The 57671-nt window shown below is 36.0% G+C and carries 55 protein-coding genes, 2 tRNA genes and 3 pseudogenes (1 of these 60 running past the window's edge); 32 read left to right on the top strand and 28 right to left on the bottom strand.

Annotated features, from left to right (window positions below; all coding sequences use genetic code 11):
* On the top strand, window positions 1-651 hold the 3' portion of the coding sequence (locus ACFIJ7_RS06160; RefSeq protein WP_375644826.1) for an enoyl-CoA hydratase/isomerase family protein. It extends 396 nt beyond the left edge of the window; the window shows 651 of its 1047 coding nt (coding positions 397-1047); its start codon lies off the left edge, out of view; the stop codon is at window positions 649-651.
* Window positions 648-1061 (top strand): DUF6163 family protein, encoded by a 414-nt coding sequence (locus tag ACFIJ7_RS06155; RefSeq protein WP_375644825.1) that lies wholly within the window; start codon window positions 648-650, stop codon window positions 1059-1061. The genes ACFIJ7_RS06160 and ACFIJ7_RS06155 overlap by 4 nt, the downstream gene beginning before the upstream one ends.
* A gap of 366 nt (window positions 1062-1427) precedes the next feature.
* On the opposite strand, the gene ACFIJ7_RS06150 is transcribed toward ACFIJ7_RS06155, so the two are convergent.
* From ACFIJ7_RS06150 to ACFIJ7_RS06115, 8 genes are all read right to left on the bottom strand, one after another.
* Entirely contained in the window at window positions 1428-1787 is a 360-nt protein-coding gene (locus tag ACFIJ7_RS06150; protein WP_375644824.1) for a hypothetical protein, read from the bottom strand.
* A 110-nt stretch (window positions 1788-1897) separates the two neighbouring features.
* The gene (locus tag ACFIJ7_RS06145) at window positions 1898-2707 is read right to left on the bottom strand and encodes an MBL fold metallo-hydrolase (RefSeq protein ID WP_375644823.1); all 810 of its coding nucleotides are present in this window, start codon (window positions 2705-2707) and stop codon (window positions 1898-1900) included.
* Between the two features lie 10 nt (window positions 2708-2717).
* Window positions 2718-3491 (bottom strand): TatD family hydrolase, encoded by a 774-nt coding sequence (locus tag ACFIJ7_RS06140; RefSeq protein WP_375644822.1) that lies wholly within the window; start codon window positions 3489-3491, stop codon window positions 2718-2720.
* Complete coding sequence (gene metG / locus ACFIJ7_RS06135) at window positions 3481-5040, bottom strand: methionine--tRNA ligase (protein WP_015856397.1); 1560 nt, start codon at window positions 5038-5040, stop codon at window positions 3481-3483. Before metG ends, ACFIJ7_RS06140 begins: the two co-directional genes overlap by 11 nt.
* Window positions 5041-5124: 84 nt before the next feature.
* On the bottom strand, window positions 5125-6168 hold the full coding sequence (locus tag ACFIJ7_RS06130; RefSeq protein WP_375644821.1) for a DNA polymerase III subunit delta': 1044 nt from the start codon (window positions 6166-6168) through the stop codon (window positions 5125-5127).
* Entirely contained in the window at window positions 6165-6809 is a 645-nt protein-coding gene (tmk, locus tag ACFIJ7_RS06125) for a dTMP kinase (RefSeq protein ID WP_375644820.1), read from the bottom strand. Before tmk ends, ACFIJ7_RS06130 begins: the two co-directional genes overlap by 4 nt.
* 28 nt (window positions 6810-6837) lie before the next feature.
* Window positions 6838-8001, bottom strand: coding sequence for a D-alanyl-D-alanine carboxypeptidase family protein (locus ACFIJ7_RS06120; RefSeq protein ID WP_375636091.1), 1164 nt, complete (start codon window positions 7999-8001; stop codon window positions 6838-6840).
* Between the two features lie 1088 nt (window positions 8002-9089).
* The gene (locus ACFIJ7_RS06115) at window positions 9090-9989 is read right to left on the bottom strand and encodes a septal ring lytic transglycosylase RlpA family protein (RefSeq protein WP_375644819.1); all 900 of its coding nucleotides are present in this window, start codon (window positions 9987-9989) and stop codon (window positions 9090-9092) included.
* 277 nt (window positions 9990-10266) lie between these two features.
* Between ACFIJ7_RS06115 and ACFIJ7_RS06110 the strand changes: the two are divergent.
* Window positions 10267-10452: pseudogene (locus tag ACFIJ7_RS06110) on the top strand (integrase); the annotation flags it as partial.
* Window positions 10453-10542: 90 nt separating this feature from the next.
* Here the strand turns inward: ACFIJ7_RS06110 and ACFIJ7_RS06105 are convergent.
* Window positions 10543-10618, bottom strand: a tRNA-Lys gene (locus ACFIJ7_RS06105).
* Window positions 10619-11791: 1173 nt separating this feature from the next.
* Here ACFIJ7_RS06105 and lexA point away from each other — a divergent pair.
* Window positions 11792-12505, top strand: coding sequence for a transcriptional repressor LexA (lexA, locus tag ACFIJ7_RS06100; RefSeq protein WP_375636089.1), 714 nt, complete (start codon window positions 11792-11794; stop codon window positions 12503-12505).
* 448 nt (window positions 12506-12953) lie between these two features.
* On the top strand, window positions 12954-14267 hold the full coding sequence (gene rimO, locus ACFIJ7_RS06095) for a 30S ribosomal protein S12 methylthiotransferase RimO (protein ID WP_375644818.1): 1314 nt from the start codon (window positions 12954-12956) through the stop codon (window positions 14265-14267).
* 409 nt (window positions 14268-14676) lie between these two features.
* Here the strand turns inward: rimO and ttcA are convergent, their stop codons facing one another.
* The 4 genes and pseudogenes from ttcA to ACFIJ7_RS06075 all read right to left on the bottom strand — a co-directional run bounded on the left by ttcA (window position 14677) and on the right by ACFIJ7_RS06075 (window position 18265).
* Entirely contained in the window at window positions 14677-15552 is an 876-nt protein-coding gene (ttcA, locus tag ACFIJ7_RS06090; RefSeq protein ID WP_015856404.1) for a tRNA 2-thiocytidine(32) synthetase TtcA, read from the bottom strand.
* 267 nt (window positions 15553-15819) lie between these two features.
* On the bottom strand, window positions 15820-16437 hold the full coding sequence (rpsD, locus tag ACFIJ7_RS06085) for a 30S ribosomal protein S4 (RefSeq protein ID WP_375644817.1): 618 nt from the start codon (window positions 16435-16437) through the stop codon (window positions 15820-15822).
* Between the two features lie 179 nt (window positions 16438-16616).
* The gene (gene murI, locus ACFIJ7_RS06080) at window positions 16617-17435 is read right to left on the bottom strand and encodes a glutamate racemase (RefSeq protein ID WP_273787953.1); all 819 of its coding nucleotides are present in this window, start codon (window positions 17433-17435) and stop codon (window positions 16617-16619) included.
* Window positions 17428-18265, bottom strand: a pseudogene (locus ACFIJ7_RS06075) (RNA methyltransferase). Before ACFIJ7_RS06075 ends, murI begins: the two are co-directional and overlap by 8 nt.
* Before the next feature lie 284 nt (window positions 18266-18549).
* On the opposite strand from ACFIJ7_RS06075, the gene sfsA reads away from it, so the two are divergent.
* The 3 genes from sfsA to radC are packed head-to-tail and all read left to right on the top strand — an operon-like array spanning window position 18550 to window position 20901.
* On the top strand, window positions 18550-19266 hold the full coding sequence (sfsA, locus tag ACFIJ7_RS06070; RefSeq protein ID WP_375644816.1) for a DNA/RNA nuclease SfsA: 717 nt from the start codon (window positions 18550-18552) through the stop codon (window positions 19264-19266).
* Window positions 19259-20089 carry a type I methionyl aminopeptidase gene (map, locus tag ACFIJ7_RS06065; protein ID WP_015856409.1) on the top strand — a complete coding sequence of 277 codons (831 nt, stop codon included), beginning with the start codon at window positions 19259-19261 and terminating at the stop codon, window positions 20087-20089. Before sfsA ends, map begins: the two co-directional genes overlap by 8 nt.
* A gap of 17 nt (window positions 20090-20106) precedes the next feature.
* Complete coding sequence (gene radC / locus ACFIJ7_RS06060) at window positions 20107-20901, top strand: DNA repair protein RadC (protein WP_375644815.1); 795 nt, start codon at window positions 20107-20109, stop codon at window positions 20899-20901.
* 44 nt (window positions 20902-20945) lie between these two features.
* Here radC and ACFIJ7_RS06055 read toward each other — a convergent pair whose 3' ends face one another.
* The 4 genes from ACFIJ7_RS06055 to ACFIJ7_RS06040 all read right to left on the bottom strand — a co-directional run bounded on the left by ACFIJ7_RS06055 (window position 20946) and on the right by ACFIJ7_RS06040 (window position 23874).
* Window positions 20946-21158: a DUF3126 family protein gene (locus tag ACFIJ7_RS06055; RefSeq protein ID WP_015856411.1), complete on the bottom strand. Its 213-nt coding sequence runs from the start codon at window positions 21156-21158 to the stop codon at window positions 20946-20948.
* A 614-nt stretch (window positions 21159-21772) separates the two neighbouring features.
* Window positions 21773-22546, bottom strand: coding sequence for an alpha/beta fold hydrolase (locus ACFIJ7_RS06050; protein WP_375644814.1), 774 nt, complete (start codon window positions 22544-22546; stop codon window positions 21773-21775).
* Window positions 22543-23055 (bottom strand): DUF192 domain-containing protein, encoded by a 513-nt coding sequence (locus tag ACFIJ7_RS06045; protein ID WP_375636084.1) that lies wholly within the window; start codon window positions 23053-23055, stop codon window positions 22543-22545. The genes ACFIJ7_RS06050 and ACFIJ7_RS06045 overlap by 4 nt, the downstream gene beginning before the upstream one ends.
* 243 nt (window positions 23056-23298) lie before the next feature.
* Entirely contained in the window at window positions 23299-23874 is a 576-nt protein-coding gene (locus tag ACFIJ7_RS06040) for a cold-shock protein (RefSeq protein ID WP_375644813.1), read from the bottom strand.
* 324 nt (window positions 23875-24198) lie between these two features.
* Here ACFIJ7_RS06040 and ACFIJ7_RS06035 point away from each other — a divergent pair, with 324 nt between their 5' ends.
* The 5 genes from ACFIJ7_RS06035 (at window position 24199) to ACFIJ7_RS06015 (ending at window position 29057) form a co-directional block, all read left to right on the top strand.
* Complete coding sequence (locus ACFIJ7_RS06035) at window positions 24199-25332, top strand: ABC transporter substrate-binding protein (RefSeq protein ID WP_015856415.1); 1134 nt, start codon at window positions 24199-24201, stop codon at window positions 25330-25332.
* Window positions 25333-25446: 114 nt separating this feature from the next.
* The gene (locus tag ACFIJ7_RS06030) at window positions 25447-26523 is read left to right on the top strand and encodes a branched-chain amino acid ABC transporter permease (RefSeq protein ID WP_273787948.1); all 1077 of its coding nucleotides are present in this window, start codon (window positions 25447-25449) and stop codon (window positions 26521-26523) included.
* Window positions 26523-27581, top strand: a complete 1059-nt coding sequence (locus ACFIJ7_RS06025) for a branched-chain amino acid ABC transporter permease (protein WP_273787947.1) — start codon at window positions 26523-26525, stop codon at window positions 27579-27581. Before ACFIJ7_RS06030 ends, ACFIJ7_RS06025 begins: the two co-directional genes overlap by 1 nt.
* Window positions 27578-28360, top strand: coding sequence for an ABC transporter ATP-binding protein (locus tag ACFIJ7_RS06020; protein ID WP_015856418.1), 783 nt, complete (start codon window positions 27578-27580; stop codon window positions 28358-28360). Before ACFIJ7_RS06025 ends, ACFIJ7_RS06020 begins: the two co-directional genes overlap by 4 nt.
* Window positions 28347-29057 (top strand): ABC transporter ATP-binding protein, encoded by a 711-nt coding sequence (locus tag ACFIJ7_RS06015; RefSeq protein ID WP_015856419.1) that lies wholly within the window; start codon window positions 28347-28349, stop codon window positions 29055-29057. The genes ACFIJ7_RS06020 and ACFIJ7_RS06015 overlap by 14 nt, the downstream gene beginning before the upstream one ends.
* A gap of 95 nt (window positions 29058-29152) precedes the next feature.
* Here the strand turns inward: ACFIJ7_RS06015 and gatA are convergent, their stop codons facing one another.
* Both gatA and gatC read right to left on the bottom strand, forming a co-directional pair.
* Entirely contained in the window at window positions 29153-30637 is a 1485-nt protein-coding gene (gene gatA / locus ACFIJ7_RS06010) for an Asp-tRNA(Asn)/Glu-tRNA(Gln) amidotransferase subunit GatA (RefSeq protein ID WP_375644812.1), read from the bottom strand.
* Window positions 30638-30668: 31 nt separating this feature from the next.
* Window positions 30669-30956: an Asp-tRNA(Asn)/Glu-tRNA(Gln) amidotransferase subunit GatC gene (gene gatC / locus ACFIJ7_RS06005; protein ID WP_375644811.1), complete on the bottom strand. Its 288-nt coding sequence runs from the start codon at window positions 30954-30956 to the stop codon at window positions 30669-30671.
* Window positions 30957-31094: 138 nt separating this feature from the next.
* Here gatC and ruvX point away from each other — a divergent pair, with 138 nt between their 5' ends.
* Window positions 31095-31574, top strand: a complete 480-nt coding sequence (ruvX, locus tag ACFIJ7_RS06000) for a Holliday junction resolvase RuvX (RefSeq protein ID WP_375636082.1) — start codon at window positions 31095-31097, stop codon at window positions 31572-31574.
* Here ruvX and ACFIJ7_RS05995 read toward each other — a convergent pair.
* Window positions 31559-33178 carry an acyl-CoA dehydrogenase family protein gene (locus tag ACFIJ7_RS05995; protein ID WP_273787944.1) on the bottom strand — a complete coding sequence of 540 codons (1620 nt, stop codon included), beginning with the start codon at window positions 33176-33178 and terminating at the stop codon, window positions 31559-31561. The genes ruvX and ACFIJ7_RS05995 overlap by 16 nt on opposite strands.
* Before the next feature lie 125 nt (window positions 33179-33303).
* Between ACFIJ7_RS05995 and ACFIJ7_RS05990 the strand changes: the two genes are divergently transcribed.
* From ACFIJ7_RS05990 to dprA, 4 genes are read left to right on the top strand one after another with little or no spacing between them, the layout of a single operon-like run.
* Window positions 33304-34269 carry an aspartate carbamoyltransferase catalytic subunit gene (locus ACFIJ7_RS05990; protein ID WP_375636081.1) on the top strand — a complete coding sequence of 322 codons (966 nt, stop codon included), beginning with the start codon at window positions 33304-33306 and terminating at the stop codon, window positions 34267-34269.
* Complete coding sequence (locus ACFIJ7_RS05985) at window positions 34266-35567, top strand: dihydroorotase (RefSeq protein ID WP_375644810.1); 1302 nt, start codon at window positions 34266-34268, stop codon at window positions 35565-35567. Before ACFIJ7_RS05990 ends, ACFIJ7_RS05985 begins: the two co-directional genes overlap by 4 nt.
* A gap of 11 nt (window positions 35568-35578) precedes the next feature.
* A complete protein-coding gene (gene plsY / locus ACFIJ7_RS05980) occupies window positions 35579-36211 on the top strand; it encodes a glycerol-3-phosphate 1-O-acyltransferase PlsY (RefSeq protein ID WP_375636079.1) in 633 nt (210 codons plus the stop codon).
* On the top strand, window positions 36186-37400 hold the full coding sequence (gene dprA / locus ACFIJ7_RS05975) for a DNA-processing protein DprA (RefSeq protein ID WP_375636078.1): 1215 nt from the start codon (window positions 36186-36188) through the stop codon (window positions 37398-37400). Before plsY ends, dprA begins: the two co-directional genes overlap by 26 nt.
* Here dprA and ACFIJ7_RS05970 read toward each other — a convergent pair.
* Complete coding sequence (locus ACFIJ7_RS05970) at window positions 37330-37536, bottom strand: hypothetical protein (RefSeq protein WP_005773510.1); 207 nt, start codon at window positions 37534-37536, stop codon at window positions 37330-37332. The genes dprA and ACFIJ7_RS05970 overlap by 71 nt on opposite strands.
* Before the next feature lie 265 nt (window positions 37537-37801).
* Here ACFIJ7_RS05970 and topA point away from each other — a divergent pair, with 265 nt between their 5' ends.
* The 10 genes and pseudogenes from topA to ACFIJ7_RS05920 all read left to right on the top strand — a co-directional run bounded on the left by topA (window position 37802) and on the right by ACFIJ7_RS05920 (window position 46433).
* Complete coding sequence (gene topA / locus ACFIJ7_RS05965) at window positions 37802-40375, top strand: type I DNA topoisomerase (protein ID WP_375644809.1); 2574 nt, start codon at window positions 37802-37804, stop codon at window positions 40373-40375.
* 3 nt (window positions 40376-40378) lie between these two features.
* Window positions 40379-42655 (top strand): ribonuclease R, encoded by a 2277-nt coding sequence (gene rnr / locus ACFIJ7_RS05960; protein WP_375636076.1) that lies wholly within the window; start codon window positions 40379-40381, stop codon window positions 42653-42655.
* Window positions 42656-43041: 386 nt separating this feature from the next.
* A complete protein-coding gene (locus ACFIJ7_RS05955) occupies window positions 43042-43254 on the top strand; it encodes a hypothetical protein (RefSeq protein WP_375636075.1) in 213 nt (70 codons plus the stop codon).
* 30 nt (window positions 43255-43284) lie between these two features.
* Window positions 43285-43500: a hypothetical protein gene (locus ACFIJ7_RS05950; protein WP_375636074.1), complete on the top strand. Its 216-nt coding sequence runs from the start codon at window positions 43285-43287 to the stop codon at window positions 43498-43500.
* Window positions 43497-43739: a hypothetical protein gene (locus ACFIJ7_RS05945; RefSeq protein WP_375636073.1), complete on the top strand. Its 243-nt coding sequence runs from the start codon at window positions 43497-43499 to the stop codon at window positions 43737-43739. The genes ACFIJ7_RS05950 and ACFIJ7_RS05945 overlap by 4 nt, the downstream gene beginning before the upstream one ends.
* A 68-nt stretch (window positions 43740-43807) precedes the next feature.
* On the top strand, window positions 43808-44098 hold the full coding sequence (locus tag ACFIJ7_RS05940; RefSeq protein ID WP_375636072.1) for a hypothetical protein: 291 nt from the start codon (window positions 43808-43810) through the stop codon (window positions 44096-44098).
* A 124-nt stretch (window positions 44099-44222) separates the two neighbouring features.
* Window positions 44223-44390 (top strand): 50S ribosomal protein L33, encoded by a 168-nt coding sequence (gene rpmG, locus ACFIJ7_RS05935; RefSeq protein WP_004864083.1) that lies wholly within the window; start codon window positions 44223-44225, stop codon window positions 44388-44390.
* Window positions 44391-44705: 315 nt separating this feature from the next.
* Window positions 44706-45263, top strand: a complete 558-nt coding sequence (locus ACFIJ7_RS05930; RefSeq protein WP_375636071.1) for a thermonuclease family protein — start codon at window positions 44706-44708, stop codon at window positions 45261-45263.
* A gap of 28 nt (window positions 45264-45291) precedes the next feature.
* Window positions 45292-45920, top strand: a pseudogene (locus ACFIJ7_RS05925) (uracil-DNA glycosylase family protein).
* Between the two features lie 21 nt (window positions 45921-45941).
* Window positions 45942-46433, top strand: a complete 492-nt coding sequence (locus tag ACFIJ7_RS05920; RefSeq protein ID WP_015856433.1) for an Lrp/AsnC family transcriptional regulator — start codon at window positions 45942-45944, stop codon at window positions 46431-46433.
* A gap of 48 nt (window positions 46434-46481) precedes the next feature.
* Here the strand turns inward: ACFIJ7_RS05920 and cobT are convergent, their stop codons facing one another.
* From cobT to glpD, 3 genes are all read right to left on the bottom strand, one after another.
* Window positions 46482-47468 (bottom strand): nicotinate-nucleotide--dimethylbenzimidazole phosphoribosyltransferase, encoded by a 987-nt coding sequence (gene cobT / locus ACFIJ7_RS05915; RefSeq protein WP_375636070.1) that lies wholly within the window; start codon window positions 47466-47468, stop codon window positions 46482-46484.
* Between the two features lie 385 nt (window positions 47469-47853).
* Window positions 47854-48834 carry a tRNA dihydrouridine(20/20a) synthase DusA gene (gene dusA / locus ACFIJ7_RS05910; RefSeq protein ID WP_375644808.1) on the bottom strand — a complete coding sequence of 327 codons (981 nt, stop codon included), beginning with the start codon at window positions 48832-48834 and terminating at the stop codon, window positions 47854-47856.
* Window positions 48835-49532: 698 nt separating this feature from the next.
* Entirely contained in the window at window positions 49533-51062 is a 1530-nt protein-coding gene (gene glpD, locus ACFIJ7_RS05905) for a glycerol-3-phosphate dehydrogenase (protein ID WP_375636068.1), read from the bottom strand.
* A gap of 345 nt (window positions 51063-51407) precedes the next feature.
* Here glpD and ACFIJ7_RS05900 point away from each other — a divergent pair, with 345 nt between their 5' ends.
* From ACFIJ7_RS05900 to ACFIJ7_RS05885, 4 genes are all read left to right on the top strand, one after another.
* Window positions 51408-52280: a DsbA family protein gene (locus ACFIJ7_RS05900; RefSeq protein ID WP_375636067.1), complete on the top strand. Its 873-nt coding sequence runs from the start codon at window positions 51408-51410 to the stop codon at window positions 52278-52280.
* Window positions 52281-52522: 242 nt separating this feature from the next.
* The gene (accB, locus tag ACFIJ7_RS05895) at window positions 52523-53020 is read left to right on the top strand and encodes an acetyl-CoA carboxylase biotin carboxyl carrier protein (protein WP_375636066.1); all 498 of its coding nucleotides are present in this window, start codon (window positions 52523-52525) and stop codon (window positions 53018-53020) included.
* 14 nt (window positions 53021-53034) lie between these two features.
* Window positions 53035-54393, top strand: a complete 1359-nt coding sequence (gene accC / locus ACFIJ7_RS05890; protein ID WP_375636065.1) for an acetyl-CoA carboxylase biotin carboxylase subunit — start codon at window positions 53035-53037, stop codon at window positions 54391-54393.
* Between the two features lie 204 nt (window positions 54394-54597).
* Window positions 54598-54673 (top strand) — tRNA-Thr (locus ACFIJ7_RS05885).
* Window positions 54674-54772: 99 nt separating this feature from the next.
* Here the strand turns inward: ACFIJ7_RS05885 and ACFIJ7_RS05880 are convergent.
* From ACFIJ7_RS05880 to ACFIJ7_RS05865, 4 genes are all read right to left on the bottom strand, one after another.
* Window positions 54773-54976 carry an AlpA family transcriptional regulator gene (locus tag ACFIJ7_RS05880; protein WP_015856272.1) on the bottom strand — a complete coding sequence of 68 codons (204 nt, stop codon included), beginning with the start codon at window positions 54974-54976 and terminating at the stop codon, window positions 54773-54775.
* Between the two features lie 83 nt (window positions 54977-55059).
* On the bottom strand, window positions 55060-55683 hold the full coding sequence (locus ACFIJ7_RS05875; RefSeq protein WP_375644807.1) for a lambda exonuclease family protein: 624 nt from the start codon (window positions 55681-55683) through the stop codon (window positions 55060-55062).
* Window position 55684: 1 nt separating this feature from the next.
* Window positions 55685-56494 (bottom strand): ERF family protein, encoded by an 810-nt coding sequence (locus ACFIJ7_RS05870; protein ID WP_375644806.1) that lies wholly within the window; start codon window positions 56492-56494, stop codon window positions 55685-55687.
* A 151-nt stretch (window positions 56495-56645) separates the two neighbouring features.
* A complete protein-coding gene (locus ACFIJ7_RS05865) occupies window positions 56646-57173 on the bottom strand; it encodes an antA/AntB antirepressor family protein (protein ID WP_375614004.1) in 528 nt (175 codons plus the stop codon).
* Window positions 57174-57671 lie beyond the last annotated feature (498 nt).

Here is a 57671-nt window from a genome sequence, read left to right as displayed (position 1 = left end):
ACAGTTTTTGCTATGCCAGAAGGTGCAATTGGATTTTTTCCAGATGTAGGTGCAAGTTTTTTCTTACCATCTCTTCCCAATCATTTTGGCATCTATCTTGCATTAACGGGCGCACGCATAAAGTGGGGAGATTGCTTAAATTTAGGATTAGCAACACACGCCGTTGCTGAAATTGAATTCGATATGATTAGAAAAGCTATTATTGAGCAAGGAGATCCTACTTTAGCTTTAAACGAGCGAGCAATTACAAAAGACTATGAAACGAGTCATGAAACACGTTGTATTATTAACACTTGTTTTAGTGCACATACCTTAGAAGAATGTCTTGAGTTGCTACATAAAAAAAGTAATGAAGGTATTTTATTTGCTAAAGAATGTTATGATATTTTGCAGTCACGTTCTCCGATAAGTTTAAAAGTTATCTGGAAACAAATGAAACAAAATTCATCTCAAACGTTGGAAGATTGTATGAAAATTGAAAACCGTATTGCACATCATATGATTAATTCACATGATTTTCATGAAGGTATACGTGCTATGTTAATCGATAAGGATAAAAGACCTCAATGGCAGCCAGATAAACTTTCAAATGTGACAGATGAAATGGTAGATTCTTACTTCCAACCTGTTGAGCAAGAGTTATTATTGTGAAAAATAATTCACACAAACGGATTTCAAAAATCAATTTAATCTATAACTGTTATTTACGGTTTTTGGCACTCATTTGCTTAGTCCTAGGTATTTGTTATTGGATACGCCTTGTTGGTGTTTTTCCAGGTATTCTATGGCGTTTTGATCTTATGCCTTGGCAGTGGCAAGTTGCATCAGCTATATTGGCTATTCTCTATCCTATTGCCTTAGTTGGACTTTGGATGTATTCATTATGGGGTATCATTGTGTGGTGCATTGCAGCATTGATTGAAGCAATAACAATATATTATTCTGATTTTATTTATCAGCCATTTGTACCGTTATTTCATGGAATATTGTTTTTAGCTTTCATAATACTACAAATTGTGATGATTTTTTTTAAAAGAGTAAAAAATAAAAAAACATCGTGATTGAAATTTTCGAGCCAGAATAACAGGCTCGATTTTCAATCATACAACTTCAAAGGTCATCAAGTTTTTAAAAGTAGCTCACCACAGTTTTCAAACATACGTTCCTCAAAGTGCTAATGCTAGTGCTAGATATACTCCTTCCATAAAGTTCCATAATATAGATTATGCGATAATACGATACAGAAAAATAAAGCAAACCCTACTTTAAAACATAAATCATATTTATAATCGTACAACTCACTTTTTAAAAAAAATTATGGTAATGGCGATAATAATTGAACCGCACATTAAAATATTCGGTCTTTGAGAATATTCCTCAAAGACCAAAATAGTTGTGATGAAATTACGTCGTATAAATAATAAAAATTACTGTACTATTTTACAACGTTTCATACGTGCAAGATCACTCAAAACAGCATTACGATTATTTAAAGCTGAAATTTCATTACTTTCACTTGATTTTACATCCATAAAAAACAAAGCAGGTACAAATACAACACCTGCTGCTGCTAAGGCCACGTTTTTATTTCTTGCTTTAGAACGCTCTGCAATTGTATCATTAATCTGACGTTTATTAGCAAAAAACTCCCGTTGAATATCGGCACAACTCATTGATCCGTCATGTAATGTTGTCGTTGAAATGTTTTTTTCTAAACGCCCTCCACATGCTGTCAAGGAAACCGCTAAAACCACAATACATACACCCCGCTTAAAATTCTTATACATAAAAGCCTCATTTTTGACATAAAAAAGCACTAAATATGTCAAAATTGAAATAAAATAAAGGATAAATCTAAAAGTATTTTATTTAACTTAAAATATTGCACATAATAAGCTTACGTATCTGTTTCAAAAGTAAGACCTTGATATGCAGGTTTTACATGGGATGGAACATAATTTATAACCTTGTTGTAATCCAGCGATCTATCCATATGTGTAAGTATTGCTTGTTTTGGCTTTAAATATTCTATCCATTGTAATGCTTGATCAACAGAAAAATGACTCGGATGGGATTTAAATTGAAGAGCTTCAATGATGAGAACATCCAAATCCATTAATTTGGATAAAGTTTTTTCAGGAAATTCACTAACATCCGTACAATAGGCAACATTCCCAATCCGAAAACCTAAGGAATGAATGTTTCCGTGGTGTTGTAAATATGTATTGACGCTTATTGCTCCGCCCTGCCCATGAATAATAAATTGGCTATCTTCATTGATAAGATGCTCTTTTAAAATGGGAGAATAAGATGAAGCTTTTGGTGTTTGAAAACAATATCCGAAAGCACTTTTGAGATGCTCTAGTGTAAATCTGTCGGCATAGATATCTATTAAACATTTTTGTGCAAGTGCATAGCTGCGTAAATCATCAATACCGTGGATATGGTCTGCATGAGAATGTGTGTAAAGAGCAGCATCAAGATGGCTTACACGCGCATCAATCATTTGTGAGCGAAAATCTGGACCTGTATCAATAACGATTGTTGTTTTGTCTCCTGAAGGTTTAATACGTTCAACTAATAAAGAACTTCTGTAGCGTTTATTTTTAGGGTTATTCGGATCACATGTTCCCCAATCACCATTGGGTCGTGGCACTCCTGGAGAAGGACCACAACCTAATATTGTAAATCGGTATTGATCACACATATCTTTTGCCTTATTTCATTTTACTAAATAAACGAAAAGCGTTACGCGTTGTTATTTGAGCTGTTTCTTCAATGCTTAAGCCAATTGTTTCAGCCAAAACAGCTGCTGTATAGCATACAAAAGATGGTTCATTTGTTTTTCCCCGATGGGGACTAGGTGCTAAGAATGGAGCATCTGTTTCCACTAACAAATGCTCATGGGGCACAATTTTTGCTATTTCACGGATTTCAAGTGCATTTTTAAAAGTAAGAATACCTGAAAAAGAAATATAACCACCAAGTTCGATTCCAGCACGAGCAAGTTGTATTCCAGACGAATAACAATGAAGGATAAAGGGGAAAACTCCTTCTTTTATCTGTTCACGTAATATTGTCTCCATATCGATATCGGCATTGCGTGAATGTATAACAAGAGGAATCTGTGTTTCTCGAGAAGCAATGATATGTTCTTGAAAAACTTTCTTTTGCTCTTCTGGTGTAGAATAATCATAATGATAATCAAGCCCCCCTTCCCCAAACGCAACAATTTTAGGGTGATTCGAGAGCTGTATAAGCTCTTCCGCTGTAATATTTTGTTCTTCATGCGCATGATTGGGGTGTGTTCCAACAGAACAAAAGACTTGATCATAGCTTTGCGCAATGGCTAACAGCTTATCTAACTTATGAACATGGGTTGAAATTGTTATCATACGTTTAACGTCAGCATCTAAAGCCCGTTGGATAACATTATCCAAATCTTGTGAAAAATCTTCAAAATCAAGATGACAATGTGTATCAATCAACATGATAAGTATCTTCTTTCTTCAAGATATAACGAGGAAAAATCGGTTCTGGTGGTGGAAGATCAAGCCCTTCTTGAATTTTTGAGTGACTTATATGATACAATAACCGATCATCTTCAGCAACCGCAAGGCTATCAAGAAGTTTCGCTGCTGATTGGGGTATGAAAGGTAAAAGCATAATTCCTATTCTCCGCAAGATTTCTACAGTGATATAAAGAACTGTAGAAAATCGCTCTTGGTCATTTTTACGTAAACTCCAAGGTTGTTCGTTGGCAAAATAGCGATTGGCATCTGCTACAATTGAAAAAATAGCTGAAAGTGCTAAATGCATACTATAAGAAGACATAGCTTGATGTACAGTTTCAAGTACTTGAAGAGATTGTTCTAAAAGCTGTTTATCTTGAGCTAAAAATGAAGTTGGTCTCGGGACTTGTGCATTACAATTTTTGGCAATCATAGACAAACAGCGCTGTGCTAAATTACCAAGATCATTAGCAAGATCAGCATTAATACGGTTCACAAGGCTTTCATGGCTATAACTACCATCTTGTCCGAATGGTACTTCACGGAGAAGGAAATAACGGACCTGATCAAGACCATAATGATCAACCATTTCAAAAGGATCAACGACATTTCCAATAGATTTTGACATTTTTGCACCACGATTAAGTAAAAAACCATGTGCAAAAATATTTTTAGGCAATTCAATTCCAGCAGACATTAAAAATGCCGGCCAATAAACTGCATGAAAACGAATAATATCCTTACCAATAATATGCGTATTTGCAGGCCAAAAATCACGTTTTTTTGAATTTTCATTGAAAAAACCAATTGCTGATAGATAATTTGTAAGCGCATCAACCCAGACATACATCACATGCTTTGGATTCTCAGGAACAGCAATGCCCCAGTTAAAACTTGCGCGTGAAATAGAGATATCTTTTAAACCTGATTTTATAAAACTTATAATTTCATTACGCCGCTCAAGTGGAGCAATAAAATCAGGATGTTTTTCATAATATTCAAGAAGAGCCTTTTCATAATGAGAAAGTCTAAAAAAATAACTTTCTTCTTCATTCCATTCAACTGGAGAGCCTAATTCTTTCTCACGGCGGATGTTGTCTGGTCCAATTTCCGTATCTTTTTCTTCATAATAGGCTTCTTGGCGAACCGAATACCACCCCGTATAACGACCGAGATAAATATCGCCATTTGCTTCCATCTTTTTCCAAATTTCTTGACAAGCTTGGTAATGGCGTTCTTCTGTCGTACGAATAAAATCATCGTTAGAACAATTTAATACTGCAAGCATTTTTTGAAACACAGCACTATTACGATCTGCAAGTTGCTGAGGTGTCATACCTAATGCTGCTGCGGTTTGTTGCATCTTTAGACCATGCTCATCTGTACCAGAAAGAAAAAATACATTTTTTCCGTTTAATCGTTGAAAGCGGGCTAAGACATCGCTTGCAATTGCACTATAGGCATGTCCAATATGTGGGGCACCATTAGGATAAAAAATGGGAGTTGTTATGTAATATGTGTCACGCATGTCATACTCGTTGTAAAACGCTATAAATAAAAGATATAAAGATATAATGACATAACGTCTGTTCATCGTATTGTCACGGAAAAACTAATCCTCATGAATGATCTTATGAACTTTAAAAAGTAAGTTAATAACAAACTGCTTTTTATCGAGATTAAACAGTTGTATTTCCTCTATTTCTTGATGAATCTCTTGCCATTTTTCCGCATATTTTTTTGAGAGAAATAAGTCACCCTTTTCAACGAGCATGATAGCTTTTTTTTGAATTTTATTAAGAATTTCATCACAAAATTGTTGAAATTGGAATGTAGAAGAAACAGATGAAAATGTTTGTGCAAGAGTATGTACAATCGTTGCGTTACAAACAGGTTTCTCTAAGAGAGCATCAATTGTTTTAATAATTTCAAGACCGTCATGGCAGATAAGTAAAGCAGCTTTTCGAGGACTTCCTTTAGATTTTTTAATAATTATTTCAATTGTTTTCTCATCAGGTAAGTTCTGATTGGCAAAAATATGTATAATAACTTTTTTCATTTCATCGTTATTCAACGGACGAAAAGAAATTTTTTGACACCGTGAGTGGATTGTTGGAAGCAATTTTCCTGAAGAATGCGCGATAATAACAAATAACGTTTTTGAAGGTGGTTCTTCAAGTATTTTGAGAATTGCATTTGCTGCATTTCTATTCATATCATCTGCAGAATCAATAATAACAATACGCCATCCATTATCTTGCGATGTTCGGCTTAAAAAATGCATAATATCACGGACATCATCAACGAGTATTCCTGTTTTAAACTTTTGCGTTTTTACATCAAATCGACGTGAAATATACAAAAGACCAGGGTGACTTCCTTGTGTAATTTGGCGCCATGGAGTAGAATAAGGATCGGGTTTCAAGAAAGCCTCCTGTTGAGAACTTAAAATGTTCCAAGCAAGATGAAAGGCTAAAGTAGCTTTTCCAATCCCATATTCTCCTTCAAATAACAATGCATGATGCAAACGCTCTTCTTTAAGCATTTGTGTCAAAAAATGACGAACATCCTCATGACCAAAGACAACATCATTCTGGGATGGTGATAAAATTGTATCAATATCATCATATTGGCGTAAGATATTTACATTACTCATGAAAGCTTATCCAACAATACCTGATGACAAATATTTTTTATTTGATGTGCAACCGCTTCCACTGAGCCAGTAGCATCAATGACTCGAAATCTATGGGGTTCCTGTTTGGCCAATTGAAGAAAAGCTTGACGCCTTTGTTCTTGAATTTCCAACTGATCTTTTTCAAAATAATCAATTTCTTCTGTTTCTTTTCTTCGTAAATTTGCACGTTTCATACCACACATTGCTGGCATATCTAATAAAAATGTTAAATGGGGCAAGATACCATTGAGTGCAATACACTCTAAAACAGCAAGAAGAGAAGAACTGACTGTATCATTGAGTCCTTGATAAACGCGTGTAGAATCAATAAAGCGGTCACATAAAACGATTTTACCTTTTTGCAAAGAAGGCGCGATAACCTCGGTAACATGGTCGACACGTGCGGCTGTAAACAAAACAGCTTCAATCAACGGTCCATAATGTTGCGCCTGCCCTGACAATAAAATATGCCGGATTGCTTCTGCTCCTAGCGTTCCCCCTGGTTCTCGTGTTGTGACAACATCATAACCTTGGTGTGAGAGAGACTCAGCAAGTAAAGAAATCTGCACCGTTTTTCCTACCCCGTCCCCTCCTTCGAATGTAATAAAATAACCTGACACGTATGACCTTAACCTTATTAGCACGTAACTACAAATATTTCCGTAACCATCCAATTGTTATTTCATAGAATGCATTTTTTACTTTTGCAAAGAAACTTCCTTCCTGAACATTCATTCCGGCAAAAACTGGTTTTTCCAGAAGAACCTTTTTATCTTCTAAAATTTGAATAACGCCAACTGATTGTCCAGAAACGATAGGAGCTTTCAATGGACCATGATATTTAATTTTTGCTTTAACATTTACTTTTTTTTCATTCGAAAGCATAAAACTTATTGGTTTTTTAACAATGAGTGGAACAAAATTTTGCGTACCACCATAAACAGAAGCACGACCAACCGTTTCTTCTTTTATGAAAATCGTTTTGAGATCAAATGCTGTCATTCCCCATTGAAGAATGCGTTCTATTTCTTTTGTATATTTTTTACCATCTTGCAAACCATTGATTGCTAAAAAAAGACGTCGATGATTTTTAGAAATGGTGGCAACCATTGAAAAACCTTCTTTTTCACTGTAGCCAAAACCAAATCCTTCTACACCAATTTCCTTAGAAATAAGAGGGTTTTTATTACGTTGAAAAATATTATTCCACGTAAAATGAGGCTCACGATAAAGTGCATAATAATCCGGATATTCCTGAACAATATGACGTGCTAATATAATCATATCACGCACGGTTACAAATTGTCCATCTTCGGGTAGCCCTGTTGCGTTAACAAAATGACTCTGAGATAATCCGACTATTTTCGCGCGCTGATTCATCAGTTTTGCAAAATGAGCCTCATGTCCAGATATTCCTTCAGCAAGAATAATAGCAGCATCATTTCCATTCATAATAATTAAACCACGTAAAAGATCAGAAACACTGATTTCTGTCTTTATCTTTGCAAACATAGTGGTTGTACCGGAAGGTGCTCCACCTTTACGCCAAGCATTTTCACTGACCTTGAATTTCTGCGTACTCTTTAACATTCCCTCCTTTAAGTGATGAAATACGACTTCCACTGTCATCAATTTTGCTAATGAAGCAGGAAAAAAAGGAATATCACTTTGTTTTTCATAAAGTATTGTCCCTGTATCATCATCGAGTAACAACAATTGTGATGCAGAAATTTGAAAACCTTCTGCTCTCCCCCACGTGTCAAATGCCAATATCCCCCATAAAGTCAATAAGATCCTTAATGTTGTATACATAGCTTCTCCTCCCATCCCAAAGATCAACATAAAGAATCTTATATAGGAAAAAACTTTTTTATTTCCGCAAATTGAGGAATTATTGACAACTCAAGAAAAGACTTTATTTTTATTCAACTTTATCAAAAGTAATATGATGAACTTTTTATCTTCTACATAGGTTTAGTTTAATATTTTAAAGTATACAAAGACAAAAATATTTTTAAGTTTTTTGTTTTATATTTATAGTACATTGTTTATTATAAAAATTATAATATTTTAACTTATATATTATTAAAAATGCTGTAAGATTTCTTCGTTATATTTCTTTTCATATTGAATTTAATAAAATTCGCTTACTTACGCGTCATAAGTAAAGTTCGTATATGGATAAAAATTATTAAAAAAGAGAATAAAAATACCTCTTATCAACCTCTCAAGTGTTAAAAATTATCGCACAAAACATTGGAGGTTTACAAAGTGTACGATGGTGTCGGTTTATATCTTCATAAGTGTAAAGATAGTGATGTCTAAAGGCGTTACCAATCATACCATTCATAGGCGCTATCGTAAAATAGGCTTGTAACGTGTTGAAATATTTCCCTTTTAAATAAGTACGTGAATTGGCAATGTATGTGTATTTTGTTTGAGACGCTCTGTTTCTCGTGAGGGGACTTACTCCATTAAAGAACATGATAAACAAAAGCATGAAGTAATGCATAATCTCTTCATAAGATATTACCGTGGATGCTTTTTGGAAAGCTGCAAAACCGAATCAAAAGAAAATATTTTTCAAGCTTTTTATTCCTATCAAATTGATTGTATAGTTGCTTTGGAGATTACACAAACAGACTGATACAATAATCTCCCCTCGTCTAGCAAAAGCTATTACAGCAAGAAAAGTACGCGCTTTATTAAAGCAAGAAATATCATAAAACGACGAATAGACCAGTAATGGAGCGGAAAGAACGTATTGAATTTATAATAGCACCCAACCACGCTTTTTTAAAAGGACAACGCGCTTTAAGATGAAAACCTTCCACTAAATCCGTAAGTTCTTATCTTTTTTACTAGAGAATTATATAGATAAAAAATCAACGCATATTTTCTTAAAACAGTTGTAGCCAATTGACCTTTGTTTTTTTGTTTAGCTTATTTATAGAAGCAACTTGATCGAATGGCATCGGCTTATCAACCATGATAGGACCAATTTCTGGCAATTTAACTGCAACAGTTTTATTACGTTGTTCCTGTTCAACAGCAGCTGCTTTAGCTAATCCTTCTTTGTTTCCTGTATTGCGCTTGTCTTTTAACAAAACAGTTTCTCTTTTTTTCGAAACATTTTCTGACGCTAATGAATACGAGGCAGCATTTCCAGGAGTATAAGAGGCCATTAAATATGCACCATCATAATAGCCAACGGGTGCTTCAGCAATATATTCTACCTTAACATCTGCAACCCCCCTATCTACATACCCCAGTATTGCCGCAGCTTGCCTTGATAAATCAATGATTCTGTCTTTCATAAAAGGTCCGCGATCATTCACTCTAACAATGATTGAAGATCCATTTTTCAAATTAGTAACACGAGCATAGCTAGGTAAAGGCATTGTAGGATGAGCAGCAGTCAAAAGATTCATGTCATAAATTTCACCGTTGGCAGTTAAACGCCCATGAAAATCTGAACCATACCATGATGCTTCGCCAACACGTTTATAAGTTGGATCATTTTGAGGATAATACCACTTTCCTTTTATTTGATAAGGTTTACCAACAACAGCTCGTCCACGCTTTTTTTCTTCCGATTGATTCTTCTTATTGGATACTTGTTGAGGTAGTACAGAAGTGTTTACGTCAATTGGTTTATTATGATAGGAATCTTTTATTGAAAAATTCATAGTTTGGCTTGCGCAACAAGATACCAGTGACTGAGAAATGACGATCATAGAAAACAATTGAAGTGATGGTTTAATAATAAAAGTAAATTTCTTTTTTCTATTTGAAGGCATCTATTCAGTCCACTTATTTCTGTTAAGTACTACTGTAAAAACCACGTCACGCTTTTTATATGCGACGGAAGAATTTACGTTTTTAAATGATTTCCCTCGCGCATATACCACCCTTGAATTGGCTCCTTTTATCAAGAAATTAACACATTGTTAACCTTTTTATGATTTTTGTAAGAAATAAATGTACTATAGTAGATGTTTAAAAGAATGAAAATTAAACAAATCAACATCTTATAGAAAAGTTATTTCATAATATAAACTGTGAATAAGTGGTGATTTTAGCAACTTGTTTTGCGAATCATGTAATGCAGTAGGTATTAAAAAATCAATCTATGGATTGAGAAAAGGAGCAACCACATTTTCTGCCAACGCAGGTACAACCGTATCGTAAGCTTAAAGCTCTTTATTTTGGACAGGAGACAGCATAGCATCGCTCTATTCCAAAACATCTGATAGAAAATGACTGATTATAGAATCAATAAAAAACTTCAAAAAGAATCAAAACGAGAAAGATTCTTAAATTTTTGTATAGTCTATTGATATTATTTAAATTTGGTGAGCGCGCAGGGATTCGAACCCTGGACCTACTGATTAAAAGTCAGTTGCTCTACCAGCTGAGCTACGCGCTCTCACACAAGCTATCTAGTTTGTAGACTATCTAATTTGCAGAAAGTGAAGGGAACATACGGTTGACTTTTCATTTGGTCAACACCTTTTGAAGAAAAATATTATTATTTTCTTCAGTTATCAATAATTTTCCGTTTTCCCCTCCTTTTTTCATCATTGTATAGATACTCTTTAATCTTCTTTTTGAAGTTTCAATCAAGGAACAATTTCATTGCAAAATATTGCATAGATTCGGAGCGCTAAAATTATAAGAAATTACCCTCCTTCCCTCACATGGGTTGTTGAGCATAATGGATAGAGAAAAAATACCTTTTACTATAATATTATTTTTATATCTTCATATTTTAGTTTTCAATTTTCAAATATGAATACAGATTTACAATATAACATATTGATTTATAACAATTTATAATTTCATCACTTGAGTGAGAGAATAAAACTATAAAAAAGAAATGAAAATACCTTTTATACCTCCTTTCAATAACCAAAAATTATCTCAACATTAGGGTTCAGCAAAATAGTATATAGCGGTTGGTACGTTAGACCTGAAAATGGGACAATGAGCAACAATGGCATTTTGAGGGTATGATTTTTATTCATGCATAATGAATATATAACGAAAGCCAATTTATCCTATAGAATAAAACAGACATAAAATTCAGTCTCATTGAAAGTATCCCGAATGACTATAAATTATGCTCACTATTATAGCTGTAGATAATTTTACTTAAAAAAAGCAGAAATAATATGCAGTGTGCAAAATGATCTAAATACCCATAGAGTGTTCTAAATATATAAAATGCCTTCTAATTAACTTTTTTATATCAAGAAATTACAAAATACGTAGATATATTTTTAGAAGAAAAGGATAACACTGGTCATAAAATTTAGTGTTGGATAATCCAGTCAGAGCTATAAAGTATTTTTATACATTGTTTAATATTAATGTAGATATATAATATATAAATAATAATTTCATAAAATTCTTAAAGTAAGTTTTATATAAATAATAATTTAAATATGTCTATAAATAAACATATTGCTTCATTAACTTAACTTATAGGATCAAAAATAAAGAAAATAATTTTGATTTGGCGGAAAAAAAATTGTAAAATTGTTATATATACATGTATTTTTACTTTACTCCTTTTTTATTATTTTGATTGGAATATTGAATGCTAACATGTAAACAATATGAGCTACTCTTGTTTATTCATAACCATACAAAAGAAACTGGTGTTCCTCCTTCTTTTGAAGAAATGAAAAATGCATTAGAACTTTCTTCAAAGTCTGGTATTCATAAGCTCATTATAGCCTTAGAACAACGAGGGTTTATACGTCGTTTACCCAATCGCGCTCGTGCAGTGGAGGTGATTCGACTCCCTGAGAAAATAACATTTAACCTTTCTTTAGCACGTAAAATTTCTCCCAGTATGATAGAAAAAAATAAAAGGGAAATATCAAAAAACTTGAGTAACCTTGACAACTTTGATGAAGAAGAAAAAAAAAATATCACCATTCCTATTATGGGACGTATTTCTGCGAGCGTGCCCGCCTCTGCTATACTGCAACAAATAAACACTCTTTCTCTCCCACGCAATATGGTTAATACAGGTGAGCACTACGCATTAGAAGTTAAAGATGATTCTATGATGGAGGCTGGTATCCTTAATAAAGATACGATCATTGTGAAACGTCAAAATACAGCAATAACAGGTGAAATTATTGTTGCGTTTATTGATAAAAAAGAAGCCACATTAAAACGTTATCGACGCAAAGGAGCTTCTATTGCATTAGAAGCCGCAAATCCTCATTATGAAGCACGTACATACGAATCCGAACGTGTAGAAATACAAGGCAAACTTACCGGACTTATTCGCAAATATTAAAAATAAACCTTATAGTACGCGATAGATATCGCAATAAGGAGTTGTTGAGTATTTTTTTATTGTGCCACACGCAGTTGACTTCCTCTCCACTGCCAAAGGATGCCCCAATTCGGTCTATAAACAGTCCAGATCCTTATCGAGCGGGTTTCATTTTTCCTTCCCTACATCTCCTTCACTTACGCAAGGAGCGACAAGTAAGCTTTAAAATATTCACCACGTACTTTATAAAAGAACTTGAATGCTTTGAAGGAAGCAACCTTATATCATCGTCCTCAATGACAGAATTTTACGATATAAATTGTATGCATGCATAAAAACACATAAAATTTTGTAGAAAAAAATCAAATAACTTTGTAACAGATTTTATTGCATAGGTATAAAAATAAAGAACATTATTTTTCAGTTATAAAAGTGTAACTCAATCATTCACAATAATTGTAGGATCATCATGGTAGCACCTCGTATTAGTTTTGTCTCCCTCGGATGCCCAAAAGCACTCGTAGATTCTGAGCGAATTATTACACGCCTTCGCTCTGAAGGGTATGAAATTTCACGTCAACATCAAGGAGCTGATGTCGTTATTGTGAATACCTGTGGCTTTCTTGACTCGGCAAGGAGAGAATCATTAGCCAATATTGATGAAGCTCTCAAAAAAAATGGAAAAGTTATTGTAACGGGGTGTCTTGGTGCTGATCCTGATGTTATTCGCCAAACGTATCCTAATGTATTGGCTATTACAAAACCGCAAGCTTATGAAAGTGTTATAGAAGCTGTTCATACAGCAATTCCTCCTGTTCATGATCCTTTTCTTGATTTAGTTCCTCCCCAAGGTATTCGTTTAACACCTCGCCATTACGCCTACCTAAAGATTTCTGAAGGATGCTCTAACCAGTGTAGTTTTTGTATCATCCCTACTCTGCGTGGTGATCTCACTTCACGTCCCATCAGCGATGTTCTTCGTGAAGCTGAAAAACTCGTGCAAGCGGGTGTAAAAGAACTTTTAGTTATTTCACAAGATACGAGTGCTTATGGTATTGATCTAAAATATCTCGAAAATTCTTGGAAAGATCGTACAATAAAAACAAAATTCTTTGATCTTTGTCGCGAACTAGGCGATATGGGTATTTGGATACGTATGCATTACGTTTATCCTTATCCCCATGTTGATGAAGTTATCGAACTTATGGCTGCAAAAAAAATTCTTCCTTATCTGGATATTCCTTTTCAGCATGCATCACCAGCTATTTTGCGTCATATGAAGCGTCCTGCACTCATAGAAAAAACAAACCGTAGAATTGAAAAATGGCGAAAAATATGCCCAGATCTTACTTTGCGGTCAACATTTATTGTTGGTTTTCCTGGCGAAACGAATGAAGATTTTAATATACTCCTAGAATGGCTAGAAGAAGCAAAAATTGAACGCGCTGGGTGCTTTAAATATGAAGAGGTAAAAGGAGCCGTCGCAAATGATTTGGGATTAGAAAATATTCCTGAAGAGGTGAAAGAAAATCGCTGGCATCGTTTTATGGCAAAACAACAACAAATTTCTACACATCTTTTAAAGAAAAAAATTGGAAAAAGACTCCAAGTGCTTATCGATGAAAGTCAAGGAAAAGTTGCCAAAGGACGTAGTCAATACGATGCTCCAGAAATAGATGGTGTTGTCCATATATCATCACGACGCCCGTTGCGTGTTGGTGAATTTGTCAGCGTTAAAATTGAACAGTCGGATGCCTATGATCTTTATGGTGTAGCAGTTTGAAAATTTAACTTCTTCCCTGTCCTCAATGATGAAGATTTCTATCAGCATTGGTTTATAAAAAGATCGGCTACTCACAATCGAACTTGATCACTTATGTAACTCACTTCATGAGAATTTACGAGCAATCCTCGCCCTGAATGTTTGCTATACACTCCACAAATACCAAGCAGTTATATATTCTCTTAATTTAATGCCTTAAATGAGGTGACGGCGGCGCAAAAGAATAAAATCCTCAAGGTTCACCATTTTTACTTAACAAAAGAGAAAATCGACAATCGTACTATTTTCCCATTTTTCATATTGCGACAGTCATTAGTTAGTGAAAGGAAACTTTTTTCAATAGTGTCTTAATAAATAAGTATCTTATCTTAAACTCTTTGAACTTATTTTTTTAAATATCTAATCTTTATTAACAGGTCTTAAAATCAAAGAATTTCTTATCAAGCAAATGACTTGGGCGTACATTTGTTAAAGCGCGAATCATCGTATCTTTACGTCCTGGCATTTGTCTTTCGATATTTTTCAGCATTTCTTTCATTGCATTACGTTGTAAACCATCTTGACTACCGCAAAGATTACAAGGAATAATCGGAAATTGCATTGCTTGAGAAAATTTTTCCATATCTTCCTCAGCTGCATAAACAAGAGGACGTAACACAAAAAGATCTCCTTCATCATTTTTAAGTTTTCCAGGCATGGCAGCTAATCGGCCACCGTGAAACAAATTCATAAAAAATGTTTCTAAAACATCATCACGATGATGACCTAAAACTAATGCAGAACATCCCTCTTCACGTGCAATACGATAGAGATTACCACGTCGTAATCGAGAACAAAGTGAACAATATGTCTGCGACTCTGCCAATTTATCTGTAACAATGGAATAAGTATCCTGATATTCAATACGATATGGAATTTTATAAGAACTTAAAAAGTCTGGAAGAATATGCTTAGGGAATCCAGGTTGCCCTTGATCAAGATTACAGGCAAGAATTTCAACGGATAAAAGACCTCGCCACTTTAAGTCTAAAAGAAGCGCTAATAAACCATAAGAGTCTTTTCCACCCGATAAAGCAACAAGCCATTTTTTTCCTGTAGAGAGCATAGAAAAATCATCCAAAGCTTGTCGCATATGACGCAAAAGTCGTTTGCGCAATTTATTAAATTCTACGCTTGAAGGAGCAACACGAAACATTGGATGACAATTATCTGCTTCGCTTATTAAAGGATCATCTCTCCCTTCGTTTTCTTCTATTGCCTGATATTCAACTGAAACATCATTCATAATACCATATCCTGCACAATAAACAGCTCGTTTTGCAAAGATAAAAACAAATATTAAAGCAAGCTTACATTTATGTTTTTTGAATTTATAAATTAGATACACAAAAAAGAAATGGAACTATATAAGTCTATGACTATAAAACATAGCAATAAACTTAATATAGAACCATTCACAAAAAGCACTTATTAACTTCAGAGATTGTAAAAATAACACAATATTTTGAAGTTATAATAATAGAAGAGAAAAATAATTTCTCTTGCAGAAAAATTATCGAGAATAAAATTCAACAACCAAATTAGGTTCCATTTGTACAGCATAAGGAACATCTGCAAAAGCAGGAATACGTGTAAAGGTTGCTTTCATCTGTTTATGATCTGCTTCAATATAATCAGGGACATCACGTTCTGCCAATTGCACTGATTCTAAAACTAAAACAAGTTGTTTTGATTTTTCCCGAACCTCAATAACATCACCAGGTTTACAACGATAAGATTGAATATTTGTGCGCCGACCATTTACACTAACATGACCGTGATTGATAAATTGGCGAGAAGCGAAAATCGTAGGCACGAATTTTGCACGATAAACAACAGCATCCAAACGTGCTTCTAACAAACCGATAAGATTTTCACCAGTATCACCCCGTCGACGAGCAGCCTCTTCATAGGTCTTATGAAATTGTTTTTCTGAAATATCTCCATAAAACCCTTTCAATTTCTGTTTAGCGCGCAACTGCACCCCATAGTCAGAAAGTTTTCCTTTACGACGCTGTCCATGCTGACCTGGACCATAATCACGACGATTGACAGGAGATTTCGGACGACCCCAAATATTTTCTCCCATACGACGGTCAATTTTATACTTTGTTGTTTCGCGTTTACTCATCGCATTTCCTTATAAAATAAAACACGAGATCTCAAGACCCCAAGGAAACGCGCCCTCCTCTGCCTTTAAATACTAAAGACTGACAGAATACCTTAACATATCAATATGCAAAGTTATCCACGGGACACGTCAATTAATGCTATTTTCTTGAAAAAATAGCCAGATCATCATTATTGGTCTTACAACCCAAAGTCAACTCCTTTCATGAGTTTTAAGCCAAATCCTTTAAACAAATTCTCCGTTAAAGAAGTGATATTTTTCGATGTTAACAACGCAAAATCTTGATATTTCTTTATATATTGATCGTGTACTTTTTCCGACAGTGGTAATAATGATCTGATATGTTTGGCAATCGCTTTCGCCGGATCAATCCACTCAACGGACCATAAAGCATGTTCACGAAAGAAGTTAATCAAAAAAGGATAATGTGTGCAGGCTAAAACAATAACATCAGTATATTGTCCATTTTTTTCCACAAAACATGGTAGGATTTCTTTTCTTAACTCTTCTGAATCGATAGATTTTCCCCGTAAATAATCTTCAGCAAATCCAGCCAGCTTTTTACTTCCCACAAGTTGAACATGACACTGTCCAGCAAAAGAATTAATTAATTCATTTGTATAGGCACGTTTCACTGTTCCAGGAGTAGCTAATACGGAAATAAAACCAGATTTTGTTTGTTCAGCAGCTGATTTAATTGCAGGAACCGTTCCTACAAAAGGGACATGAGAAAAATTCTGTCGTAAATCTGCCATCATCAGTGTAGAAACGGTGTTGCAAGCAATCACACATAAGGCTGGATTGTAGCGTGTTAAAAGATTTGTAAAAATCTTTAAAATACGCTCTTTCAAAATATTTTCTTTCCAATTTCCATAAGGAAATCCTGCATCATCAGCAACATAGATAAATTGCATTTCAGGGATAAGAATACGTGCCTCCCTGAACACTGTTAAACCACCAATACCGCTATCAAAAAAAAGAACAGGTCGTTCATCCATTAGTTTTCACACTTATTTTTAATTTTTTCACGATCACGCTCTTCAGGTGCTCTACTCCCCCGTGGATATTGTGGCGAAAAATGATCCAAAGAAGATATAATGCCTCGCAATAAACGAACCTCAGGTTCACTAAAGTTAGCGCGCGTAAAAACAGAGCGCAAATTTGCAAGCATTACTTCTTTGCGTTCTGGGGGTCTAAAATACCCACGGATATTCAAAGCCTCTTCTAACTGAGATAAAAAACCATGAAATATTGTTTTATTTGCAGGTTCCATCTCTGCGGCACGAAATGCCGTATCGCTGACATCCTCTAGACCTGTTTTCATCCATTCGTAAGACATTAAAAGAACTGCTTGCGCAATATTAAGTGACGCAAAAGCAGGATTAACTGGAAAAGTAATAATTTCATCAACAAGGCTGATTTCATCATTTTCTAATCCCCATCTCTCTCTTCCAAAGACAATACCTGTCTTATGTCCGATACTTTCACGCTGACGTAATACGCTTGCTGCTTCGACAGCACTTTTTACAGTTTTAAATCCACATCTTTCACGTGCTGTTGTGGCAAAAACATAGTGTAAATCTGCAATTGAATCACGCAATGTATTAAAAATCACAGTGTTGTTAATGACATGATCAGCTTTACTCGCAGCAGCTATAGCTTTTTCATTTGGAAACATTTCTCGAGGTTTGACTAACCGAAGCTTAGAAAGCCCAAAATTTGCCATTGCCCTTGCGACCATACCAATGTTTTCAGGAAGCTGCGGTTCAACTAAAATAATAATGGGACCATTTGTTAAATTTTCACGATTCTTATTCGTTCCAGCCATCAATCTTACCTAGTTTCACTTAACTATCTCCCTCTCCACTATTTTTTACGAAACCTTCTTCACAGTACTCTAATGCTGTTTAATAATAAATTATAGGCAATGTTATCTTTTCACTCAAAGATAATAAATTTTAAAAGCCATTAAAGTGGACGATGGAATTTATAACAATTTATATAGGATATCGTAGCGTTTTTTACATCAATTTTATCTTTTTTTATAGGGAATAGCCCCTACAAATCATAATCTCAGTTGAATTATGAAATCATAAATCCTAAAAAAGGGATATGCACTTTATTCCCGAACTTTTTCCTGCAAAGCTTATCCGTCGTTATAAACGTTTCCTTGCGGATGTTCAACAAGATGATCAGCATGTCCTCACCGTATCTGTACCTAATACAGGATCAATGCTTGGATTAACAGCTTTCAACTCCAATATCTGGCTTTCATATCATAATAACATCAAACGAAAATATGCCTATCAATTAGAAATTATTGAAGCCGATAATACTTTGGTTGGCATTAATACTGCTTTACCCAATAAACTTGCATTAGAAGCAATTCAAAACGGATTACTACCAGAATTAAGTGGATATAAAACAATTTTAAAAGAACAACGCTATGGAACACAATCACGAATTGACTTTCTTTTACGTGACAACATTCTTCCTGACTGTTACCTAGAAGTCAAAAATGTTCATTTTATTCGTCAAAAAGGATTAGCAGAATTTCCTGATAGTGAAACAAAACGTGGAGCACGTCACCTTGATGAGCTCATAGGAGTTGTACAACAAGGAAAAAGAGCTGCTATGCTTTATATTATTCAACGAGAAGATTGCGCAGCTTTTACAATCTGTCATGATCTTGATCCACTCTATGGACGTAAATTTGATTTAGCATTAAAATCAGGAGTAGAATGTTATGCTGTAAAGTGTCACGTAAGTGTAGAAGGCATTTTTCCGATTCAGAGAGTAAAAATAGAAAACAGAAAAAACAATGACTGAGTATATTGAATATAATAAAAGCCCTTTAAAATTTAATGGGAAGATTCGCATTTTCGATGATTATGCTTTTGCTAAAATGCGTGAAGTTGGTCGCATTGCTGCAGAATGCCTTGATGCACTTACAGATATTATTAAGCCAGGCGTTACTACGCAAGAAATTGATGATTTTGTATTCATTTTTGGTGCTAAGCGAGGAGCACTTCCTGCTGATCTAAATTATCATGGATACAGCCATTCATGCTGTACATCTATCAATCACGTTGTCTGTCATGGCATTCCCAATAAAAGACCTTTGCAAGAAGGCGATATTGTGAATGTGGATGTAACCTTTATCCTTGATGGTTGGCATGGGGATTCAAGCCGAATGTATCCTGTTGGGAAAATCAGGCGTGCTGCAGAACGCCTGCTAAAGATAACCTATGAAAGTCTTATGAAAGGAATCGCTGTTGTTAAGCCTGGAGCAACCACAGGTGATATTGGTGCAGCCATTCAACAGTATGCAGAATCTGAACGATGCTCAATTGTGAAAGATTTTTGTGGACATGGTATTGGGCAGCTTTTTCATGATGCACCCAATATCCTTCATTATGGAAATCCTGGAGAAGGAATAGAATTAAAACAAGGTATGATGTTTACAATTGAGCCTATGATTAACCTTGGTAAACCACAAGTTAAGATTTTATCTGACGGTTGGACTGCTGTTACCCGTGACCGCTCTCTGACAGCACAATATGAACATACAATTGGTGTCACAAATGAAGGGTATGAAATATTTACACAATCTCCTAAAAATATTTTTTATATTCCAAATTCGCATACCTAACGCAATGTAGAGATGTTATGGCTAAAAAATTAAATCAAAAAGAAGATACTCAAAGTGATCACTTTGCATTAACATCGAGTTCTCCACTCACCCCAGTATCAGAAAGAAAAAGTGAAGACCCTCAGAAAAACGCACAGCTCCATAAACATTATCAAGGACACCGTGAGCGTCTTCGGAAGCGTTATTTAAAGTCAAAAGGAAGTGCAATCGAAGATTATGAATATCTTGAATTATTGCTTTTTCGCACAATACCCCGTGCAAACACAAAACCCATAGCTAAAAATTTGATAGCACGTTTTGGTTCATTAGCTGATGTGTTGGGAGCAGATATTCACCGACTTCAAGAAATTCCAGGATGTGGTCCCGCCACTGCAATTGATTTAAAAATTATTTCAGATGTTGCTGGACGCCTTGCTCGTGCGCAATTGTTTAAACGCGATATTTTTTCATCATGGGATAAAGTGTTAGCTTATTGTAAAGCTGTTATGGCTCATGAAACACGTGAACAATTTCGTATTTTGTTTCTTGATAAGAAAAACGGCTTACTTGCTGATGAGGTGCAACAAACTGGAACCATTGATCATACCCCTGTTTATCCTCGTGAAGTTATTTCTCGAGCTTTAGAGTTATCCGCATCAGGACTTATCTTAGTCCATAATCACCCTTCTGGCGATTCCACCCCCTCTGATGCAGATATAACAATGACATATAGATTAAAAGATGCAGCAAACGCATTAGGCATTATTATCCATGACCATCTTATTATTGCACGAAATAATCATACGAGCTTTAAAGCGTTAAAACTTATATAAATCTTATGGGATAAAAAAGACTTCATTCAACTATGAACAACGAATCAATTTTCTAAATCAATATCTAATATAGCCATTGAGAAATTATAGGAGAGCTCATCTTCATCTTCATCTCGATAGATAATGCCTAAAAACTCATCTCCCATATAAACCTCACAAGAATCACTCTTTTTAGGCCGTGCTCTAACTTGCAATGCTGAGTTTTGGAATATATTTTTTAAATAATTATCAAGTTTTTTTATTTCATCAGCATTCACTATGCTCTCCTGTTTTTTTAACGATTTAAATAACTGCGTGTCACGCAAATAAGACAACCTCATGATTCTGTAAAGTTAGTAAAAAAGCTTAATCTGAATATTTACTTAATATTACATATATTTACAACGCGCTTTATACATTTATAAAGAACTTTTACAAAAGGATTCTATCATTATTAAATATACCCGTATAGATTAAAAAATGGCAAAAAACTGTATATTTTTAATAATTTTACTTTATCTCCAATTTTATCATACGCATTTAGAATTCATATTCGTAAGAAAAATTGATCAATAATTTATAATTTTGTTCCTTTTATAAAAAATAAAAATAATAATACTTTTTTTATTTAAAATTACATTTTTTAGAAAAAAATATTATTATATCATTCAAAAATAATTCTTTTTAATAACTTTTAAAGTATAATTATCTAACCCTAGAAGAATTACATCTCTAAAAAATATACAAAATAGGCTAATAAGAGTTTAGCTTTCTTCCCATTTTTTATAAAAAACTTATGTCACAATAGAAAAATTTTAAATAAGCATTTTTCAATTTATACGAGATAAAAATATTGAGTATTTTTGTGAATGCTAGAACCTATGAAGAATGCTTATCTTATAGGATAACGAGAAAGAAAATCTATAACGCCTTTTTTATAAACTTTATCGCCTACAGCAAGCATATGATCTCGACCAGGAATTGATAAAGCTTCACCACAAGGCAATAAAGCTGCTAACGGCTCTGCTGCACCGCCAATTTCATCTAATGAACCAACGGCAACAAGTGCAGGTTGTTCGATTTTGTAAACTTCAGATGCCGTTAACTCCTGTTTTGATGTGATAATACAAGCAGCAAGAGCACGTCTATCGCTTTTCGTTTGATCTGCAAATTTACGGAACATTAAACCGCGCGTATTAGTAATAGTAGAAATATCTTCTGCTAAAAGTGCCTCAGCAACAGGCTCCCAATTTCCCGCTCCCGTCACCATACCAATACCTAAACCACCAAAAATAACACTGTGTACATATGTTGGATGCAAAAGAGCCATGAAAGCACTAATACGAGCCCCCATAGAATATCCCATAACATGGGCTTTAGATATCTCTAAATGCTGTAGTAACTTTATTGCGTCGCCAGCCATAGCTTGAGGTGTATAAAAGACAGGATCATAACTTTTAACTGAATCTCCGTGACCGCGATTATCAAGAGCAATAACACGATATCCTGCTTCAGTAAGAATGCGAAACCAACCCGTTGCATACCAATTCACTCGTGCAGAAGATCCAAAACCATGGATCAACAAAACAGGCGCACCCTGCCCTTCTTCTCGATAAGCAAATCGCAAACCATTATATTCAAAAAAACGAATATCTTCAGCGGTCATTTTTTATTGCACTTTCCACAAAGTACAGGATGAATAACACGTTGCCCTTTTTGTATCTTTTTTTCAGAAACTTCACCAGCATTAATCTCAAGTGCAAAAGCTGCAGGAACTTCCGATGAAATGGTATTTGTCGAAAATGGAGAAGTGTTTTCAATAATCGATACAATAATTCCCTCAGAGTTTAAGAAAATCATATCTAAAGGTAAAGGCGTATTTGCCATCCACATAAAAATTTTCTGTTCATCTCCCGATTGAGAACTTTTTAGCTGCTTAAAGAGCATTGCACGATCGCGTGGAAAATCAGTCCGATACATTAAACCAGCCGCGGCTTGAGACGGCGTAAAAGCAATCTCTACCTTATAATAAACCGTACCTTGCTTTGTATGTATTTCTAAAGGAATCGGATGAACAGGAATCTCTATGGGCTTTTTTGCTACAACAACACGCATTTCTAACATAAAAAGCATTACCAATAAAACAATATACCCCTTTTTAAAAGGCTTTAACATTCTTGTCTCCACCACAGAAAATTTTTAAATTTTGTTTCTAAAATAAAAAGTACCAGAGTTTAAAAGTCAAAAAAATAAGAGGGGTGCCCCCTTGTTGTTTTCTAGTTTCTTTCAACGTAATACGCGCAACTTTCTCCATTTGGTTTATGGATTCACTAGAGCCATATTTTCTTTAAAAACCTACCTCTATAGAAATTTACGGAATAACCCCCTTTAAAAACATACTGTTTTTATTCGTGAAATTCAATGCGTAGCTAAAGGAACGCCTATATCCGGATAAATCTCTGCTGTCATTAAACCTTTTTCTCCTTTACCAAAACGTACAAGAACAACTTGGCCGGAACGAAGCTCTGCTAAACCAAAACGGCGCAACGTTTCCATATGAATAAAAATATCTTCTGTTCCTTGCCCACGGCTAAGAAAACCGTATCCTTTGTCACGATTAAACCATTTAACAATTGCACGTTCTAGTCCACTTTCTGGAGTAACAACAACATGGGTACGGGCTGGAACTTCTGATGGATGAATTGCTGAAGAACAATCTATGGATTTCACCTGAACGCACTTTAATCCTCTTTCAGTTTTTTCCACAGCACAAATAACTTTTGCTCCCTCCAAAGCTGTTTGAAAACCATCCCTTCGCATTACCGTAACATGCAATAATATATCGGGGAAATGAGGTAAATCAGGTACAATAAATCCATACCCCTTACTACCATCAAACCACTTAATGACACCACTGATTTCGATAATCTCCCCACAAGCACCTATACTATCTTCAGATAGGGGACAATCTTTTAATGCATCCTTACTCGTCATAATAACGTGATCCTGTAGCTTATAAATTGTACGATATTGATTCTCTAGGTTTAAGTAAACATTGCTCTTGTATCAACACGCAAGCCCCAAGATAAGATTTCCCCATATTGTCGTATCTTCTATGTTAATGTCAGAGAATATCAACATGAATATTTATAAAACTATTTGATTGTAAGCTTTACATATCTTACAAGGAGTGCCCTACAAAAGAGGTTATATGAAAGGTTTTTTTACATAATGATATTTTCATAAATGTGTAACTTGCATGATGAAGAAGTTCAATATAAGGTGAAAAAACAACAATTCAATTAAGGAAAATGCGCAATGCAATTGAAGAAAATCCTTACGACAATCACAGCATTCATGGCATTTACTGCAAATGTTTATGCAAGTGAACCTATCAAAATTGGTGTTTATCTTCCATTAAGTGGTCAAAATGCATTTGGAGGTCAGCTTGAAATTAGAGGTATAGAATTAGCCCATAAAAAAATTCCAGAAATTTTAGGACGTAAAGTGGAACTTGTTATTATTGATAATAAGTCTGATAAAGTAGAAGCGGCTAATGCTGTTATGCGTTTAACAGCAAGTGAAAAAGTAAGTGGAATCATTGGTAGCTATGGTTCCTCACTTTCGTTGGCAGGTGGTGAAATATCTGAAAAAGCAAAGACTCCAACCATTGCCACTTCCTCAACGAGTCCTCTTGTTACACAGGGTAAAAAATATTATTTCCGCGCTTGTTTTATTGATTCCTATCAAGGAGTGGGAATCGCGACTTACATAAGTCAAACTTTACACGCAAAAAAAGCAGCTATCCTCAAAGATATTTCAAACGATTATGCCATTGGTCTTGCAAGCTACTTTATGCGTGCTTTCAAAAAATTAGGTGGTGAAGTTGTCTCAAATTTAAACTATAATTCCGGAGATCAGGATTTTTCAGCTGTTCTTACGCAAATTATCGCGCAAAAACCTGATATCTTATTCATTCCATCTTACTTTTCTGAGGGTGCTATCATTATGAAACAAGCACGAGAATTAGGAGCAAAGTTTCAAATTATGGGTGGAGATGCTATGGATAATCCAGAAACCATTGCGATTGCAGGAAAAGCTTCAGAAGGTTTCTTACATACGACACTTCCCTATAGTGAGGATATGCCAAATATGTCAGTAGCTGCGCAAGAATTCACAGCAGAATGGAAAAAAGAGTATCCTGACAAAGAGCCGAATATCAATTCTGTTTTGGGATATACGAGTTATATGATGTTCATGAAGGCTATTGAAAATGCTGGTAGCGCTGATCGTGAAAAAATTACTATCGCTCTTAGCAAATTAAAAGATTTTCAAACCCCCTTCGGTGATATGTCAATGGATGAAAATCATAACCCTAAGATTCCTATTGGTATCATTAAAATACAGGATGGAAAACGTGTTTATTTAGAAGAGGTTAAACCTGCTTTTTAATTAAAAAGTTTTACTTATTAAAATGCAAGAATTGGTTGAGGATCTTTTTCTCAACCAAAAACTTAGAAATTTCTTGTTATCCTATGTAAATTAACAAATGTGGAAGGATGAGAGATGAGCACTGAAATGTTCATCCAGTATTTTTTTAATGCACTGGCATTGGGATCTCTTTATGGGCTTATCGCTATTGGTTACACCATGGTCTACGGTATACTGAGACTCATTAATTTTGCTCACGGTGATATCTTTATGCTGGGAGCATATTTTGTTTTCTTTTCCACAATTAGCTTTATGCCTGCTTGGGCAGCACTTCTTCTTTTGTTTCTCGCGGCTCTTATTTATTATTCGGTCTTTATAGGGTTTAAAAGGCGCCCTTCAATTTACTGGATTGCTGTTTTTTTAATCCTTGCGTTAGGTTTTGTTTATTATTTTAAAATTTCTCCACAAGATTTTACCCCGATTTGGGTTTTAGCTCTTTGTTTTTCCATTTTTATTACAAGTGCAGTGGGTATTATTGTTGATCAACTTGCCTATAAACCTCTACGCCATGCTCCGCGTATCTCGGCGCTTATCGGTGCAATTGGTGTTTCTTTTTTTATTGAAAATCTTTCTACTGTACTCTTTAGTGGTGTTCCGAAAGGTGTAAAACAACCAGATTTTCTTGTAACACCATTTTTATGGCATTTAGGATCAGGAGCAGATGGTATCATTAGAATTGCTCCCATGTCTCTGATCGTTCCCGTTGTGTCATTGATTCTTATTGTTTTACTGTTATGGATTATCCATAAAACAAAACCGGGTCTTGCTATGCGTGCAATCTCCCATGATATTGAAACGACGCGTTTGATGGGTGTGTCTGTCAATAAAGTTATTGCATTTACATTTGGAATAGGCTCAGCTCTTGCCGCTATAGCAGGTATTATGTGGTCTTTACGTTATCCTCAAATTCAGCCTTATATGGGCGTTCTTCCTGGTCTCAAAGCATTTATCGCTGCTGTTATCGGAGGTATTGGTTCGATACCAGGAGCAATGTTGGGAGGATTGTTATTAGGGTTTATTGAAATTATGATTATCGCATTTTTCCCCGCGCTATCTGGATATCGAGATGCCTTCGCTTTCATTTTATTGATTCTGATTTTATTGATATTGCCCACAGGATTAATGGGTAAAAAAAGTCAGGAGAAAATCTAATGGCAAAGTCAGTGACAACTGTTTTATCTTGTATAAGTGTTTTAGTTCTCATAGGTTTTTTATTTTATGCTGATAGCCATTTTAATGACTATACGCTTCGTATCATAAATCTGATTGCTATTAATGCGATATTAGCAATTTCGCTTAATTTGATTTACGGTTTCACAGGTATGTTTTCTCTTGGACATGCTGGATTTATGGCTATTGGTGCTTATGTTTGCGCAATTTTACTTCTTTCCCCTGAACAAAAAGAAATGATGTGGATTCTGGAGCCTATCGCTGAACCATTGTATCATCTGCAATTACCTTTTTTTGTCGCTGTTGTTATAAGTGGTATATGTGCTGCAGTTGTAGGTTTATTGATTGCTTTGCCAATATTACGTCTTGGTGGTGATTATCTTGGAATTGCAACATTGGGTTTTGCAGAAATTATTCGCATTGTCATTACGAACGCAACATCGCTTACAAATGGCTCTTTAGGTATCAAGGGAATACCTCAAAATGCAACATTATGGTGGAACTATGGTTGGTTAGCATTTACTGTTCTCTTTATTGTCCTTTTACTGCAAAGCAATACTGGTAACGTATTACGTGCCATTCGTGATGATGAAATTGCTGCGAAAACTATGGGAATTAACGCTTTTTTCTACCGTAGTTTTTCTTTTACTGTTGGAGCGTTTTTTGCAGGTATAGGTGGAGCATTAATGGCTGCTCTTATTTCAACTATTGATCCAAAAATGTTTAATTTTCTTCTAACTTTTAATATTTTGATGATTGTAGTTGCTGGTGGTCTCGGCTCAATTACAGGAAGCATTATTGGCAGCATTATTATTACAGTTATGCTTGAATGGCTTCGTATTATTGAAAGTCCATTTGACTTAGGTTTTATACATATCCCAGAAACACCAGGACTTCGCATGGTTGTTTTTTCTCTTTTATTGCTGGTAATTATCTTGTTTTGGAGAAAAGGGTTGATGGGACAACGAGAATTCTCATGGAATGGAATTTATAGCTTTTTGACACGCAAAAAGCTTTCTAATACTGAGGGAAAGCTATGAACGACACCATCCTTTCACTCAATAATATTGTAATGCGTTTTGGCGGATTAGTTGCTGTAAATAATATTAATATGGCAATTAAACGAGGAAGTATTACTGGATTAATTGGTCCCAATGGCGCTGGAAAAACAACAGTTTTCAATATGATTTCTGGATTTTATGCTCCTACAAGCGGCGTCATTCTTTTTGATGAGCAAAAAATTTCTGGAGCGCCTCCTTATATTATCTGTAGACGCCATATTGCCAGAACATTTCAAAATATTCGTCTTTTCTCAGGGTTAACGGTTTTGCAGAATGTTATGGTAGGAGCGCATGTTCGACAAAAATATCCTTGGTTTTCTTCAGCTCTATTTTTTTCAAAAGCAATGAAAGAAAAGAAGGAAGTTTATAAAAATTCCTTGGAGCTCCTTGAACAGCTACAACTTGATCACCTTGCCAATCAATCGGCAACAGCTTTACCTTATGGTGTGCAACGACGTCTAGAAATTGCACGCGCGTTAGCCACAAAGCCCAAATTGCTTCTTCTTGATGAACCTGTTGCTGGCATGAATCCACAAGAAAGTGAGGATCTTAGAAAATTCATAGCAAAAGTGCAAAAAGACTTTGATCTTACAATTCTTCTTATTGAGCACGATATGAAAGTGGTTATGGGGCTTTGCCAACATATTTTGGTTATGGAATATGGCTGTTGCATTGCCAATGGTACACCAGATGAAATTCGTAATAACCCTAAAGTTATTGAAGCTTATCTTGGCGGAGATGTTTATGGATATTCTTAAAATAAAAAATCTTTACGTTCATTATGGCGCCATTAAAGCTGTCCAAAATCTTTCTATGTCCATAAAAAAGGGAAGTATTGTCACTTTAATTGGAGCCAATGGTGCAGGAAAAAGCAGTATTGTACGTTCTATTACAGGACTTAATCGCTCTGTTTATGGAAAAATTACCTATAATGGCAAATCTATTATTAAAAAATCACCAGAAGAGATTTTGCGATTAGGTATTGCTCTAAGTCCTGAAGGACGCCGTATCATGCCCCATCTCACTGTTTTAGAGAATCTTCATCTAGGCGCTTATATTCGTCACGATAAGCAGGGAATTTCCCGTGATATTGAATGGATATTTGATCTTTTTCCGCGTCTACGTGAAAGAGCAAAACAGTTAGGAGGAACAATGTCAGGTGGTGAACAACAGATGGTTGCTGTGGGTCGTGCACTCATGAGCAATCCTGATATGGTCATATTAGATGAACCATCGTTGGGGTTGGCACCGCTTCTCGTTCGAGAAATTTTTTCGATTATTAGAAAAATTAATGAGATGGGAAAAACTGTTCTTCTTATTGAACAAAATGCATTTGCTGCGCTTTCTATAGCTGACTATGCTTATATTTTAGAGGTAGGGCATATTTTATTTCACGGTGAAGGTAAAACTATGCTCTCTGATTCGCGTGTTAAAGAAGCCTATCTTGGTGGATAAAGACTACGAATTGAGGAAATAGAGTTCATCACTCCACCTTTTAAAAAAGCATTTCTCATCCTCAATGAGAAATGCTCCTTTACGAAGTTTGATTATTACATCCACCATTTTTCTGTACTGAATATCCCTGCTTCTTTTTCAATAATGTGCGCTATCTGAAAAATGACTTCCTCAGCAAAAGGTTTACCAATCAATTGCAATCCTAGAGGCAAACCATTTGATGACAGACCTGCAGGAACAGAAATTCCTGGTAAACCAGCCATATTAACGGGTACCGTAAAAATGTCATTAAGATACATTGCTACAGCATCATTTTTTATTTTTTCATCAGCAATACCAAAGGCAGGTGTTAGTGTTGCTGGTGTTAGAATAGCATCAATGCCTGAAGCAAAACATTGATCAAAATCACGTTTTACGAGTGTTCTTACTTTTTGAGCTCTTAGATAACAGGCATCATAATAACCAGATGAAAGAACATAAGTCCCAACCAAAATACGTCGCTTGACTTCATCACCAAAACCAACAGAGCGCGTGTTTTCATACATCTCAATGATGTCTTTTCCAGGCACGCGTAGACCAAAACGCACACCATCATAACGTGCTAAATTAGAAGAGGCTTCTGCAGGAGCTATAATATAATAAGAAGGTAGAGCATATTTTGTATGGGGCAAAGAAATATTCTTAATCTCAGTTCCTGCTTCCTTTAACCAACTTATGCCTTTTTGCCAAAGCTCAATAATTTCTGGAGACATTCCATCCATATGATATTCTTTTGGAATACCAATTTTCATTCCTTTAATTGATTGACCAAGATAACTTTCATAATCAGGAACTGGTAAATTCACGGAAGTAGAATCTTTTTCATCAAAAGAGGCCATTGATCTTAGTAAGATAGCACAATCACGAACATCTCTGGCAACAGGTCCAGCTTGATCAAGGGATGAAGCAAATGCAACAACGCCCCACCGTGAACAACGTCCATAAGTTGGCTTTATTCCTACAGTTCCAGTAAAAGCTGCTGGTTGACGTATTGAGCCACCTGTATCGGTTGCAGTTGCACCGGCACAAATTTGTGCAGCAACAGCGGCAGCAGATCCTCCCGAAGAACCACCGGGTACGAGTTTTTCATTCGAGTCTTTTTTTCTCCACGGATTAATAACGGGACCATAATATGATGTTTCATTGGATGAGCCCATAGCAAACTCATCCATATTAAGTTTTCCTAACATTACAGCACCGTCTTGCCATAAATTAGCCGTGACAGTTGATTCATAATGCGGTTTAAAACCATCAAGGATATGTGAACAGGCTTGAGTATGAACACCATAGGTTGCAAAAAGATCTTTAATCCCCAAAGGAATTCCTTCTAAAAGCCCTCCCTGCCCTCTCGCTAAGCGACTATCTGATTCAGCAGCCATTTTCATTGCCTGTTCTGCTGTTATTGTTACATAAGCATTCAAAATTGGATTAGCTGATTCTATTGCTTGTAAATAAGCTTCCGTTAATTCTGTTGCTTTGAGATTTTTCTTTGTTAGAGAATCACGAGCTTGCGCAATTGTGAGGGTTGTTAAATCGGTCATATTGGTTCTCAAATTTCAAAAATATAAAAAGTTACTCAACAATTTTTGAGACAAGAAAAAAATTTTCTTCTGTAACAGGGGCATTGGCTACAATATCTGCTGCTTTATCGCCATCTGTAACACTATCTTCACGCATTCGTAGAGTCATCGGCATCACAGATGTTAATGGCTCAACTCCACTGACATCAACTTCATTCAATTTCTCTACAAAACCTAAAATAGCATTGAATTTTTTTGTCACAGGTTCTATCTCATCATCGTGGATAGCAATCCGCGCTAAATGTGCGACCCGCTTGACGGTCTCTTGATCAACAGACATACTATTTACGCCTTTCTGTTTTTATTAATCTTTATTCTGGCTATACAAGGCTGAGCTTGCAAGCGCAAGAATATTAGATAACATGAATGAAGAATATAACCATTAGATCTGAAACATTAAAAAACGCATTATACCCTTATGACCGTTATTAATATAAACGAAGTTATGACACATCTTTTGCCTGGACAAACAATAGCAGGCTTAGATTTAGGGACAAAAACTATCGGAATTGCGATTTCTGATATGGGGCTGACTGTCTCAAATCCGCGTCCTGTACTACAGCGAAAAAAATTTACAGAAGATGCTTACACACTTATTAAAACTTTTGACCGTGAAAATGTAGGCGTTATTATCATCGGCTTACCCCTTAACATGAATGGGAGCAGCGGTTCTCGTGTTCAAGCAACCAGAGCTTTTGTGAGCAATATGAAAGCTTATACAAAAATTCCATTTGTTTTTTGGGACGAACGTTTGTCAACAATTGCTGCAGAGCGTTCTCTTCTAGAAATGAATGTATCGCGCGCTAAAAGAGCAAGCCGAATTGATTCGGCAGCCGCTGCTTTTATATTGCAAGGTGCTCTCAATAGAATTCAAAACTTTCATCATATGGAAGGATAGAGGACATTGAGCAAATGCCCTGCATTATATCGTGCAATGAGCATCCCGTAGGAAGATCTCCACTGTCCCCCAAGACGGCTTTCCATATAGGCATTTGCAACATGTTCTATGTCTGTAGAACGTAATGCTGCTGCTGCTGCTGCATAGGCTACCTGTTCAACAAAAAACCTTCCTGCACCTTCATTTGCTGATGCCATATCACCTGCTGACTTAATAATTTCAATTGCTCGTGGTCCCGCTGGTCCAATATCAAGAGCAATTTTTTCTAACAATTTCTGAAACAGTCCCGGTGCTTTTTCAGCAATAAGAATGGCATCCTTTACCAATTGATTAGCAGAACTATTTCTCACAATTCGTGCAGGCCCATTATGCAACATTTGCGATAATGGATTATTCTCTATAAAACTTTCAATACCAAGTTGTGCAATAATTTCGCCAATAATAGGCACAACCAATTGACTTACGTGATAAGCAATAATAGGTGTCATAATGCGGGCAAAAGCTGCTTCAGAACGGTCATTTGCTGCATTGTCAAATGCTCTCGCTAAACGCAAAACCAATGCTTGTGAAGCAGCTATATCTAATGCAATATCTGCAAAAATACGTTCTGTCAGTGGTGGTAAAGGTTGATTGGGCATTTTTTTCCGGAAAAAATCTATGCCAAATTGAAGAGCCGCTCGCAAAACACCTGCCGATATTACTGATTGATCGAAACGCATCATCGTCTCGATATCTTTAATAACTTTAAGCCCTTCTCCAGCATTTCCCAAAAGCCAACCATAACTGCCTTGGAAATCAACAACCCCCTCTGGTGTTAAAAGTTCTCCAGAACGCTGAATTAAATGACGAATCGATATAAATCCATTTAATGCGCCATTTTCTTGTATGCGTGGAATAAAAAAACAACTTAAATGACCATTTAAATCTGCACTAACAAGATATCCGTCAGCGGTAGGATTAATAACATTGGTTTTTACAACATTTAAACGATATAGATCACGTTCCATACTTTCATCGAAAGAAATCTTCTTAACACTTGGAAAATTAAAAGCGTATTTTTCAATATCATCAAATGCACAAGTTAGAGAAGCAGCCTTTTTATGATGAATAGGCTTTGATGAGGAATCATATTGGCGTGATAAAAGTACATTTTGCCATTTTTTGAAGAGCTCAATATCACTAATTAACACAGCAATAGCTGCACTCGTTATGATAACTTCATTCAAATGTCCTGTTTCTAAACCAGCAGATAAAGCTAAACGAATCGCACGCGCTTGATAGCGTACTCCATTTTCTGAGCTCGTATTTTCCCAAAGTGAGGTAACCAAACCAGCTTGTCTAGAATATTGTTGAAGAGCTTGATAGGAAGAATGGATCTCTAATTTTTCCGTCGGTTGCCCCCATTCATCATTATAACACAATAAAGGCTTATAATGATTTGCCAAGCAAGAGAGTTTCCATGCTTCTCGACTCGCTGCAAAATCTCCTATTTCTTCAAAACTTGCTAACAAAAACTTAGGCAAAGTAGAGGCAATACGAAACATAAGCGTATCGCTAAGAAATGTATTTTTTCGACGATTATTTTGCGCAGATACAGCACTCATAGGTATATTCCTACATTCAAACCATTCATATCATAGACTATTTGTCTTTTTAGAGTTAAGAAACATTTATCATATTCAAACAAATGCTTGTTTAACCTGTTTAGAGAGAGATAAAGAAGAATGCTATGATTCAAGATAATTTTTTTCCACTTTTCCCTCATCAACATCTTTTAGCTATTAAAGATCTAAGTGTACAAGATCTTAATACATTGCTTGATCGTGCAGAAGCAAATGTTATCCTTTCTAACAAAATTGATAAAATAAAATCTACTTTGCATGGACGGACTCAAATTAATCTCTTTTTTGAAGCCTCTACGCGAACACAATCTTCTTTTGAATTAGCGGGTAAAAGGCTAGGTGCACACGTGATGAGTCTTGCGATCGGCAACTCATCTGTAAAAAAAGGAGAAACATTACTTGATACAGCTGCAACTCTCAATGCGATGAAGCCGGATATACTGGTTTTTCGCCATAACAGTGCAGGAGCGGCAGCTTTATTAGCGCAAAAAGTTGATTGTTGTGTCATTAATGCAGGTGATGGTGCTCATGAACATCCAACACAGGCTTTATTAGATGCTCTAACCATTAAAAGAGCAAAAGGTCGTATTGAAGGATTAACTGTTGCGATTTGTGGAGATATCTTACACTCACGTGTTGCCCGTTCCAATATCCTGAGTCTCAATGCTTTGGGTGCTCGTGTTCGTGTTGTTGCTCCCTCAACACTCTTACCCGCAGAAATCACTCATATGAGTGTTGAGGTTTTTAACACAATGAAAGAAGGTCTTAAAAATGCTGACGTTATCATGATGTTACGCTTACAGCATGAACGGATGACAGGTTCTTTTATTCCCTCTACGCATGAATATTTCCATTATTTTGGCTTACATAAAGAAAATTTAGCCTATGCCAAAAATGATTCCATTATTCTGCATCCTGGCCCAATAAACCGTGGTGTAGAGATTGCATCTGACATAGCAGATGGATCACAAAGTATGATTCATACACAAGTAGAAATGGGAATTGCAGTGCGTATGGCGGTCATGGAGGCTTTATTAGATTCACGCGCAAAGATCAGTGGAGAAAAAAAATGATAAAACCAATTGTTTTTCAAAATGCTCGTATTATTGATCCTTCACGCGCAGTCGATGAAATTGGTACAGTTATTGTTGAAAATGGACGGATTATAGCCGCTGGAAAAGATGCTCTGAATCAGGGTTTCCCAGAAGAAGCAGAAATTGTTAACGCACAAAACAAAGCAATTCTCCCTGGCCTTGTTGATGCGCGCGTTTTTGTTGGAGAATTAGGGAATGAACACTGTGAAACAATCGCATCAACAAGTCAATCCGCCGCCGCAGGTGGTATTACTTCTTTCCTCATGATGCCAGATACGCGTCCAGTCATTGATAATGTGGCACTTGTTGAATTTATTAGGCATACAGTACAAGAAAAGTCATCGGTCAATATTTATCCCGTTGCTGCGATCACACAAGGTTTCAACGGACAGCAAATAGCGGAATTCGGCTTACTAAAAGATGCAGGAGCTGTTGCCTTTTATGAAGGAAAAAAAACGCTTCAAAGTTCATCTGTTATGCGACGTGCAATGACTTATGCGCGTGATTTTGATGTTCCATTGATGCATGAAACGCAAGATAAAGATCTTACAGGACAAGGTGTGATGAATGAAGGGCTGCTCGCCAGTTGGCTTGGTCTTTCTGGCATCCCCCGCGAAGCAGAAGTTATCCCACTTGAAAGGGATCTGCGATTAGCAGTATTAACGCAAACACGCTATCATGCCGCTCAAATATCAACAGCACTCTCTGCTGATGCACTTCGTTTAGGTAAAAAACGCAGTGAGAAAATTTCAGCGGGTATATCTATTAATCATTTATCTTTCAATGAAAATGACATTGGTGAATATCGCACCTCTTTTCGCTTAATGCCCCCATTGCGTACAGAAGAAGACCGTATAGCAATGATTGAAGCAATAAAGGATGGGACTATAGATGTTATTGTCTCTTCTCATGATCCTCAGAGTAACGATACAAAACATTTACCATTTAATGACGCAGCGGTTGGCGCTATTGGTATGGAGACTTTATTGAGTGCAGCCTTACGCCTTTACCATGATGAGAGCCTATCTCTTCTACGGATAACTGAACTTTTGTCAACGGCGCCTGCAAAGCTCTTTGGACTCAATGCAGGAACACTGAAGAAAGGTGCTCATGCAGACCTTATTGTGGTTGATCTTGAAGAACCATGGGTTGTTTCGAAAGAGAAGCTCTATTCACGTTCAAAAAATACCCCTTTTGAGAATGCACGTTTTCAAGGACGCGTGCTCCAGACCATTGTGAAAGGGAAAACCGTTTTTAAACTTGATCAACAAACTTAATGAGATTTTTAATGAATGAAGCAGAAATATTTTTTCAGTCCACTCCATGGTTTATTTTCCTCATATCTTATATCATTGGCTCGATTCCATTTGGTCTTCTTTTTACGAGATTAGCCAAACTTGGCGATGTGAGAACAATTGGTTCCGGCAATATTGGAGCTACAAATGTTTTACGAACAGGAAATAAAAAACTTGCTGCTCTAACACTTCTTTGTGATATGTTGAAAGGAACTATCGTTGTTTTCGTTATAAAGTTTTTTAGTGATCCGCTAGACAATAGTATCCTTGTTTCTCTAGCAGGTTTTTTTGTTTTCTTAGGGCATCTTTTCCCCATATGGCTTAAATTTAAAGGCGGCAAAGGTGTTGCTACCTATCTAGGGATCTGCTTAGGAATCTATTGGCCTGCAGCAATTATTTTTATTATTGTATGGATAACGATTTTTCTCCTCACACGCTATTCTTCATTATCCGCACTCGTTTCTGTTGTTATAACTGCGATATTTGTTTTTTACTTTTCCGATCCTTATTTCTATTTTATGCTGATTGTGATGAGCATATTTGTGTATATAAAGCATTACGCAAATATCGGTAGATTATTAATTGGGGAAGAAAGTAAGATTGGGACTCAAAACGGGGATAAATAAAGGAATCCTGCTCACTGATCGTCAACGTCTAAATTGGTTACGGTTGTTGCGTAGTGAAAATATTGGAGCAGTGAGTTTTCGCAATCTCATTGATCATTATAAAACAGCAGAAAATGCTCTGGAAGCGCTGCCAGAGCTTAGTAGAAAAGGCGGTGGTTCTGTATCTATTAAAATAGCAAGCTTAGAAGATGCAGAAAAAGAAATACAAAAAGCGAAAAGATTAGGTGTTCGGTTTATCGGTATGGGAGAACCAGATTATCCAGCTTTTCTTAAGGTTACAGAAGCCCCTCCGCCGCTTATTGCTATCAAAGGTAATGTTTCAATTTTTCAAAAAACTTCTATTGGAATTATAGGTTCTCGAAATGCTTCAGCTGCGGGAAAAAAGCTTACGGCTCAATTTGCGCGTTTTCTCGGAGAAGCAGACTTTGTAACAATTTCTGGGCTCGCTCGTGGAATTGATAGCGTTGCGCATCAAGCAAGTTTAAAAACAGGAACTGTTGCAGTTATGGCTGGGGGAATTGATCATATCTATCCTCCTGAAAATAAAAAGTTGCATGAAGATATTATCGCCAATGGTGGAGCCATCATCAGCGAAATGCCCATTTCTTGGAAGCCGCGTGCTATCGACTTTCCAAGAAGAAACCGTATTATTGCAGCTCTATCACTTGGTCTCTTGGTTGTAGAGGCAGCCCTGCGCTCAGGGTCCTTAATTACCGCACGTCAAGCAGCTGAAATGGGGCGGTTAATTTTTGCCATTCCCGGCTCACCACTTGATCCAAGATCTGTTGGTACAAACAATCTTATCAAGGACGGTGCTCTACTCACCACACATCCTTCTGACATCATAGAAACACTTACGCCATTAATTTCACCGCTTCCAAATTCGCAACTCAATTTTTTTGAGGAACCATCCTCTTTACAACTTGAAAAGGAGAATTTCAATTTAGCAGATGAAAAAAACAGCGGTCCCTCTTTAGCAGGTGATGATGCAGCACGTGCAGCAGTTCTCTCCGCTCTTTCAACAACGCCAATCGATTTAGACACTCTCAGCACCCACACAGGTGTTTCACTTCCAACTCTCTACCTCTTGTTGGTAGAACTCGAGCTTGCTGGAAAGCTTATTCGACACTCTGGTGGTTGTGTGTCATTGTCGAATCTTGATCTTCCCCAAGAGCCTCAGCACTATTAATAATGCTTTGCCCTTCTTTGGCAACCATATCCAAAAGCAATGCTAAAAGCGGACTATGCGCCTGACGCGCCATCTGATTCATTTGCTTAGACATGTCTGTAATATATTGGATAACTTTTAAATGATTTATAAACATAATCCTCTATCCTTGAGCATTTCCCCTCCTACCTCTCAATAGACGTTATCTTAGTATTTCGTCGTATGTTTTTGTAATAACAGTGGAAAATAAATCGTGTAATTCTATATAGGGTGTATTCTAATAATAACAATCATAAGTTGTACAATATTCATGTTTTTTATATGGCTAATATTTTTTTATGTGCTCTTAAGCAATTGTCATTAGCTATTCGCGTAAAAGGCGTTTATAAAAAAGTTTTTTATTTCAATATTTGGGTAAAATTATGAATATCGTTATCGTTGAATCTCCAGCAAAAGCAAAAACAATTAATAAATATCTTGGGTCTCAATACAAAGTTGTCGCATCATTTGGACATGTTCGTGATTTACCTGCAAAAGATGGTTCTGTTTTACCGGATCAAGATTTTTCTATGAAATGGGATATAGATTCTTCTGCCGCTAAACGTTTAAATGAAATAGCAAAAGCCGTTAAAGAAGCCGATAGCCTTATATTAGCAACAGACCCTGATCGTGAAGGGGAAGCTATTTCATGGCATATTCTGGATGTTCTTCGTCAAAAAAAAGTTTTAAAAGATAAACCTATTAAAAGAGTTGTCTTCAATGCCATCACCAAAAAGTCTGTGCTTGATGCTATGAACAATCCACGTGATATTGATACATCACTTGTAGATGCTTATCTTGCACGTCGCGCACTTGATTATCTCGTTGGTTTTACACTTTCACCTGTTTTATGGCGGAAACTCCCTGGTGCACGTTCAGCAGGACGCGTTCAATCGGTTGCTTTGCGTATTATTTGTGATCGTGAATCAGAAATAGAACATTTTATCAAAGAAGATTATTGGTCCGTTACAACACAGTTAAAAACCATCCGAAATGATAGTTTCCAAGCAAGATTGACAATGTTTAATCAAAGAAAAATAGGCAAGCTTGATATTCAATCTCAAGAACAAGCAGACCAAATTCGCTTTATGTTGGAGAAAGCCCAATATCATACACTCAGTGTTGAAGCAAAACCTACAAAGAGAAATCCTCTTCCTCCATTTACAACCTCCACACTACAACAAGCAGCTTCTTCAAAATTAGGATTTTCAGCTTCTCGCACTATGCAAATTGCCCAAAAGCTTTATGAAGGCATTGAAATTAATGGTGAAACGGCAGGGCTTATTACTTATATGCGTACCGATGGTGTGCAAATAGCACCAGAGGCTATTGATTCAGCACGAAAAGTTATTCATGAAACTTTCGGTAAAGACTATATTCCTGAAAAACCACGTTTTTATTCAACAAAGGCAAAAAATGCACAGGAAGCACACGAAGCGATCCGTCCAACAGATTTTCAACGCAATCCTAGTCAAGTCCGTAATTTTCTTGATAGCGATCAAGCAAAGCTCTATGAGCTGATATGGAAGCGTGCTATTGCCAGCCAAATGCGTTCTGCTGAAATTGAACGCACAACTGTTGAAATTGAAGCACAGCAAGGAGAAAACCGTGCAAATCTACGAGCAACAGGATCTGTTATTCGCTTTGATGGCTTTATTTCCGTCTACACCGATCAACGAGACGAAGAAAATAATGAAGAAAATGAAACAACACGTTTACCACAAATAAACACTGGTGAAGCACTTACAAAAGAAAAAGTTGAATCTGTACAGCATACCACAGAGCCCCCTTCTCGTTATTCTGAAGCTTCATTAATTAAAAAGCTTGAGGAGTTAGGAATTGGTCGTCCTTCAACTTATGCCTCCACATTGGCGACATTGTGTGACCGTGGATATATTGTAATTGATAAACGAAAGCTTATTCCCGATGCTAAGGGACGTATTGTTACGGCCTTTCTTGAAAATTTTTTTAATCGCTATGTAGAATATGGTTTCACAGCAGATCTTGAAGAAAAGCTGGATCTTATCTCTGATGGAAAACTTTCTTGGAAAGACGTATTGCGAGATTTTTGGGATGGATTTAATGCATCTATTAGCAATATCCAAGAACTCCGTATAACCAATGTTCTTGATGTTTTAAATGTAACATTAGCACCTCTCGCCTTTCCTAAACGTGAAGATGGAAGTGATGTGCGTTCCTGTCCTCTTTGTAAAAATGGTCAATTATCATTAAAACTCGGTCGTTATGGTGCTTTTGTTGGCTGTTCTAATTATCCCGAATGTAAGTACACACGCCAACTCGGTACAGATACTGGAGAAGAGAATGAAGCTGTGCGCAATGATGAACCTGTTATCCTTGGTATTGACCCTGAAACAGGAAAAGATATCTCTCTTCGTAATGGTCGGTTTGGTCCCTATATTCAACTTGGTGAAAGCAAAGAAGTTAAGCGTGCAGGACTACCAAAAGAATGGCAGGCAGAAAACGTAACCCTTGATAAAGCCTTGGCCTTACTATCCCTTCCCCGTGAAATTGGCATTCATCCTGAAACTGGAAAAACAATCACAGCTACGATTGGACGATATGGTCCCTATCTTAGCCATAACGGAAAATCTGCGCGCCTTCTTCATACAGATGAAGTTTTTGATATTGGTATCAATCGCGCTGTTACAGTATTGGCAGAGCAACAAGAAAACAAAACCAAGCAAAGCAGAACAACACCTGCAGCATTGGCAACATTAGGAGAGCATCCCGAAGGAGGAACCATTACCGTGCGCAACGGGCGTTATGGTCCTTATGTTAATTGGGGTAAAATTAATGCAACATTGCCAAAAGATAAAGATCCCATTAGTGTAACACTGCCAGAGGCATTAGAACTTATATCGGCTAAAGCATCGAGTAAAAAAACAACTTCAAAAAGAGCTTCTTCTAAAACAAAAGCAAAAATAAAAGAGACATAAATTTTGGCTAAAGGTGAAAAAAACATAAAATATCTCTCTTCATTCAAGGGGAAAAATTTTCCCGATAAGGAAGAAATCCTTTTCTTTATAAATGAGAATCCTAACCACTCAAGTAAACGAGAAATCGCCAAAGCTTTTAACTTAAAAGGCGATTCCCGTATTTGGCTTAGAGATATATTACGTGAGTTAAAGGATCAAAATCCTATCTCTAAACAACGCAAAAGAGCAATAAACAAAGGAAAATTACCTCCTGTTACTTTAGTAAAAATTAGCGGACGTGATAAAGATGGGAGTTTTATTGCACAACCTCTTGAATGGGAAGATTCTCCAAAGCCCAATATTGAAATACACTCTTTTCATCACATAAAAGGAAGTAGCATTGGTGTTGGAGATCATATTCTTGTAAAAGTTTTTCGAAATAAAAATTCTGAAAGCTCAAGCCCCCCTTATATGGGACGAATTATTCGTAAAATTGATGTATCTCCCAAAAGCGCATTTGCTGTTGTACGAAAATTTGAAAATAATCAATGGCGCCTTGATCCTATAGACCGCAAAACCAGTGAACTCATTGTTGAAATGTCTCCAGAAATGAAGATTGAAATTGGTGATCTCGTTGAAGTCGAAATTAAAAAAAATACTGGTTACGGATTAAAGAGCGCAAAAATAAAGAATGTTTTAGGGCATATTAAGAGTGAAAAAACACTCTCAATGATAGCGCTTCTTTCGAAAGGAATTCCTTATATTTTTCCTGAAAGTGTTCTTGAGCAAGTCAAACATATCAAAGCTGCCAATATGGATAATCGTGAAGATTGGCGACAATTACCATTTATTACAATTGATCCACCAGATGCAAAAGACCATGATGATGCAGTTTATGCAACCAAGGATAAGGACCCAGCAAATAATGATGGTTGGATTATTATTGTGGCCATTGCAGATGTTTCTTACTATATCAAAACAGGAAGCGCATTAGATAAAGAAGCATTGAAACGCGGAAATTCTGTTTATTTTCCCGATACCGTTGTGCCAATGTTACCTGAACGCCTTTCTCATGATTTATGTTCTCTGCGTGAAGGAAAAGAAAGACCAGCTTTAGCCGTTCGTATGATTTTTGATGCAAACGGTAATAAACGAAAACATAGTTTTCATCGTACTATGATTCGTGTAAGAGCCAAACTTTCTTATCAAGAAGTACAATTGGCAATTGAAGGGAATATAAATGAAAAAACAGCCGCTCTTTTTGAGAGCATTTTGCAACCCTTATGGGAAGCCTATGCATGCCTTAAAGCTGCGCGAAATCGTCGCCAACCACTAGAGTTAGAAATTGCAGAAAAAAAGATTATTCTTGATCAAAATGGATGCATAAAAGATGTTGTGAGTGAAACACAATTAGAAGCTCATCGTTTAATTGAAGAGTTTATGATACAAGCCAATATTGCAGCTTCTGAAACATTAAAACAACATCACCAGCCCCTCATTTATCGTATTCATGAAAAACCTTCTCTTGCTAAGCAAGAAATACTTCGGAGCTTTCTTCAAAGTTTGGGGATACCACTCTCCCGCGGAAGCGAACTTACCTCAGCGCGCCTTAATAGCATTCTGGCAAAAGTGACGAATACACCACAAAAAGAATTGATCAACCAAGTTATTCTGCGCTCACAATCTCAAGCTGAGTATAATCCAAAAAATATCGGCCACTTTGGTTTAAACCTACATAACTATACACATTTTACATCCCCCATCCGTCGTTATGCTGATCTTATTATTCATCGAGCACTCATTAAAACGCTGAAATTAGGAAATGATCAATTAACAGATACACAAGAACAAAATCTTGCAGAAATTGCTACGCAAATTTCTTTATACGAGCGCCGTGCAATGATGGCTGAAAGGGAAACTATTGATCGGCTTGTTGCTCACTATTTAACGAATAAAATCGGCCGTATTTTTACAGGTCGCATTTCCGGAGTGACAAAAGCAGGTCTTTTTATCTCACTTGATAAACTCAATACAGATGGTTTTGTCCATATTTCTACACTTAAAAATGATTATTATCATTTTGATGAAGCACAACATGTTCTTGTAGGACAGCGTAGCCATAAAGGCTATCAGCTCAGTGATGTTGTAGAAGTAAAACTTATAACGGTACAACCTTTTGCTGGCGCTTTATGCTTTGAACTCTTAACAAAACCTCGTCCAATAAAATTTTCACCGACATCCTACCATAAAAACAAATTAAAAAAACAAAAGCATACCTTTTATGGGAAAAGAAAAAATTAAGCTTCTTGTCCTCCATTAAATAGAATATGAATAATAAAAAATAATAACTTCAAGTTAAGAAATGACTTATATAATATTTATATTATATAACGTGTACAATCTTCTTTTTTTAGTATACAAGAGGATGAATTTTATTGTTATCTCTATAATAACCACATAAAAATCTTGCAGTTTTTTATACTCAGGGAATGAGAAAAACTGCAAAGAATAGTTTGGTCTCCCTTTCATTTCAGCTCATCTTTTTATTGTTTAAATCAACAAAAGTACCTTAAGCCATTCTCATGAAAAAAAAGCTTTTGACTCTCAAAACAATTCTTTGCGTGCAATTATTGTAGCTATTGTAACTATTGGCACCGTTGGAACAGCATTGGGAATAGGAACACAACTTGTCTCTCTCTCTTCTTATGGCAGAGAAAGGTATTTCCAATAGTATGATCGGCTATAGTGGAACTGTTGGTGGATTTGCCACAATTGTTGCAGCTATTTTTACTTCTCGAATCGCCTTATGCTTAGGCATTTCTAAAACGATATTATTTATGATGGCCATAGGATCTTTAAGTTTTTTAGGATTCTATTTTTTTGAATCCATATGGATTTAGTTCATTTTAAGGTTTATATTACATTTTACTATGACAGTTATGTTTATCCTATCAGAGTTTTGGATCAACAGTTATGCTCCCCCTAAAAGACGTGGTTTTGTTCTTTCCATTTATGCTATTGTCCTAGGATTAGGGTTTGCGGTAGGTCCAATGCTATTAGCAAAAGTGGGAACACAAGGTTTTATTCCTTTTGCTGTTGGTTATAGTCTTATTATATTGGCTGCTATCCCAATTCTTGCCGCTTGAAATTAAGTCCAGAATTTCAAAAAAGCCAATATACACCATTTTTTCGTTATCTTTTTCACGTTCCAAGCGCAATGATGGCAGTACTTGTTTACGGTGCTATTCAAATGGGCGCATTAACTCTTATTACACCCTTTAGTTTATCCATTGGTTATAATGAGAATGAAGCAGCACACTTTATGGCAACCCTTGTGCTCGGAAATGTTTTCCTCTTAATTCCTATCAGCATTAGGAGTATATAAGCGATTATGCCAAAGATCGACGCTATCCGCTGATAAGTTGCGCTATCTTAGGTTTTTTGGGAACTTTCATGGTACCATGGATCATTCAATATCCATGGATTCTGATGCTTGATCTGTTCCTTCTTGGTGGTGTATCAGCGAGCCTTTATACAATCGGCCTTGCACATCTAGGGGCACGTCTCAAGGGACAAGAACTAGCTACTGCTAATTCTGCTTTTATTTTTTGCTATAGAATTGGTATGCTTATCGGGCCGACCTTTATCGGAAAATCCATGGATATCTTTAATCCTTTCGGTTTTTCAATAGCTATGGCTGTTTTTTTAGTTTATATATCACTTTGGTGTTTGTCCAACTTATGAGAAAATTAATCAGCTCTTGACTTTTTTGAGAACATCCGTAGTGTTGCTGGAGAATCTGATGACATCAGAAATAGGTTTTGATAGCAAAATAATATTTTTTCAGTATAAATAGGGTTCTTACATTATGGCTAAAGCAGCAACCATTAAGATCAAGCTTTTATCAACTGCAGATACCGGTTTTTTCTATGTAACAAAGAAAAACAGCCGTACAATGACAGATAAAATGAGCAAGCGTAAATATGATCCAGTTGTAAAAAAGCACGTTGAATTTAAAGAAACAAAAATTAAATAAATAGATGTTATACTCCAAAAGAAATGTGGGGATATTGCTCTTCAAAGTTATTTTTTGAGGGGCGTTTTTTTGTTTCCTTAAGTTTAAAAAGTTTACTTTAAAATTTGTATGTTTTGTACGGTTTTGAATAAGTTGATTTATTATTTAAGTTGCTTACATATATTCTACATGAATATTTGATTATTGTGATATCTAACGAAAATTTTGTCATTAAAACGAAACATTGTTTCGTCATATGAATAAAATTTCTCGGACGAATTATAAGCAATACTAAAATAGAGTGCGTTATAATAATGTTAGCAGTTTCTTGGTTTCATGAAAAAAAATTCTCATTTTAATCTAAGAAGCTTAAAAAAAATCACTGGTTTCAATATTTTTGTTGCAGCTAGCATTCTTGTTTTTATGTCAATTTATTTTAAGCAGAATCAGCCGTTGCCTCAAAAAGAAAAATTTTCTTCTCAAAACTCTGTTAAAGGAAATGCAGTAATCATTGATGGCGATTCTATCATGATTTCTTCAATTAAGATTCGACTGGTTGGAATTGATGCTCCTGAACTCCACCAATTTTGTGGAAAAAAGAAGGAACGCTACCCTTGTGGACTTGAGGCTAAAAAATATTTAGAACAACTACTAGACAATCAAACTGTTACATGTCACTGGCATAAAATAGATCAATACCGTCGTGTTCTTGCAACATGTAAAACAAAACAAGTTAGCAATATCAATGCAACGCTTGTACATAATGGTTGGGCTGTAAGTTATTATGAATACCCTAAAGAAGAACAAGAAGCTAGAAAGAAAAAAAAAGGAATATGGGCATCAAGTTTTCAACGACCGCGAGAATGGCGCAAAACAAATCCTCGCACTGAATAAGAAAAATATTTTTTAATTTCATTGACCAATGAAACGATGTAAACAGATTATCAAACTTGAAAAAAAATCTATTCCTGTCGTGTTTGTATCCAACAACCACATTATTTTCCTCCTCTTCCTCACGAACCAAATCCCGTCGTTTATTTATCCGATACGGCTTCGATTGCAATTGCAGGACAAGCACCAGGATTGCGTGTCCATGAAACTTCTATCCCTTTTAATGATCACTCTGGCAAAAGGCTGCGTGATTGGCTGGGGGTAACGAAAGAAGAATTTTATAACAAATCTCTTTTTGCTATTGTTCCTATGGGATTTTGTTTTCCAGGTTATGACAACAATAAAGCTGATTTACCACCAAGGCGTGAATGTCGAGAAATATGGCATGAAAAGATATTCCAAGCGATGCCTCAAATAAAGCTTGTTCTTGCTATTGGCAGTTATGCGCAAAAGTGGCATATTACAGAATTAAAACATAAAACTGTTTCAGCAACCGTTAGTGATTGGAGAAATATTCTTTCCATCCCCCAACCTCAAGGCTATAATGTTATGCCTTTGCCTCATCCATCATGGCGAAATACTTCTTGGTTACAGAAAAACCCATGGTTTAACGATGAGCTTATTGTATATCTGCGTCGTTTAGTGCGTAAATTTTTATAAATTAAAATATTGAGAAAAAATATGGATCGTCTTGACCGAAAAATTTTACATCTTTTGCAAGAAAATGCGACACTTTCTGTTGCTGATATTGCTAAAAAAGTGGGACTTTCGACCACTCCTTGCTGGCGTAGAATTCAAAAACTTGAAGAAGATGGTGTCATTCAGCGTCGTGTTGCCGTTCTTTCTCCAGAAAAAGTAAATGCGCATGTCACTGTTTTTGTGTCTATTCGCACAAACACACATAGCCATGAATGGTTTAAGCGTTTTTCAAAAATTGTGCAAGAATTCCGTGAAGTCATAGAATTTTATCGAATGAGCGGAGATATTGACTATTTATTGCGTGTTGTTGTGCCCAATATTGAAGCTTATGATCTTTTTTATAAAAAATTAATTTCTAAAATTGACATCCGTGATGTCTCATCTTCTTTCGCAATGGAACAGATTAAATATACAACGGAACTTCCACTTAATTATATTAAATTACACGACAAGACGCATGAACAAAACTCTTAAGAGTTTTTTATATCGTCTCATTATCTTTTAGGCATTCAAACTTTCTTGTTAAAAAACCACCGTTTGTGCATGTGTTAAAACAGCAGCTTTGACAATACCAGCTGCCATAGCTGCTCCTGTCCCTTCACCAAGACGCATCCCCAAATCAAGAAGTGGTTCTTTGCCAATTTTTTTTAAAAGTTTACGATGAGCTGCCTCAGAAGAAACATGTCCAACAAGGGTATGATCAAGAGCTTTTGGATGCATTTTATAAAGGACCGCAGCAGCTGCTGTTGCCACAAAACCGTCTAAAATCACGGGTATTTTTTCTATTCTTGCTGCTAAAATAGCACCAACCATAGCAGCAATTTCACGTCCTCCTAAGCGACGCATTATCTCAAAAGGATCATTAAAATAATCCTTATGCAAAGAAATAGCTGTATTAACCGCTGCGATTTTACGCTGATAAAAATCACCTTCTGATTCCTTACCATTTTCTGTCCATTCTTCCACTTCTCCTCCAAACAATGCTAAGCATAAAGCTGAAGCTATTGTTGTGTTTCCAATTCCCATTTCTCCAATACATAAAAGATCTGTCCCACCCGCAATGGATTCCATTCCAAATGCCATTGTAGCAGCTGCACTCCGCTCATCCATTGCAGCATCCTTCGTAATATTCATTGTTGGATATTCCAATGCTAAATCAAATATTTTTAATCCAAGATCATAAGCAATACAAATTTGATTAATAGCAGCTCCACCAGATGCAAAATTTTGCACCATCTTTTGTGTCATCGATTGTGGAAATGGTGTAACATTTTCTTCTACTATACCATGGTTTCCAGAAAAAATAGCGACCAAAGGTCGCGTTACGATAGGTTTTTCTGTGCCCCTCCATCCCGCATACCAAACAGCAATATCTCCCAGTTTTCCCAATGTTCCTTGCTCTTTTGTTAAGTTTTTTTGCCGTTTTTTTGCCAAGATTATAGAAAACTCATCAGCAACAGGTAAATTTGTAAGCAAAGCACGAAAATCATCAAATGGACTAGCGGTCATAAGGATACCTTTTAAAATCTACAATGTTTATGAAAATCACGTCATATATACAGGATATGAATAATTTATTGTTTTTTTAAACAGTGCTTAAAAAACGTTAAATATTATGAAAGCAATGATTTCTATTTTCTAATCAAATAACGAACATGAAAGATTTAAAATATTATCAATATGTTATTACTATTTTTACATTATGCTCTTAACCTATTTCTCTATTAAATAGGAGCAATCAGCATGTTGTTTAATATATAAATTCTAACATTCCTTCTATAACAAAAGTTGCAAATTTTCAGAAACTTATAAAATCGAAGGGATCAAAATGATCATAAAGAAATCAAAACACAAAGGATCTCAATTTTAACATATGTTAATTGTCAGGCTGTTATTAAATGAGAGCATAAAAAGCTTCTTTTAAAATACATATATCTGCATTTGGTTTTGTTGCGTCATTTGATAATATTTGCCTCCATCGACGTGCCCCACCCCGCCCATGAAATAAACCAATCATGTGACGCGTCACATGAGAAAGCCGCCCTCCCGATGCAATATGTCGAGCCGCATAATCACACATAACCTCAATAAGATCACTCTCACTCAGATTATTTTGCGCCTCATCATAGAGTTCAAAATCAATATGTTTTAACAAAGCTGGATCATGATAAACTTGGCGACCAAGCATGACAGCATCACAGAAAGTTAAGTGTTCTTTGATCTCATCAATCGATTTAATTCCACCATTTATCCCAATGAATTTATGAGGATATTTACGTTTTAATTTATAAACCCTTTCATAATTAAGGGGCGGAATATTGCGATTTTCTTTCGGACTCAATCCTTGTAGCCATGCCTTGCGTGCATGTATCCAGAGCGCATCACATCCAGCATTCCAAACCTGATTAGCCAAAAGATCTAACGCTAACTCTTCATCTTGTTCGTCCACTCCAATCCGACATTTGACAGTTACTGGTATAGTAACCTCTCGTTTCATCGCTTCCACGGCATTTGCCACAATGTCTGGATGTAGCATCAAACAAGCCCCAAAGACACCAGCTTGAACACGATTTGATGGGCAACCGACATTGAGATTTATTTCGTTGTAGCCAAAATCTTCAGCAATTCGTGCAGCTTCTGCTAACTTTTTCGGATCTGCCCCCCCTAATTGTAATGCAACTGGGCGTTCTTTATCGCTAAAAGCCAACAATTGTTTGCGAACACCATGAATGACAGAATCTGCTACCATCATTTCCGTATAAAGGAGTGCTTTTTTCGTTAAAAGACGATAAAAAAACCTGCAATGTCGGTCTGTCCAATCCAACATTGGTGCTACTGCAAATTTTACAGGCGATGGAAGGTTGTAAAATATCATGAGGGTATTACTCTCATATCCCTATAGCTCTCTCTCTTTATACATAGAAAAATACTTACTTTTAGTTTACGGAAATTTTTATTCCCTTATACTATCATGAGTATAATAACAGCCCATTATATTCAATTGATATAAAGGTTTACTACAATCAATCATGATAAAACACAATATGGCATTTCTCATAGATTAGTGTTCAGGTATATAAACATGAAAAAATTTTTCACTATAATATAAAAAACTCATTTACAATTTCTTCTTACGCTCATCAAGCCTCTATCCTTACATGATTTAGCACAGCGTTTAAGATAATAAACGATAAACTAAAACATTGTACAATTTTTCATAATAGATTTAATTTTCTTTAGATTTTTTAACTTATTGTGCAAATAAATGCTACAGAAGGTACTTTTATTTTCTCCTCAAGAAAGAACAAAAATCCTTATTCTACACGAATCTAATTATAAATCAGTTTTTCTCAATGAGTAATTCTTGGTAATATTCTTCGATTTCACTTTATAAGATAGATAAAGTTGATCCTAAATATTCTATCTAATTTTGCCATTTTATGATTCTTGCAAAAAAAAACTAAAATTAGGGTATAGACAATCATTGTCTTTTTAATATGTATGACTGACACCAGTATCTCTTGAAGAGAAATATTTTACAATATTGCAGATAAAATCTGTAAAATGAAATGATCATAAACGTTGTTCAATCTCTTGTTGGCTTTGCATATAGGAAGAAAGAATGTCAACCTCTTGTTCATTAAATAGGAGACCAAGTTTTGAACGACGCCATAACACATCTTCACATGCTTTAGCCCATTCTTTTTCCATCAACCATTTTACTTCTACTTCATAAAGCCCATGTCCAAAATCTTTTCCTCTATTTGCCTCACCATGTTCAAATATCACTAATGCTTCCGTACCATAGGAGCGTGCAAGCCTGCGATGTGTAAAAGCATCTAAATCTGGCATCAAAAGAGCAATCTTATTTTCGATTATATCTAATTGATTATAGGGAAAATCACCCCCTGGAAGTACTGTTTTAGCTGTCCATGATGCTCCCTTTTTACCAAGCGCTTTTTCAACAAATTTCATCGCATCTTCAGCCAACTTACGATAAGTTGTAATCTTTCCTCCGTAAAGATTAAGAATCTTTGGTGTTGTTCCTGTTCCCATTTCTTTTAAAACATAATCGCGCGTAATTTCTTGTGCTTTTGAAGCTCCATCATCATAGAGTGGACGAACTCCAGAGTAAGACCAGACAATTGTTTCAGGTAACACTGGTTGTATGAAATATTCACTGGCTGCTGCACAAATGTAATCAATTTCTGTATCAGTAATATGAACGTCAGCCGGATCTCCTTGATAATTACAATCTGTTGTTCCAAGCAAGGTAAATTCTTCTTGATACGGAATAGCAAATATAATACGCCCATCACCATTTTGAAAAATATAAGCACGATCATGAGTATAAAGCTTGGGAACCAAAATATGAGAACCTCTAACAAGTCGTACTGGTGGATGTTCTTTACAGTCTAATATGTTTGCTAAAACATGATCAATCCAAGGTCCTGTCATATTCGCGACATAAGAAGCTGTGACACTATATTCTTTACTACTTAACTTGTCTTGAAGAACGATACGCCATTTATTGCCTTCTTTTTTTAAAGAGAGAACTTCTGTTCGTACTTTTATATCAGCTCCCCACTTTTCTGCATCACGAGCATTGCCAATAACTAAACGCGCATCGTCTACTCTTGCATCAGAATATTCAAAACCTCTCTGATATTCTTTCTTCAGTGTAGAGCAAAATTTTTTTGAAAAATTAATCGTTTTACTGCGCCACAATTTCTGATTCCAATTCCCTAAATAATCATAAATAAAAAGTCCAAAACGCAACATCCAAGCAGGACGCAATTCTTTATGATAGGGAAGAAGAAAACGCAAAGGACGCACAATATGTGGAGCCATACGTAAAATGATCTCGCGTTCTTTCAATGCTTCACGAACAAGTTTGAACTCATAGTGTTCAAGATAACGAAGCCCACCATGAATAAGCTTTGTTGACGCACTTGAGGTCCCAGATGCAAGATCGTTCATTTCAGCCAATCCCACTTTAAATCCGCGTCCTGCTGCATCTCTTGCCAATCCACACCCGTTTATCCCTCCCCCAATGATAAACAGCTCATAATGTGTTGTGGTTTTCATAATTTCACTTTTCATTATTTAATTTTGTTTCTCAGTACTCAATAAAGCAATAGGAAAAAATAATACAAGTGTTCTTCATTGTATTATCAACGTACTTTTTCCTAAAATAAACACGCACAAAAAGCTTTTGATACCCTTACACATCAAAACAACATTTGACAAATTAAAGAGAATTTTTTTATCTTTTACAAAAAATAATCCTTGCCAAGCCAAGGTTCATCATATGAAGTCTTTTTAGAGAAAAATTGATGTTTTTTCTCATTCTTAAATACACACTATAGCTAAATGCTTTATTGCACATAGATAACGCTTTTCATATAGTTCACTCAATGACACACTAGGAAATATGAAGGTATACAGATGACTCATCACTCTCAAAATTCGAAAATAACACCTCTTTCAAAAATTTTAGTCCCAGTTATGTCGAGTATTTTAATCTTTTTACCTTCTTTATCAAACGCAACATCACACTCAAAAACAGCAAATCATTTAAGCTTAGAAAAGCTTAAAACACAACTTTTGGAAGATTCTAGCTTTTTATCTAAGCTTAAAGAAAAAATGATACCACATACTGATTCTCATCATATTCAACAAATTGTCAGAGAGTACCTTCTTACTCATCCAGAAGTTCTGATTGAAATGCAGCTTATTCTTCAAGATAAGCTGGAAAAACAGAACGAATACGAAAACAAAATACAAACTTCTGTCATCCATTTATTAGAAAAAGAAATTTTTCATTCTCCTCATGACGCCGTTTTGGGAAACCCAAATGGTAAAAAAGTGCTTGTCAATTTTTTTGATTACAACTGTGGATATTGTAAAAGTTCCTATTCACATATAGAAGACTTGATAAAAGAATATCCAGATTTAAAGGTTATTATCAAAGATTTACCAATTTTAAGCTCTGATTCTATGGCAGCCCATACTGTTGCCTACGTATTTCGAAAACAATTTCCAGAGAAATATCCTCAGTTTCACAAAACGCTTTTAATGTATCATGGCCGCGCAAATGAAGCTAAAGCTATTAAAGTAGCTGTTTCATTAGGAGCAGATGAAAAAAAACTACGTAATGCAATAAAAGATTCCACTCTACAAAACGCTTTTAAAGAAAATATCCAAATTGCCTCTAAACTTCATATTACGGGAACACCTTCTTACATTATTGGTAATAAAATATTCATTGGCGCAGCCAGACAAGATACTCTAAAACAAGCGATAGACAATACACGGTGAATACCTGATCAGTTTTAGGAAGAATACTGTAAATGAGGTAATTTTATGCTTTCTCTTTTTTGATAACAGGCTTATAAGTGCAATTTTGCGTAAAGCAGATACGAATTTTAAATTGCAAAGTATAATGATTTAAAGGAAATAAAAATCTTTAAAGCCTCAAAAGATATCATCCCTAATCTAGAGATATGCAGTCATAAAATGAGATAATGACGATCTTCATTGATCAAGGAGTTAGAAATAAAATGGCAACAAAAAAAATGGATTCGGTAAAAACTGCAATTGATACGAAAATTATTCGTGATCTTGCTGAAATTTTGAATGATACCAATTTAACGAACATTGAAGTTGAACAAGGGGAGCTTCGTATTTGTGTCTCACGTCAAAATACCTTAACTTCTTCTGAGCAAGCCATCTATGCTCCTGTTTCTACTCCTACTTTTTCTGTAACATCTTCTCCAGTCCCAACAACTGAATCTCCTATACAATCTATCCAAGAAGATAAATCAAAAAACACAATAACCTCTCCGATGGTTGGAACAGCTTATCTTGCACCTTCACCAGGCGCGCAACCTTTTGTAGAAGTAGGACAAAATGTTTCTGAAGGGGAGACATTACTTATTATTGAAGCCATGAAAACAATGAATCAAATTTCATCACCACGCTCAGGCACGGTAACCACTGTTCTTGTCAAAGATGGCCAACCTGTTGAATTTGGTGAACCACTTATTATTGTTGAATAAAGCGAGGGGCAACCATGATTCGAAAAATACTCATTGCTAATCGGGGAGAAATTGCTCTTCGCGTTTTGCGTGCATGTAAAGAACTTGGCATAAAAACCGTGGCTGTTCACTCTACCGCTGATGCAGATGCAATGCATGTTCGTCTTGCTGACGAAAGCGTTTGTATTGGACCTCCTCCTGCTCGCGATTCTTATTTGAGTATTCAGCAAATTATTGCTGCTTGTGAAATTACAGGAGCTGATGCTGTTCATCCAGGTTATGGCTTTCTTTCTGAAAATGCAAAATTTGCAGATGTTCTAGAAGCCCATGATATTACATTCATCGGTCCAACAGCTACTCATATCCGAATCATGGGCGATAAAATCGAAGCAAAGAAAACCGCTAAAAAACTTGGTATTCCTGTAGTTCCCGGTTCAGATGGAGCAGTCACTGAAGAATCAGATGCTTTACGCACTGCTCGTGAAATTGGTTATCCAGTTATTATCAAAGCTTCTGCCGGTGGTGGTGGACGTGGTATGAAAGTCGTTCATTCTGAACAAGAATTTTCTATAGCTCTCAAAACAACGCGTTCAGAAGCGAAAGCTGCTTTTGGTGATGACGCTGTTTACATAGAGAAATATTTAGAAAAACCCCGTCATATTGAAATTCAAGTCATAGGTGATGGTGCGGGAAATGCTATTCATTTAGGAGAACGCGATTGTTCACTTCAACGACGGCATCAAAAAGTATGGGAAGAAGCTACATCACCTGCACTTAACGAATCTGAACGGAAAAAAATTGGCAGTATTGTTGCAAATGCCTGTGCCCAACTTGGATATCGTGGAGCTGGTACTGTTGAATTTCTTTATGAAAATGGTGAATTTTATTTTATTGAAATGAATACGCGTTTACAAGTCGAACATCCTGTAACTGAAGAAATTACGGGTATAGATTTAGTCCATGAACAAATCCATATTGCATCAGGCTGCAAGCTTTCAGTGACACAAGATGATGTCTGTTTTTCTGGTCATGCCATTGAATGCCGTATTAATGCAGAAGATCCTATTAACTTTACGCCATCACCTGGAACCATTACACATTTTCATACACCTGGAGGTTTAGGGATTCGTGTTGATTCAGGTGCTTATTCAGGTTATCGTATCCCTCCTTATTATGATAGTATGATTGGAAAGCTGATTGTTCATGGACGTACCCGTTTAGAATGTATGATGCGTTTACGGCGTGCTTTAGATGAATTTGTCGTCGATGGGATAAAAACTACACTACCTCTTTTTCGCGATCTTATTAATAATCAAGATGTTGCTGATGGTAATTATAATATTCACTGGCTAGAAAAATACCTTGCTCATCAATCAAAGTCTTCAGATTCGTAATTCGATAGCAAAATGGTGAATTCCTATAAAAGATTCTATAAGATATCAACATAAGGATAATTCCAACCTTGCTGTAAAAAGTGGTAAAAGAGGAAATAGATTGGTTATTTTTTATTTGTTATACAGTTTTCTTTTAATATGTACAAAATTTGATAATTTTCTGTTTTCCTTTTTGCGAGTTTGTGCTAACTCCTACGTGGTTACGCCCTTATAGCTCAGTTGGTAGAGCACCTGATTTGTAATCAGGGGGTCGGGAGTTCGAGTCTCTCTGGGGGCACCATTTTACATCTTCAACATATTGAAATATATAGATTTTTTCTTTAAATAGCCATTTTCAGACCACCTTTTAGACCACCTTCTACAGTTTATATAATTTTACCTAATTTGTTCTTATTTGCTCCTTATTTTTCTTTGGAGTGAAGGCTAAGATCTCTTTTTTTCTCCATCTCACTGCTCTCCCTAGCTTATATGGCTCCGGAAACACCCCCTGAAGCACCCAATTGCGAATCGTTGTTGTGGATACACTAAAAAGCTGTGCACACTCACGTGTCGTTACATATCTATCTCCATCATCAAATATCATCTCATTACCTTTCTCTTTTTTATGTTAATTAAATGGGTGGGGGTGCTTAAGCAAGAGGAGAAGGAGAGAGCACCCCCATAGGTTTAAGCAGCTTTTGCCAAAATCTTTTGCATCTCTTGTTCTATTTCCCCTAAAAAGATTTCGACCGCTTTATTAATCTCTTCAATGTGTTTCTCATCACGGAGGACGCGTTTGACTTTCATTCTCAAACCAGTAGATTTGCCTACAAAGTTTGGATTATAGCTAATGAAATCACACCACTTTCGTCCTGTACAAGCCATTTGGAATTGCATTTGTGCGATATATTCAGGCTTGATTTCGTCATACATAAAAAAACGAAGATGAGTCGTTGATTGTGGACATTTGACTTCGATTAAACCGTCCTCTCCAATCAACCCATCAGGACTTGCCCCCGCCATTTTCATTTTTGGGTGGGGGATAAACCCGCATCTTGTGACTTCTGCGTCATAAATGAATTCATATTCTCTTAAGGCATTCTCTTCATATGCAATGCCCCATTGCATAGCAGGTGTTGTATAAGATTGGCTTATTTCTTCTATTAAGCGTTCTGTCATGAGTTTCGTTTTGTAGTCTTCATATTTGTTTGTAGGCAAACCTTTTGCTGTCTTACTGAGTACGTTGTAAACGTTTGAAGCAGTGACTTTTCCTAGCCTTGCTTGAAACCATTCTGCTGTTCTTTGCTCCATCTCACACCGCCGTTTGTTGTTGAGTTGGTGCATATTCAATATCTTGTATAGGTGCATCTAATTGCTCTTGTTGTGCTTTTTTCATTTGTGAACGTTGCTTTTTTTTCAAAGAAAACAAAGCGATTTGAGCTTGTTTATAAGACATATCTGTTAGATTTTTTGCTCCTACGAAAGAGATAAGCTTACTTTCTTCAGATTGTGTTTTTTTAATTAATTCTTTGATTTCATTCATTTGTTCAGGAGAGATACCTGAAAGAAGCGTGTTGCCATCTGTATCGTCTTCTTTTCTTGCGACATTAAGAAGCATGCCTAAGAGATATCTACGTGCGTAGGTGAGAGTAGAACCAACCGCTTGTATGTTATTTTTGCTCCCTGTAGCATCAAAAGGAAAGGTTCCTTCTGTTGATATTTCATTGCCCGATATATGCTTTAAAGTCATTTCTACAGTTATGTCATTTGAACTCTGGTCTTTGATACGAGAGAACAAGGCAAAGTGATATTTTGCAAGAGTTTCTTTGATTGAATCAATATATTTATCAAGCGTGGTATAGAGGCTTTTAGTATGTGTATTAATGGCGTTTTGTTCGATATCTTTGTATTCCATTTGCATAGCAGAAAGATCACGGACAAAGTTTTGGCGCTCTTGTCGTTTTATCTCTTGTTCTCGCAATTCAAGAAGACGCTTGAGACGATCCAGATCAACATCATTGTCTAAAGCTCTTTCTAAAATAAGCTCCATAGCTGTAGGTTTGATTTCACAATCGTTCATTTTTTCCACTAATTCCGTTTGTGTGGTACTTAGTTCACTCATCTTGATTTCCTCCATTGCGCGCAATTCCCCCGTGGCGTGAATCACGCATGTTTTAAAAGTTAGTTGGTTGTTACAATCCTGTTTCTAGAGACTGTGTGATATTGACCACCTCCCCGTCTGAAAAGACGAGGAAATGAAATCTTTTTTAAAACTAAGCGGCTTTCGTAACAGATTTTTCTAAGACCTGTTTTGCTTCTTTAATGAGGGCTTTATATTTTCTGTTTTCTTCATCCACTCTGAAGGCATCAATAAGACGCATATGAATTGGACCCAAAAGATACAAAACTTTTTCACCAGCGTTCATTCCCTCCCAATAGCTTGGCAAATCAAAACGGGTATCACGATCATAATCAACAGATTGGTTTCTTAGTTTTTTCTCACATTCAATAAAGTAACGACGTGCCTGTCGTCCTTTCTTATTACGTTCAACCATAGAAAGCTCTTTCGCCATATCTAAGGTGAGATGATATTCTACTGCTATAGCATTGTTCGCTTCCATTTTTTTGTGGAAGCGAATAAAATCTTGCCTTTCAAGAAAAGAATAAGCAATGATGCGTTTTTTTATCCAAGTAGAGAAATCTTGTTTGCTTTCCAAAAATGCATGCAATTCACGCGCATTAACGGTTTGAACTGTTTCCTGATCAATTGTTTGTTCTGTAATTTTAATAAGAGTGTTCATAATGAACTCCTATGCAGTGAGATATTTTTCATTGACATCCAATAAAGGATGCCGGGTGCTGAAAAACACGGTGCATAGTCCGTCGTTACGCTTTCCCCATAAAGAGTATTGTATAGCGTAACTACACCCGACAAAGTCATTATATGCGTGTAACATACAACGAGTCAAAGCCTTTAATGTGCGGAAAATAAACTGTTTCGGCAATTCATCCGCTATGCATTTAAGGTGTTTTTCAAGCACCTGATTCGACAATAGACATACTGATATTATTTTGTCAATTAAAAAGTTTGAAAATTGACGCAAATAAATCATATCGATTTTATCAGTAAATTCGTATTTTTTTTGCATGGTTACATCCCTTAATTAATGCATGCTTTGTCTTTTAAGCTCTTGAGACAGCACACCAATTCCTTTTGCTGTGATTTTTGCGCAAGGAATGACCTTTTCTATTCCACTTGCGGTTTGAAGTGTGATGGTTGGACAATCCATAAGTTTCTT

This window comes from Bartonella sp. MR100HLJHH, assembly GCF_042194215.1.
GTDB lineage: Bacteria > Pseudomonadota > Alphaproteobacteria > Rhizobiales > Rhizobiaceae > Bartonella > Bartonella grahamii.
This window is presented reverse-complemented; position numbering and strand designations above follow the sequence as displayed.

Coding starts and splice junctions, on each gene's coding strand:
- ACFIJ7_RS06150 (WP_375644824.1), bottom strand. CDS start 1,787: ATGTATAAGAATTTTAAGCGGGGTGTATGTATTGTGGTTTTAGCGGTT.
- ACFIJ7_RS06145 (WP_375644823.1), bottom strand. CDS start 2,707: ATGTGTGATCAATACCGATTTACAATATTAGGTTGTGGTCCTTCTCCA.
- ACFIJ7_RS06140 (WP_375644822.1), bottom strand. CDS start 3,491: ATGTTGATTGATACACATTGTCATCTTGATTTTGAAGATTTTTCACAA.
- metG (WP_015856397.1), bottom strand. CDS start 5,040: ATGCGTGACACATATTACATAACAACTCCCATTTTTTATCCTAATGGT.
- ACFIJ7_RS06130 (WP_375644821.1), bottom strand. CDS start 6,168: ATGAGTAATGTAAATATCTTACGCCAATATGATGATATTGATACAATT.
- ACFIJ7_RS06120 (WP_375636091.1), bottom strand. CDS start 8,001: ATGTATACAACATTAAGGATCTTATTGACTTTATGGGGGATATTGGCA.
- ACFIJ7_RS06115 (WP_375644819.1), bottom strand. CDS start 9,989: ATGCCTTCAAATAGAAAAAAGAAATTTACTTTTATTATTAAACCATCA.
- lexA (WP_375636089.1), top strand. CDS start 11,792: ATGCTAACATGTAAACAATATGAGCTACTCTTGTTTATTCATAACCAT.
- rimO (WP_375644818.1), top strand. CDS start 12,954: ATGGTAGCACCTCGTATTAGTTTTGTCTCCCTCGGATGCCCAAAAGCA.
- ttcA (WP_015856404.1), bottom strand. CDS start 15,552: ATGAATGATGTTTCAGTTGAATATCAGGCAATAGAAGAAAACGAAGGG.
- rpsD (WP_375644817.1), bottom strand. CDS start 16,437: ATGAGTAAACGCGAAACAACAAAGTATAAAATTGACCGTCGTATGGGA.
- murI (WP_273787953.1), bottom strand. CDS start 17,435: ATGGATGAACGACCTGTTCTTTTTTTTGATAGCGGTATTGGTGGTTTA.
- sfsA (WP_375644816.1), top strand. CDS start 18,550: ATGCACTTTATTCCCGAACTTTTTCCTGCAAAGCTTATCCGTCGTTAT.
- map (WP_015856409.1), top strand. CDS start 19,259: ATGACTGAGTATATTGAATATAATAAAAGCCCTTTAAAATTTAATGGG.
- radC (WP_375644815.1), top strand. CDS start 20,107: ATGGCTAAAAAATTAAATCAAAAAGAAGATACTCAAAGTGATCACTTT.
- ACFIJ7_RS06050 (WP_375644814.1), bottom strand. CDS start 22,546: ATGACCGCTGAAGATATTCGTTTTTTTGAATATAATGGTTTGCGATTT.
- ACFIJ7_RS06045 (WP_375636084.1), bottom strand. CDS start 23,055: ATGTTAAAGCCTTTTAAAAAGGGGTATATTGTTTTATTGGTAATGCTT.
- ACFIJ7_RS06040 (WP_375644813.1), bottom strand. CDS start 23,874: ATGACGAGTAAGGATGCATTAAAAGATTGTCCCCTATCTGAAGATAGT.
- ACFIJ7_RS06035 (WP_015856415.1), top strand. CDS start 24,199: ATGCAATTGAAGAAAATCCTTACGACAATCACAGCATTCATGGCATTT.
- ACFIJ7_RS06030 (WP_273787948.1), top strand. CDS start 25,447: ATGAGCACTGAAATGTTCATCCAGTATTTTTTTAATGCACTGGCATTG.
- ACFIJ7_RS06025 (WP_273787947.1), top strand. CDS start 26,523: ATGGCAAAGTCAGTGACAACTGTTTTATCTTGTATAAGTGTTTTAGTT.
- ACFIJ7_RS06020 (WP_015856418.1), top strand. CDS start 27,578: ATGAACGACACCATCCTTTCACTCAATAATATTGTAATGCGTTTTGGC.
- ACFIJ7_RS06015 (WP_015856419.1), top strand. CDS start 28,347: ATGGATATTCTTAAAATAAAAAATCTTTACGTTCATTATGGCGCCATT.
- gatA (WP_375644812.1), bottom strand. CDS start 30,637: ATGACCGATTTAACAACCCTCACAATTGCGCAAGCTCGTGATTCTCTA.
- gatC (WP_375644811.1), bottom strand. CDS start 30,956: ATGTCTGTTGATCAAGAGACCGTCAAGCGGGTCGCACATTTAGCGCGG.
- ruvX (WP_375636082.1), top strand. CDS start 31,095: ATGACCGTTATTAATATAAACGAAGTTATGACACATCTTTTGCCTGGA.
- ACFIJ7_RS05995 (WP_273787944.1), bottom strand. CDS start 33,178: ATGAGTGCTGTATCTGCGCAAAATAATCGTCGAAAAAATACATTTCTT.
- ACFIJ7_RS05990 (WP_375636081.1), top strand. CDS start 33,304: ATGATTCAAGATAATTTTTTTCCACTTTTCCCTCATCAACATCTTTTA.
- ACFIJ7_RS05985 (WP_375644810.1), top strand. CDS start 34,266: ATGATAAAACCAATTGTTTTTCAAAATGCTCGTATTATTGATCCTTCA.
- plsY (WP_375636079.1), top strand. CDS start 35,579: ATGAATGAAGCAGAAATATTTTTTCAGTCCACTCCATGGTTTATTTTC.
- ACFIJ7_RS05970 (WP_005773510.1), bottom strand. CDS start 37,536: ATGTTTATAAATCATTTAAAAGTTATCCAATATATTACAGACATGTCT.
- topA (WP_375644809.1), top strand. CDS start 37,802: ATGAATATCGTTATCGTTGAATCTCCAGCAAAAGCAAAAACAATTAAT.
- ACFIJ7_RS05950 (WP_375636074.1), top strand. CDS start 43,285: ATGACAGTTATGTTTATCCTATCAGAGTTTTGGATCAACAGTTATGCT.
- ACFIJ7_RS05940 (WP_375636072.1), top strand. CDS start 43,808: ATGGTACCATGGATCATTCAATATCCATGGATTCTGATGCTTGATCTG.
- rpmG (WP_004864083.1), top strand. CDS start 44,223: ATGGCTAAAGCAGCAACCATTAAGATCAAGCTTTTATCAACTGCAGAT.
- ACFIJ7_RS05930 (WP_375636071.1), top strand. CDS start 44,706: ATGAAAAAAAATTCTCATTTTAATCTAAGAAGCTTAAAAAAAATCACT.
- ACFIJ7_RS05920 (WP_015856433.1), top strand. CDS start 45,942: ATGGATCGTCTTGACCGAAAAATTTTACATCTTTTGCAAGAAAATGCG.
- cobT (WP_375636070.1), bottom strand. CDS start 47,468: ATGACCGCTAGTCCATTTGATGATTTTCGTGCTTTGCTTACAAATTTA.
- dusA (WP_375644808.1), bottom strand. CDS start 48,834: ATGATATTTTACAACCTTCCATCGCCTGTAAAATTTGCAGTAGCACCA.
- glpD (WP_375636068.1), bottom strand. CDS start 51,062: ATGAAAAGTGAAATTATGAAAACCACAACACATTATGAGCTGTTTATC.
- ACFIJ7_RS05900 (WP_375636067.1), top strand. CDS start 51,408: ATGACTCATCACTCTCAAAATTCGAAAATAACACCTCTTTCAAAAATT.
- accB (WP_375636066.1), top strand. CDS start 52,523: ATGGCAACAAAAAAAATGGATTCGGTAAAAACTGCAATTGATACGAAA.
- accC (WP_375636065.1), top strand. CDS start 53,035: ATGATTCGAAAAATACTCATTGCTAATCGGGGAGAAATTGCTCTTCGC.
- ACFIJ7_RS05880 (WP_015856272.1), bottom strand. CDS start 54,976: ATGATATTTGATGATGGAGATAGATATGTAACGACACGTGAGTGTGCA.
- ACFIJ7_RS05875 (WP_375644807.1), bottom strand. CDS start 55,683: ATGGAGCAAAGAACAGCAGAATGGTTTCAAGCAAGGCTAGGAAAAGTC.
- ACFIJ7_RS05870 (WP_375644806.1), bottom strand. CDS start 56,494: ATGAGTGAACTAAGTACCACACAAACGGAATTAGTGGAAAAAATGAAC.
- ACFIJ7_RS05865 (WP_375614004.1), bottom strand. CDS start 57,173: ATGAACACTCTTATTAAAATTACAGAACAAACAATTGATCAGGAAACA.